This is a genomic window from Pseudomonas sp. PA-5-4B (assembly GCF_021606215.1).
GTDB classification, from domain to species: domain Bacteria; phylum Pseudomonadota; class Gammaproteobacteria; order Pseudomonadales; family Pseudomonadaceae; genus Aquipseudomonas; species Aquipseudomonas edaphica.
In genome coordinates, this window is sequence record NZ_WKDB01000002.1 from 173,015 (window position 1) to 222,588 (window position 49,574).

General features: G+C 60.7%; 42 protein-coding genes, 2 tRNA genes and 2 pseudogenes. 35 read left to right on the forward strand and 11 right to left on the reverse strand.

Annotation, left to right across the window (positions count from 1 at the left end; translation table 11 throughout):
* Positions 1-113 precede the first annotated feature (113 nt).
* Positions 114-1,403 (forward strand): putative hydroxymethylpyrimidine transporter CytX, encoded by a 1,290-nt coding sequence (gene cytX, locus GIW28_RS02655; protein ID WP_236445731.1) that lies wholly within the window; start codon positions 114-116, stop codon positions 1,401-1,403.
* Here the strand turns inward: cytX and GIW28_RS02660 are convergent.
* Positions 1,372-2,118: an RsiV family protein gene (locus GIW28_RS02660; protein ID WP_186617917.1), complete on the reverse strand. Its 747-nt coding sequence runs from the start codon at positions 2,116-2,118 to the stop codon at positions 1,372-1,374. The two genes, cytX and GIW28_RS02660, sit on opposite strands and share 32 nt — an antisense overlap.
* 194 nt (positions 2,119-2,312) lie before the next feature.
* On the opposite strand from GIW28_RS02660, the gene GIW28_RS02665 reads away from it, so the two are divergent.
* The 9 genes from GIW28_RS02665 to GIW28_RS02705 all read left to right on the forward strand — a co-directional run bounded on the left by GIW28_RS02665 (position 2,313) and on the right by GIW28_RS02705 (position 11,680).
* The gene (locus GIW28_RS02665) at positions 2,313-2,930 is read left to right on the forward strand and encodes an NUDIX domain-containing protein (protein ID WP_017138486.1); all 618 of its coding nucleotides are present in this window, start codon (positions 2,313-2,315) and stop codon (positions 2,928-2,930) included.
* Positions 2,921-3,370 carry a DUF1249 domain-containing protein gene (locus GIW28_RS02670; RefSeq protein ID WP_017138485.1) on the forward strand — a complete coding sequence of 150 codons (450 nt, stop codon included), beginning with the start codon at positions 2,921-2,923 and terminating at the stop codon, positions 3,368-3,370. The genes GIW28_RS02665 and GIW28_RS02670 overlap by 10 nt, the downstream gene beginning before the upstream one ends.
* An 86-nt stretch (positions 3,371-3,456) precedes the next feature.
* The gene (gene cpdA, locus GIW28_RS02675; protein WP_099548085.1) at positions 3,457-4,272 is read left to right on the forward strand and encodes a 3',5'-cyclic-AMP phosphodiesterase; all 816 of its coding nucleotides are present in this window, start codon (positions 3,457-3,459) and stop codon (positions 4,270-4,272) included.
* A 178-nt stretch (positions 4,273-4,450) separates the two neighbouring features.
* Positions 4,451-5,059: a YqiA/YcfP family alpha/beta fold hydrolase gene (locus tag GIW28_RS02680; protein WP_099548086.1), complete on the forward strand. Its 609-nt coding sequence runs from the start codon at positions 4,451-4,453 to the stop codon at positions 5,057-5,059.
* Positions 5,060-5,103: 44 nt separating this feature from the next.
* Positions 5,104-7,008, forward strand: coding sequence for a DNA topoisomerase IV subunit B (gene parE, locus GIW28_RS02685; protein ID WP_099548087.1), 1,905 nt, complete (start codon positions 5,104-5,106; stop codon positions 7,006-7,008).
* A complete protein-coding gene (locus tag GIW28_RS02690; protein ID WP_236445729.1) occupies positions 7,008-8,003 on the forward strand; it encodes an esterase-like activity of phytase family protein in 996 nt (331 codons plus the stop codon). Before parE ends, GIW28_RS02690 begins: the two co-directional genes overlap by 1 nt.
* Positions 8,000-8,521: a retropepsin-like aspartic protease family protein gene (locus tag GIW28_RS02695; protein ID WP_017138480.1), complete on the forward strand. Its 522-nt coding sequence runs from the start codon at positions 8,000-8,002 to the stop codon at positions 8,519-8,521. Before GIW28_RS02690 ends, GIW28_RS02695 begins: the two co-directional genes overlap by 4 nt.
* Positions 8,522-8,531: 10 nt before the next feature.
* A complete protein-coding gene (parC, locus tag GIW28_RS02700) occupies positions 8,532-10,796 on the forward strand; it encodes a DNA topoisomerase IV subunit A (RefSeq protein WP_017138479.1) in 2,265 nt (754 codons plus the stop codon).
* A gap of 176 nt (positions 10,797-10,972) precedes the next feature.
* A complete protein-coding gene (locus GIW28_RS02705; RefSeq protein ID WP_170039107.1) occupies positions 10,973-11,680 on the forward strand; it encodes a PqiC family protein in 708 nt (235 codons plus the stop codon).
* A gap of 189 nt (positions 11,681-11,869) precedes the next feature.
* On the opposite strand, the gene GIW28_RS02710 is transcribed toward GIW28_RS02705, so the two are convergent.
* Positions 11,870-13,402 (reverse strand): AhpA/YtjB family protein, encoded by a 1,533-nt coding sequence (locus GIW28_RS02710; RefSeq protein WP_065930685.1) that lies wholly within the window; start codon positions 13,400-13,402, stop codon positions 11,870-11,872.
* A 133-nt stretch (positions 13,403-13,535) separates the two neighbouring features.
* On the opposite strand from GIW28_RS02710, the gene serB reads away from it, so the two are divergent.
* Positions 13,536-14,750, forward strand: a complete 1,215-nt coding sequence (gene serB / locus GIW28_RS02715) for a phosphoserine phosphatase SerB (protein ID WP_017138476.1) — start codon at positions 13,536-13,538, stop codon at positions 14,748-14,750.
* Between the two features lie 141 nt (positions 14,751-14,891).
* Here serB and asd read toward each other — a convergent pair whose 3' ends face one another.
* Genes asd through GIW28_RS02730 form a run of 3 tightly spaced genes read right to left on the reverse strand, consistent with a single transcriptional unit; the run spans position 14,892 to position 18,176 of the window.
* Positions 14,892-15,752, reverse strand: a complete 861-nt coding sequence (gene asd, locus GIW28_RS02720) for an archaetidylserine decarboxylase (protein WP_017138475.1) — start codon at positions 15,750-15,752, stop codon at positions 14,892-14,894.
* A gap of 15 nt (positions 15,753-15,767) precedes the next feature.
* Positions 15,768-16,583, reverse strand: a complete 816-nt coding sequence (rhdA, locus tag GIW28_RS02725; RefSeq protein WP_099548090.1) for a thiosulfate sulfurtransferase — start codon at positions 16,581-16,583, stop codon at positions 15,768-15,770.
* 57 nt (positions 16,584-16,640) lie between these two features.
* On the reverse strand, positions 16,641-18,176 hold the full coding sequence (locus GIW28_RS02730; protein WP_017138473.1) for an HDOD domain-containing protein: 1,536 nt from the start codon (positions 18,174-18,176) through the stop codon (positions 16,641-16,643).
* A gap of 166 nt (positions 18,177-18,342) precedes the next feature.
* Between GIW28_RS02730 and motA the strand changes: the two genes are divergently transcribed.
* Positions 18,343-19,194: a flagellar motor stator protein MotA gene (motA, locus tag GIW28_RS02735; RefSeq protein ID WP_017138472.1), complete on the forward strand. Its 852-nt coding sequence runs from the start codon at positions 18,343-18,345 to the stop codon at positions 19,192-19,194.
* Positions 19,195-19,197: 3 nt separating this feature from the next.
* On the forward strand, positions 19,198-20,223 hold the full coding sequence (gene motB, locus GIW28_RS02740; protein ID WP_017138471.1) for a flagellar motor protein MotB: 1,026 nt from the start codon (positions 19,198-19,200) through the stop codon (positions 20,221-20,223).
* Positions 20,224-20,678: 455 nt separating this feature from the next.
* On the opposite strand, the gene rsgA is transcribed toward motB, so the two are convergent.
* Entirely contained in the window at positions 20,679-21,710 is a 1,032-nt protein-coding gene (rsgA, locus tag GIW28_RS02745) for a small ribosomal subunit biogenesis GTPase RsgA (protein ID WP_003171340.1), read from the reverse strand.
* A 107-nt stretch (positions 21,711-21,817) separates the two neighbouring features.
* Between rsgA and orn the strand changes: the two genes are divergently transcribed.
* Together orn and GIW28_RS02755 are read left to right on the forward strand one after the other, a co-directional pair.
* Positions 21,818-22,360 (forward strand): oligoribonuclease, encoded by a 543-nt coding sequence (orn, locus tag GIW28_RS02750; protein WP_056860533.1) that lies wholly within the window; start codon positions 21,818-21,820, stop codon positions 22,358-22,360.
* Between the two features lie 181 nt (positions 22,361-22,541).
* The gene (locus GIW28_RS02755; RefSeq protein WP_169986743.1) at positions 22,542-23,159 is read left to right on the forward strand and encodes a trimeric intracellular cation channel family protein; all 618 of its coding nucleotides are present in this window, start codon (positions 22,542-22,544) and stop codon (positions 23,157-23,159) included.
* Here GIW28_RS02755 and queG read toward each other — a convergent pair.
* Positions 23,156-24,220 (reverse strand): tRNA epoxyqueuosine(34) reductase QueG, encoded by a 1,065-nt coding sequence (queG, locus tag GIW28_RS02760; RefSeq protein ID WP_017138468.1) that lies wholly within the window; start codon positions 24,218-24,220, stop codon positions 23,156-23,158. The genes GIW28_RS02755 and queG overlap by 4 nt on opposite strands.
* A gap of 63 nt (positions 24,221-24,283) precedes the next feature.
* Between queG and GIW28_RS02765 the strand changes: the two genes are divergently transcribed.
* The 13 genes and pseudogenes from GIW28_RS02765 to GIW28_RS30720 form a co-directional block, all read left to right on the forward strand.
* Complete coding sequence (locus tag GIW28_RS02765) at positions 24,284-25,144, forward strand: NAD(P)H-hydrate dehydratase (RefSeq protein ID WP_236445727.1); 861 nt, start codon at positions 24,284-24,286, stop codon at positions 25,142-25,144.
* Entirely contained in the window at positions 25,132-25,602 is a 471-nt protein-coding gene (tsaE, locus tag GIW28_RS02770; protein ID WP_017138466.1) for a tRNA (adenosine(37)-N6)-threonylcarbamoyltransferase complex ATPase subunit type 1 TsaE, read from the forward strand. The genes GIW28_RS02765 and tsaE overlap by 13 nt, the downstream gene beginning before the upstream one ends.
* A 17-nt stretch (positions 25,603-25,619) precedes the next feature.
* The gene (locus GIW28_RS02775; protein WP_017138465.1) at positions 25,620-27,041 is read left to right on the forward strand and encodes an N-acetylmuramoyl-L-alanine amidase; all 1,422 of its coding nucleotides are present in this window, start codon (positions 25,620-25,622) and stop codon (positions 27,039-27,041) included.
* Positions 27,041-28,954, forward strand: coding sequence for a DNA mismatch repair endonuclease MutL (gene mutL, locus GIW28_RS02780; RefSeq protein ID WP_370589495.1), 1,914 nt, complete (start codon positions 27,041-27,043; stop codon positions 28,952-28,954). The genes GIW28_RS02775 and mutL overlap by 1 nt, the downstream gene beginning before the upstream one ends.
* The gene (gene miaA, locus GIW28_RS02785; protein WP_017138463.1) at positions 28,954-29,925 is read left to right on the forward strand and encodes a tRNA (adenosine(37)-N6)-dimethylallyltransferase MiaA; all 972 of its coding nucleotides are present in this window, start codon (positions 28,954-28,956) and stop codon (positions 29,923-29,925) included. Before mutL ends, miaA begins: the two co-directional genes overlap by 1 nt.
* Before the next feature lie 93 nt (positions 29,926-30,018).
* Positions 30,019-30,279 (forward strand): RNA chaperone Hfq, encoded by a 261-nt coding sequence (gene hfq / locus GIW28_RS02790; RefSeq protein WP_003188059.1) that lies wholly within the window; start codon positions 30,019-30,021, stop codon positions 30,277-30,279.
* A gap of 12 nt (positions 30,280-30,291) precedes the next feature.
* Positions 30,292-31,593: a ribosome rescue GTPase HflX gene (hflX, locus tag GIW28_RS02795; protein WP_017138462.1), complete on the forward strand. Its 1,302-nt coding sequence runs from the start codon at positions 30,292-30,294 to the stop codon at positions 31,591-31,593.
* Positions 31,594-31,689: 96 nt separating this feature from the next.
* Positions 31,690-32,868, forward strand: a complete 1,179-nt coding sequence (hflK, locus tag GIW28_RS02800; protein WP_017138461.1) for an FtsH protease activity modulator HflK — start codon at positions 31,690-31,692, stop codon at positions 32,866-32,868.
* The gene (gene hflC, locus GIW28_RS02805) at positions 32,868-33,734 is read left to right on the forward strand and encodes a protease modulator HflC (protein WP_017138460.1); all 867 of its coding nucleotides are present in this window, start codon (positions 32,868-32,870) and stop codon (positions 33,732-33,734) included. The genes hflK and hflC overlap by 1 nt, the downstream gene beginning before the upstream one ends.
* A 292-nt stretch (positions 33,735-34,026) precedes the next feature.
* Positions 34,027-35,214, forward strand: a complete 1,188-nt coding sequence (locus GIW28_RS02810; protein WP_017138459.1) for an ATP phosphoribosyltransferase regulatory subunit — start codon at positions 34,027-34,029, stop codon at positions 35,212-35,214.
* A 54-nt stretch (positions 35,215-35,268) separates the two neighbouring features.
* Positions 35,269-36,558 (forward strand): adenylosuccinate synthase, encoded by a 1,290-nt coding sequence (locus tag GIW28_RS02815; protein WP_236445724.1) that lies wholly within the window; start codon positions 35,269-35,271, stop codon positions 36,556-36,558.
* A 1,114-nt stretch (positions 36,559-37,672) separates the two neighbouring features.
* Positions 37,673-37,726: pseudogene (locus GIW28_RS30715) on the forward strand (hypothetical protein); the annotation flags it as partial.
* A 390-nt stretch (positions 37,727-38,116) separates the two neighbouring features.
* Positions 38,117-38,632: pseudogene (locus GIW28_RS30720) on the forward strand (methyl-accepting chemotaxis protein); the annotation flags it as partial.
* Between the two features lie 108 nt (positions 38,633-38,740).
* Here the strand turns inward: GIW28_RS30720 and GIW28_RS02825 are convergent.
* From GIW28_RS02825 to GIW28_RS02840, 4 genes are all read right to left on the reverse strand, one after another.
* Positions 38,741-40,294, reverse strand: a complete 1,554-nt coding sequence (locus GIW28_RS02825) for an ABC transporter permease (RefSeq protein ID WP_099548096.1) — start codon at positions 40,292-40,294, stop codon at positions 38,741-38,743.
* Positions 40,294-41,319, reverse strand: a complete 1,026-nt coding sequence (locus GIW28_RS02830) for an extracellular solute-binding protein (protein ID WP_138449479.1) — start codon at positions 41,317-41,319, stop codon at positions 40,294-40,296. Before GIW28_RS02830 ends, GIW28_RS02825 begins: the two co-directional genes overlap by 1 nt.
* A 144-nt stretch (positions 41,320-41,463) precedes the next feature.
* A tRNA-Leu gene (locus GIW28_RS02835) sits at positions 41,464-41,550 on the reverse strand.
* Between the two features lie 153 nt (positions 41,551-41,703).
* Positions 41,704-41,790 (reverse strand) — tRNA-Leu (locus GIW28_RS02840).
* A 224-nt stretch (positions 41,791-42,014) separates the two neighbouring features.
* Between GIW28_RS02840 and rnr the strand changes: the two genes are divergently transcribed.
* The 7 genes from rnr to dnaB all read left to right on the forward strand — a co-directional run bounded on the left by rnr (position 42,015) and on the right by dnaB (position 49,315).
* Complete coding sequence (rnr, locus tag GIW28_RS02845; protein ID WP_236445719.1) at positions 42,015-44,651, forward strand: ribonuclease R; 2,637 nt, start codon at positions 42,015-42,017, stop codon at positions 44,649-44,651.
* On the forward strand, positions 44,648-45,403 hold the full coding sequence (gene rlmB, locus GIW28_RS02850; protein ID WP_017138453.1) for a 23S rRNA (guanosine(2251)-2'-O)-methyltransferase RlmB: 756 nt from the start codon (positions 44,648-44,650) through the stop codon (positions 45,401-45,403). The genes rnr and rlmB overlap by 4 nt, the downstream gene beginning before the upstream one ends.
* A 327-nt stretch (positions 45,404-45,730) precedes the next feature.
* Entirely contained in the window at positions 45,731-46,153 is a 423-nt protein-coding gene (gene rpsF, locus GIW28_RS02855; protein WP_003217491.1) for a 30S ribosomal protein S6, read from the forward strand.
* A gap of 28 nt (positions 46,154-46,181) precedes the next feature.
* The gene (gene rpsR, locus GIW28_RS02860) at positions 46,182-46,412 is read left to right on the forward strand and encodes a 30S ribosomal protein S18 (protein WP_002551829.1); all 231 of its coding nucleotides are present in this window, start codon (positions 46,182-46,184) and stop codon (positions 46,410-46,412) included.
* A 36-nt stretch (positions 46,413-46,448) separates the two neighbouring features.
* Complete coding sequence (locus GIW28_RS02865) at positions 46,449-47,342, forward strand: hypothetical protein (protein ID WP_099548099.1); 894 nt, start codon at positions 46,449-46,451, stop codon at positions 47,340-47,342.
* An 18-nt stretch (positions 47,343-47,360) separates the two neighbouring features.
* Positions 47,361-47,807, forward strand: a complete 447-nt coding sequence (gene rplI / locus GIW28_RS02870) for a 50S ribosomal protein L9 (protein WP_003171376.1) — start codon at positions 47,361-47,363, stop codon at positions 47,805-47,807.
* A 110-nt stretch (positions 47,808-47,917) separates the two neighbouring features.
* Positions 47,918-49,315 (forward strand): replicative DNA helicase, encoded by a 1,398-nt coding sequence (dnaB, locus tag GIW28_RS02875; protein WP_017138451.1) that lies wholly within the window; start codon positions 47,918-47,920, stop codon positions 49,313-49,315.
* Positions 49,316-49,574: the final 259 nt, after the last annotated feature.

The window sequence follows — 49,574 nt, forward strand, 5'->3', positions numbered from 1 at the left end:
AGCGTGGGAATGCATCCCGTGACGCTCTGCGTCACAAAGGCGGACGCAGAGCGTCCTTAGCGGCATTCCCACGCAGAGCGTGGGAACGATCATGTCCCTCAGAGATAAAACCCTTGAGCATTCAACCGAGTACTTACTCTCCTGAAATCGCGGTGCCGGCTGACAAACGCGTGTTCGGCGCCCGCGACCTGTTCTCCCTGTGGTTCTCCCTTGGCATCGGCCTGATGGTCCTGCAAACCGGCGCCTTGCTCGCGCCGGGCCTGGGCTTGTCCGGCTCGTTGCTGGCGATTTTTCTCGGCACGCTGGTCGGTGTGTTGCTGCTGGCCGCCGTCGGTGTGATCGGCAGCGACACCGGCCTGTCCGCCATGGCCGCGCTCAAACTCAGCCTCGGCGCCAAGGGCGCGAGCCTGCCGGCACTGCTGAACCTTTTACAACTGGTCGGCTGGGGCTCGTTCGAGATCATCGTGATGCGCGACGCCGCCAGCTTGCTGGGCACCCGCGCGTTCAGCGAGGGCAGCCTGCTCGCCAGCCCATTGCTGTGGACCCTGTTTTTCGGAGGCTTGGCGACGTTGCTGGCGGTCAGCGGGCCGCTGACATTCGTGCGCCAGATCCTGCGTAAATGGGGCATCTGGCTGCTGCTCGCCGCCTGCCTGTGGCTGACCTGGAACCTGTTCGCCAAGGCTGACTTCACGGCGTTGTGGGCCAAGTCCGGTGACGGCTCGATGCCGTTTGCGGTGGGCTTTGATATTGCCATCGCCATGCCGCTGTCGTGGTTGCCACTGATCGCCGACTACTCACGCTTCGGCCAGCGCGCCAAAAGCGTGTTCGGCGGTACGGCGTTGGGCTTCTTTATCGGTAACTTCTGGCTGATGAGCCTGGGCGTGGCCTATACCCTGGCATTTGCGCCCAGTGGTGAAGTGAATGCGCTGTTGCTGGCGCTGGCCGGTGCTGGCTTGGGCATTCCGTTGCTGCTGATCCTGTTGGACGAGTCGGAAAACGCCTTTGCCGATATTCACTCGGCGGCAGTGTCCAGCGGGGTTCTGTTGCGCTTGAAGGTCGAGCACCTGGCCTTGGCCATCGGTGTGATCTGCACCTTGATCGCCTGCCTGGCGCCGCTGGCGCAGTATCAGAACTTCCTGCTGCTGATCGGCTCGGTGTTTGCGCCGCTGTTTGGCGTGGTGCTGGTGGATCACTTTATCCTGCGTCACCGTGGCCAAGGCACGGTTGCCAACCTGCATTGGCCGGCGCTGGTGGCCTGGCTGGGTGGCATCGCCACCTATCACGTGCTGGCCAACCTGTATCCGAATATCGGTGCAACCCTGCCGGCACTGGTGCTGGCAGGGCTGTTACAGCTGATCCTTGGGCGTGCGGTCAGTGGCGCGCAGGCATCAGCTCAGGCTTGAGCACGCCGGTGAGGCGCGCATAGGGGATGGTCATTTCGATCAGCCCCAATGCATAAGGGGCGATGGTGCTCACGTTGTACTTGAGCACCACGCCGGCGCTGGTCAGGGCCACATTCGGGGTTTTCTGGAACGGCCAGCTCTTCACGAACTCCGGGTCGCGGTCCATCTGCGAATTGATCAGCCAGCTGTTGTGGGCGACTTTCGCGGTGTTCCAGAACGCCTGTTCCTGGCCCGGCAGCAGCATGTCGGCCAGGCTCAGTTCTTTGTGCAGCAGGCGTGAATAGTTGATGAAACCGCGGCCGGGCTCGCCGTGGGCGGTGCCGGTATCCAGATAACTGGACACTTCAACGATCACCAGTCCGTCATGCTGCTCACGTACCTTGGCTTGCAAGTACATGCTGTTGCGGTTGGGCGACTCACGCAGGAACTTGTCGCGGTACGCATTCAAGGTCGGCGGCACGCTGGCGCCGGGCGTGGTGCGGGTCATTTGCAGCAGGCGTTGCTCAACAATGCTGTCCAACTGCGGCTCGCTGGGGAAGTGCACGGTGTCGATGTTCACCAGTGGGCATTCCGGGCTGTTGCAGCCGGGTTTGATTTGTTCGGAAGTGTCCGGCTTGGTGTCCAGGGGCTTGAGGTAGCTGGGCTGGAACAGGCTCTGGCAAGCGCCCAGAGTCAAGGCAATACAGGCCACGGAGGCGATTTTTAAAAGCGACATGTGCGTCCTTCGGAAATCGATGGAAAGCGAAAAAGAGTAGCGCTTCGACTGCGAACAAAGCCGTCAGTTCGCCACTAAGCTGATTAGAGTGAGTTTGACGTCCGCCGTCTATCCCGGCAACCGGAAAGGGGCTGCATCAAGGGCCATGGGCGCGTTAGGATGGCGCGAATTGCACCTGCGTAACGAGGAAGGATATGACGGACATTGCCAAATCGACGCCGAACACCATCGAGATCGTTCAGCGCGACAATGCCTATAAGGGCTTTTACCAGCTTGATCGCGTGCAACTGCGCCACGAGAAGTTCGATGGCGGCATGAGCCGGGTGATCAATCGTGAAGTCTTTGTGCGTCATGATGCGGTGTGCGTGCTGCCCTACGACCCGCAGCGCGATGAAGTGGTGTTGATCGAGCAGTTCCGTATCGGCGCCATGGGCCGTACCGGCAACCCGTGGCTGGTGGAAATGGTCGCGGGGCTGATTGATAAGGATGAACAACCGGAGGAGGTTGCACACCGCGAAGCCGAGGAGGAAGCTGGCCTTACGTTCTCTGCGCTGTGGCCGATCACCAAATATTTCCCGTCGCCCGGTGGCAGTACCGAATTCGTGCACTTGTACCTCGGTCGTTGCGACAGCTCAGGTGCAGGTGGCGTCCATGGACTGGAAGAAGAAGCAGAAGATATCCGCGTCACCCCCTGGGCCTTTGAAGATGCCCTGCAAGCGGTGCGTGACGGCAAAATTTCCAACGCAGCCAGCATTATCGCCCTGCAATGGCTTGCGCTTAATCGCGCGGAAGTGAGGGGGTTATGGCAGTAAAGGCACGGGAACGATACCGGGTTGACCTGATCGGGTTGCAAGCCGCCTGCGAGGCCAATTATGCGCGGCTGATGCGCCTGCTCCCCGACATGCGTCACGCGCCTGAGGCGCGGCGTATTGCCGTGACCCATGGCGACCAGATGCTGGGCGTGCTGACCCTTGAGGTCATCGTCAACTGCCCGTACACCACCACCCTGCGGGTGCGCCAGGAGCACAGCCTGCCCTGGCTGCCGGTGCCGCAGCTGGAGGTTCAGGTGTATCACGATGCGCGCATGGCCGAAGTCATCAGCGCAGAACATGCGCGACGCTTTCGCAGCATCTATCCTTACCCGAATGTGTTCATGCACCAGCCCGATGAGAAAGCACAACTCAATGTGTTCCTCGGCGAATGGTTGAGTCACTGCCTGGCCCTGGGCCATGAATTCGAAGTCGTGCGCTAGATGTGAACTGCGTCTTTCCTCTTTGTGTCCTGCCCCAGCATAATCGCGCTACCTATCCATTCCTGTGATTGCCTTGGGAGAGCGCCTTGCCGAGCGTATCCGCTGTGAACCCTGATGCGTCGGTGCTGCTGGTGCAGTTGTCCGACAGCCACCTGTTTGCCGAGGCCGACGGTTCGCTGCTGGGCATGAACACCCGCGACAGCCTGCAGCGGGTGATTGGTTTGGTGCGCGAGCAACAGCCGCAGATCGATTTGGTGCTGGCCACTGGAGACTTGTCCCAGGACGGCACGCTTGAGTCTTACCAGCTATTTCGCGACCTGACTCGGCAGATCGACGCGCCGGCGCGCTGGATTCCTGGCAACCACGACGAGCCGCAGATCATGGCCCACGCGGCGGTGCACAGCGATTTGCTCGAGCCGGTGGTCGATATCGGCAATTGGCGCGTCACCCTGCTGGATTCGGCGGTTCCGGGCTCGGTCCCCGGTTATTTGCAGGATTCGCAATTGCAATTGCTCGCCCAAGCCCTGAGTGAGGCGCCAAACCGTCATCATCTGGTGTGTTTTCACCATCATCCGGTGTCCATCGGTTGTGCGTGGATGGAGCCCATCGGCCTGCGCAACCCTGAAGCCCTGTTTGCCGTACTCGACCGTTTCCCACAGGTAAAAGCGGTGCTGTGGGGCCATGTGCACCAGGAAATCGACCGCGAGCGCAACGACGTGCGCCTGCTGGCGTCGCCGTCCACCTGTATCCAGTTCGCGCCGGGCAGCGAGGACTTCAAGGTCAGCGAGCAGGCACCGGGGTATCGCTGGCTGCGATTGCATGCCGACGGACGGTTGGAGACGGGCGTGGAGCGGGTAAAAGGATTCGAATTTACCGTCGATTACGGCAGCAACGGCTATTAAACCCTGCAAACACTGATCAAAATGTGGGAGCTGGCTTGCCTGCGATAGCGGTGGGCCAGTTAATCAATAGCTAACTGATCCGCCGCCATCGCAGGCAAGCCAGCTCCCACATTCGATCCGCTTCTGCCTGTATTCCCTGTAAACTGCGCCTCTTTGGCTGATGCACGGAGAGCCCGGCATGTCCGCGTCGATTCTATATATCCACGGTTTCAACAGCGCGCCTGCGTCCAACAAGGCAACCCAGTTGAGCACCGTGATGGACAGCCTCGGGTTGAGCGACCAATTGCGTGTGCCGGCCCTGCATCACCACCCGCGTCAGGCGATTCCTCAATTGGAAGAGGCCATTGCGGAACTGGGGCGGCCGCTGCTGGTGGGAAGCTCACTCGGCGGCTACTATGCAACCCATCTTGCCGAACGCCATGGCCTCAAGGCGCTGCTGGTGAACCCGGCGGTCAGCCCGCATCGGATGTTTGACGGTTACCTGGGCACCCAGAAGAACCTCTACACCGATGAAACCTGGGAGCTGACCCACGACCACGTCACGGCCCTGGCCGAACTGGAAGTGCCGGCGCCCCAGGATGCCGCGCGTTATCAAGTGTGGTTGCAGACCGGGGATGAAACCCTGGATTATCGCCTCGCCCAGCAGTATTACCGGGCCTGTGCCTTGCGCATCCAGGCCGGTGGCGACCATGGTTACCAGGGGTTCGCCCAGCAATTGCCGGCCATGTTGAGTTTTGCCGGCATTGGCGCAGATCAGTATCAATCCTTCGACTTTGCAGCACTGTAAAGTCCAGGGGCACTTTTTAATCGAACGACTCACGACGAGACCCCATGGCCACTCCCAGCGCTAGCTCTTATAACGCCGACGCCATCGAAGTCCTCTCGGGCCTCGACCCGGTGCGCAAACGCCCCGGCATGTACACCGACACCAGTCGGCCGAACCACCTTGCCCAGGAAGTCATCGACAACAGCGTCGACGAAGCCTTGGCCGGGCATGCCAAGTCGGTACAAGTCATCCTCCACGCCGACCATTCCCTGGAAGTGTCCGACGATGGTCGCGGCATGCCGGTGGACATTCACCCGGAAGAGGGTGTGTCGGGCGTCGAGCTGATCCTTACCAAGCTCCATGCGGGCGGCAAGTTCTCCAACAAGAACTACCAGTTCTCCGGTGGCTTGCACGGTGTGGGTATATCCGTGGTCAACGCCCTGTCGACCCTGGTGCGGGTCAAGGTCAAGCGTGACGGCAACGAGTACCAGATGACCTTTGCCGATGGCTACAAAGCCACCGACCTGGAGGTCGTCGGTACCGTTGGCAAGCGCAACACCGGCACCAGCGTGTACTTCGCGCCGGACCCGAAATACTTCGATTCGCCAAAATTCTCCATCAGCCGCCTCAAGCATGTACTCAAGGCCAAGGCGGTATTGTGCCCGGGCCTGCTGGTCAGCTTTGAAGACAAAGGCACCGGCGAAAAGGTCGAATGGCACTACGAAGATGGCCTGCGCTCCTACCTGGAAGACTCGGTCAGCGACTTTGAACGCCTGCCTAACGAGCCGTTCTGCGGCAGCCTGGCGGGGAATAAAGAAGCCGTCGACTGGGCGCTGCTGTGGTTGCCCGAAGGTGGCGACAGCGTGCAGGAAAGCTACGTCAACCTGATCCCCACCGCCCAGGGCGGCACCCACGTCAACGGTTTGCGCCAGGGTTTGCTGGACGCCATGCGCGAGTTCTGCGAATACCGCAGCCTGTTGCCGCGCGGTGTGAAGCTGGCGCCGGAAGACGTGTGGGAGCGCATCGCGTTCGTGCTGTCGATGAAGATGCAGGAGCCGCAGTTCTCCGGCCAGACCAAAGAGCGTTTGTCGTCCCGCGAGGCGGCGGCGTTTGTCTCCGGTGTGGTCAAGGACGCGTTCAGCCTATGGCTCAACGAGCACCCGGAACTGGGCCTGGCCCTGGCGGAGCTGGCGATCAACAACGCCGGTCGTCGCCTGAAGGCCAGCAAGAAAGTCGAGCGCAAGCGCATCACCCAAGGCCCGGCACTCCCAGGCAAATTGGCCGATTGCGCCGGGCAAGACCCGATGCGCTCCGAGCTGTTTCTGGTCGAAGGTGACTCCGCCGGCGGTTCCGCCAAGCAAGCGCGGGACAAAGAGTTCCAGGCGATCCTGCCGTTGCGCGGCAAGATCCTCAACACCTGGGAAGTCGACGGCAGCGAAGTCCTGGCCAGCCAGGAAGTGCACAACATCGCCGTTGCAATTGGTGTAGACCCGGGCGCGGCGGACATGAGCCAGCTGCGCTACGGCAAGATCTGCATCCTCGCCGACGCCGACTCCGACGGCCTGCACATCGCCACGTTGCTCTGCGCACTGTTTGTGCAGCACTTCCGCCCGTTGGTGGATGCCGGCCACGTCTACGTCGCCATGCCGCCCTTGTACCGTATCGACCTGGGCAAAGAGATTTTCTACGCCCTGGACGAAGCCGAGCGCGATGGCATCCTCGACCGCCTGGTGGCCGAGAAGAAACGCGGCAAGCCACAGGTCACGCGATTCAAAGGCCTGGGTGAGATGAACCCGCCGCAGTTGCGCGAAACCACCATGGACCCGAACACTCGCCGCCTGGTGCAGTTGACCCTGGAAGACTTCGCCGGCACGTCGGAAATGATGGACATGCTGCTGGCGAAGAAGCGTGCGCCGGACCGCAAAGCCTGGCTGGAGTCCAAGGGTAACCTGGCCGAGGTGCTGGGCTGATGCGCACAGGTTTCGCCCTGGCGATCCTGATGTTGAGCGGGTTGGTGGCCACCCAAGGGGTGGCCGCGCCCGTGGCTGAGCTTAAACTGGTCTCCGAACACCTGGTGGACGGCATGCGCGGTGGCAACCTGTCGGGCCTGGCGCTGTGTGGCCAGGGCCTGTGGACGGTTTCCGACCGCGATGACGACCAGATTTACCGCCTCGATATCAGCGCGCCGACCTGGAAGGCCGAAACCGTGAAGATCGAGGTGCCACCGGTGCCCGAGTCCGGCCTGCCTTGGGGGCTGCGCTCGCGCACCAAGGCTGCATCGTTCATTCGTGGCGGCGACCTGGATTTTGAAGGCATCACCTGTGACGCCGCCGGCAACCGCTACATTGTCAGTGAAGCCCATGCGGCGGTGCTGCAAGTGCCGGTGAACGGTGCGCCGCAATGGTTGAAGATTGCTCCGGGCATGGTCCGCGAAGCGCGGGCCAGTGGGATGTTGCTGCACTTCAATGCCTTGTTCGAAGGTTTGGCGATCAACCCCGAAGGCAATCAGATCTGGCTGGCCGCCGAGCGAGAGCGACGAGGGTTGATCTCGATCAAGCGTGGCCAGAGCGTGTGGGATTGCGATGGGCCCTGTGTGTTGCTGAGCGAGGCCGGCCAGGAAGTGCAACCGGCACAGTTCACCAACGCCAAGGCGGTGTCCAAGGACTTTGCCGACCTGGCGCTGTTCAACGGCAAGCTGTTTACCCTGGAGCGCAATGCGTTCCAGATTTGCCGGCGCGATGCGGTCACGGCCAAAGTCGAGCTGTGCTGGTCGTTTGCCGACGAAACCCTGACACCGAACCGGCGTTATGCCCAGCCTTATGGCTTGGCCGAAGCCCTGGTGGTGGATGCCGAAGGTGTGTGGTTGGGTATCGACAATAATTTTGGCCCGCGTGCCGACGGTGAAAAACGCCCGGTGGTCTATCGTTTTGCCGCGCCGGCCGGTGGCTGGGGCGCCCAACCATGACGGCAGCGCCGCCCGGCAAACGTGCCGGACGTGTACTGATGTTCGTGGCATGGGGCGCCGGGCTGTTTTTGGCCACGCGTTTTTTTGGGCAGTGGGAAGCGCGTCAGGAAAACCCCAATGCGGTGGTGACCTCAGAGCAGCATGAGGGTTACATCGAAGTAAAATTGCTGGGCAACGGCCAAGGGCATTTTGTCGCCAGCGGCCAGATCAACGGATCGCCGGTGGAGTTTATGCTCGACACCGGCGCGACCGATGTGGCTGTGCCGGCCGAATTGGCCGACCGCCTCGGGCTCAAGCGCGGCCTGCCCGTGACCTTGAGCACCGCCAATGGGCGTAGCCAGGGCTACCGCACCAGCCTTGATCGCCTGAAGCTGGGCGATATTGTCCTGCAGGACGTCCGCGCGCTGGTAGCGCCGGGCTTGGGCGGTGAGCAGGTACTGTTGGGCATGAGTGCATTGAAACAACTTGAATTTACCCAGCGCAGCGGCACCATGCTGCTGCGCCAGACCAAACAATGATGAGGCCCGCATGAGTGACATCCTCGCAGACAGCTTAGATGGCGTAGAACGCCGATCGCTGGCTGACTTCACCGAAAATGCCTACCTCAACTACTCCATGTACGTGATCATGGACCGTGCCTTGCCGCATATCGGCGACGGCCTTAAGCCCGTACAACGGCGCATTATCTACGCCATGAGTGAGTTGGGCCTGGACGCAGATTCCAAGCACAAGAAATCGGCGCGTACGGTCGGTGACGTGCTTGGTAAGTTCCACCCGCACGGCGACTCGGCCTGCTACGAAGCCATGGTGCTGATGGCCCAGCCGTTCAGCTACCGCTACACCTTGGTGGATGGCCAGGGTAACTGGGGTGCGCCGGATGATCCCAAGTCCTTCGCCGCCATGCGTTACACCGAGGCGCGCCTGTCGCGTTACTCGGAAGTGCTGCTGAGCGAGTTGGGCCAGGGCACTGCGAACTGGGGGCCGAATTTTGACGGCACCTTGGACGAACCGCTGGTGTTGCCGGCGCGTTTGCCGAATATCCTGCTCAATGGCACCACCGGCATCGCGGTCGGCATGGCCACTGACGTGCCGCCGCACAACCTGCGCGAAGTCGCGACTGCCTGTGTGCGTTTGCTCGATGAGCCAAAAGCTACGGTCGAGCAGCTCTGCGAACATATTCAAGGCCCGGATTACCCGACCGAAGCGGAAATCATCACGCCGCGTGCCGACCTGCTGAAGATGTACGAGACCGGCAAGGGCTCGGTGCGCATGCGCGCGGTTTACCACATTGAAGACGGCGACATTATTGTCACCGCACTGCCGCACCAGGTGTCCGGTGCCAAGGTGCTGGAGCAGATTGCCGCGCTGATGCAGGCCAAACCGTCGAAATTGCCGCAAGTGGCTGACTTGCGTGACGAGTCCGACCACGAAAACCCCTGCCGCATCGTGATCATCCCGACCAACAGCCGGGTCGACCACGAAGTGCTGATGCAGCATCTGTTCGCCAGCACCGACCTTGAGTCCAGCTACCGGGTCAACGTCAACATCATCGGCCTGGACGGCAAGCCACAGCTGAAAAACCTGCGCAACCTGCTGGTGGAATGGCTGGAGTTCCGCGTACAGACCGTGCGCCGCCGCCTGCAATTTCGTCTCGACAAGGTTGAGCGCCGCCTGCACCTGTTGGATGGTTTGCTGATCGCTTACCTCAACCTGGATGAAGTGATCCACATCATCCGCACCGCCGAGCACCCGAAAGCCGAGCTGATCGCGCGTTTCGAACTGAGCGAGATCCAGGCCGACTACATCCTCGACACCCGCTTGCGTCAGTTGGCGCGGCTCGAAGAGATGAAGTTGCGCGACGAGCAAGACGCGCTGCTCAAGGAGCAAGCCAAGCTGCAAGCCCTGTTGGGTAGCGAAACCAAGCTCAAGAAGCTGGTGCGCAGCGAACTGATCAAAGACGCCGAAACCTATGGCGATGATCGCCGCTCGCCAATCGTCGAGCGCGCAGAAGCGAAAGCCCTGACAGAAACCGAACTGTTGCCTAACGAGAAAATTACCGTCGTTCTGTCGGAAAAGGGTTGGGTTCGTTCCGCCAAAGGGCATGATATTGACGCCACCGGCCTCTCGTACAAGGCTGGCGATGGTTTCAAGACCGCTGCGGCCGGGCGTTCCAACCAGTTTGCGGTGTTTATCGACTCCACCGGGCGCAGCTATTCGGTGCCGGCGCACACCTTGCCATCGGCACGTGGCCAAGGCGAACCGCTGACCGGGCGTCTCACACCGCCACCGGGGGCGAATTTCGAGTGCGTGCTGCTGCCGGATGACGATTCGCTGTACGTGATCGCCTCCGACGCGGGTTACGGTTTTGTGGTCAAGGGTGAAGACCTGCAGGCCAAGAACAAGGCGGGCAAAGCGTTGTTGAGCTTGCCGAACAACGCCAAGGTGATCCTGCCGCGCACCGTGGAGGACCGCGAGAGCAACTGGCTGGCGTCGGTGACTACCGAAGGGCGTTTGCTGGTGTTCAAGATCAGCGATTTGCCGCAGTTGGGTAAAGGCAAGGGCAACAAGATTATCGGGATTCCCGGGGAGCGCGTGGCCAGTCGCGAAGAGTACGTGACCGACATCGCCGTGATCCCGGAAGGCTCTACCCTGGTGCTCCAGGCTGGCAAGCGCACGCTGTCACTGCGCCCCGACGACCTTGAACACTACAAGGGTGAGCGTGGCCGACGGGGTAATAAACTGCCGCGTGGCTTCCAGCGCGTGGATGCTTTGCTAGTGGAAACGCCTGTTTAAGGCGGATTAGAGGGCTCGATCTACGATTTAACGCGTAGATCGGCGCTTTCGCGCTGGAGTCAGGGCGCATATTCACGGATGATATGGCCTTTCCAGCGCCGGCGTGGCCGAGCGTGTTTAGGTTATTTTTAGTATTACATTGTGGTTCGCCTTGTGGCAGCCACCTGGATGGGATGATGACTGCTCCACGCCTTCCTTTATTTTTGATGCTCGCTGGCCTTTTGGGGCTGGCGGGTTGCAGCACACACCAACCGGTGTCGCTGTACCAGCTGGACAGCGGAAGTCCGGCTCAGCCTGCGCAAACCGCAGGCATGGCCGTTTTGCTTGGCCCGGTCGTCGTTGCTGATTACCTGCAACGCGAAACCCTGCTTCAACGTCAGAACGACGGCAGCCTGCAAGGTTCCACCGATGGTCGTTGGGCGGGTAGTTTGTCGTCCGATATCAACCAGCTGATGTTGCGTCAGGTGGCTGGCCATCTCGACAGCCAGCGTGTGGTGCTTGCGCCTGGGCCGGCGGGTTTTACCCCGGACGTGCAGGTATTGCTGACCATCACGCGGCTTGACTCGGGTGCTTCGCAACCGGCGATTCTTGACGCCCAATGGCGCTTGATCGACCGCCGTGGCCAGGTGCGCGATAACCGCATCGTGCACCTGCAGGAAGAACATACCGGCACCACCGCGTCCCAGGTCCAGGCCCAGGGCGTGTTGTTGCAGCATCTGGCGCAACAGTTGTCGGTGGCGCTCAAGCCATTGGCCAACCAGCCGCCAGTGGCCGAGGCGCCGCGCAAGCAAGCGCCGTCCCAGGCCAAACCGTCAGCTCCGCAGAAGCCTAAGATGCCGATGGCCACGCCGATTCGCACGGATATGGAAGTGTTCAGGTTCTGATCTGAATCGCGCCCAAACAAAAGGCCCGCTTACTCAGCGGGCCTTTTTGTTGTCTGCGATTTGATCGTTCCCACGCTACGCGTGGGAATGCCTCTTGGGACGCTCCGCGTCCCGCCGTCAGCACTGCGCAGCAGTGACGCAGAGCGTCACGGAATGCATTCCCACGCGGAGCGTGGGAACGATCAGCTGTCAGGGCTTGTTACGGGTCTCATGCATCCGCGCCAACTGCCGCTCGAGCATCGACGGGTACGGCTCCATCAGCCGCTCCACACAGCTAGCACCTTCAGGGCTGGCAATCGGGCGGATACGTGCGCGCTGGCGGATCAACGCATCTTCACTGATCTTGCGCTCCACCAGCAGCAGGTTGCGGCTGTGTTGGGACAAGGCCAGCGCATCCTGGGCGATCTCGGTAAGCAGCAGGTCGATCTGGCTCATGCCGAACAGATCGTCACCGACGGTCAGGCCAAGTTGCAGCTGCAAGGTAATGCCGCTGTCGGCCACTTCAATCTGCAAGGCATGGCCGAGGGCGCGCAGCAGTTCGCCGCAGCAAATCGCGTTGGTCAGGTAGTCTTCGCCGCTGTCTTCACTGTGGAACAGCATCAACGTGCTGCCATCGTTCAGGGTGTGCAGCTCGCTCTGGTAGAGCGACGCGGCCTGGTCGAGGCAGTCGCGGTAGCGCTCCAGCAATTCGGTGAGGCGGGCGCGGGGCAGGCGACGCAGTTGGTCCTGCGAGCCCAGTTGCACCGCCAGTACGGCGCTGTGCTGCGGCTCGGTATTTTTCACCGGCGCAGGTTGCGGGGCGACAACGGGTGCGGCGGCCGAGGTGTCGCGCAGGTCGGCGAACGGGTCTTCATCGTCCAGTTCGTCTTCTTCGGCCTTGATCACCTGGCGTGGCGCAGGCTTGAGGGCGGCCACCGGCGCGCTTTCGTCAAAGCCTGGGTCACGCAGGTTGCGCACTTCAAACTCGGGCTCATCGTCGTAGTCGGTGTCGTCGTACTCAGGCTCGGGTTCAACCTCAGGCACCACCGGCTCCGGGGCGAAGCTGGCGTGAAGCTGGCGGGCGAGGTCGCCGATTTCATCCTGGCGGTCGGTGGCCGGGGTGTGTTCGTCGATATCGCGCAGCCAGATGCGCAGTTGCATCAGCGGCGTGGAGATATGCCGACCCAGGCGCAAGCTCAGGGCCAGGGCCAGTGCCAGCAGGATCGCGCTGAGGATGCCCATGCTTTGCAGGCTGATGGTCATCGGCTGCTGGAATTGCTGCATGTCGAGGCTGATGCGCAGTTGCCCGGCCTTCACATCCTGAAACGTAATATTGCTCGAATACAGACCTTCGGCTTCACCCAGCAGGCCGTTTTTCGGGCGCTGCCCGGCTTCGGCCATGATCCGGTTGTCCACGCTGTAGATGGCGGCGTGGGCCACCAGCGGGTTCTTGGTCAGGTTATTGAGCAGCACGTTGAGGCTGAGGATGTCGTTGGACACCAGCAACTCAGTCGCCGAAGTGGCGGTCTGGGTCGTCAGGCTCTCGCCCAGGGCGTCGGCTTGCTCGTGCATGGCCTGCTTGAACTGCAAACCCATCACGCAGGCGTAGATCACCAAGGCCAGAGCGACCAGGATCACGTTATGGCTGGCGATGCGTAATGCGATCGGTACACGGCGGTGGCGCAGTGCCCGGAAGATCAGCAGGAAGAAGTTATCGGTTTTTACTGGCGTGGGCCGGTTCACTTGCGCTCGGCTCTTGGTCCGTGAAGTTGACGCGCAGTATAGCGACAGGCCTAGAACCGGCAAAGCGCTCGCTGTGCCCGATGGTCACTGAAAGTGGGTAGAATGCGGTTTTTTTCCAGCCTGGGGGTGCGCTTTGCGCGAAATTGTCCTGATAAACATCACCGGCGAAGACCGCCCGGGTCTCACCGCAGCCATTACCGGTGTTCTGGCCCAGGGTGGTGTGAACATTCTCGACATCGGCCAAGCGGTGATCCACGACACGCTGTCGTTCGGCATCCTGGTGGAAATCCCCAGCACCGAGCAGGCCTCGTCGGTGCTCAAAGACATCCTGTTTACGGCGTATAAGCTTGATCAACAGGTGCGTTTCACCCCGGTTTCCGAAGCCGATTACCAGCATTGGGTCGAAGGCCAGGGTAAAAAGCGCCACATCGTGACCCTGCTGACCCGCAAAGTAACCGCCGAACAATTGCAGCGTGTCAGCTCGATCACCGCTCAATATGGTTTGAATATCGATCACATCGACCGTCTGTCGGGTCGTATGCCGTTGGACACGCCGGCCGACAAAGGCAAGGGCTGCATCGAGTTCTCCGTGCGCGGCGAGCCGGCCGACCCGCAAGCCTTGCGCGCCGAATTCCTCAGCGTGGCCCAGGAACTGAATGTCGACATCGCCTTCCAGGAAGATTCGCTGTTCCGCCGTAACCGCCGCCTGGCGGTGTTCGATATGGATTCCACGCTGATCGAAGCCGAAGTCATCGACGAGTTGGCCAAGGCCGCCGGTGTGGGCGAGCAGGTGTCCGAAATCACCGAGCGCGCCATGGCCGGTGAGCTGGATTTTCGCGCCAGCTTCAAGGAGCGCCTGGCACTGCTCAAGGGCTTGGACGTAAGTGTGTTGGATTCGATCGGTGCTTCGCTGCGCCTGACCGAAGGCGCCGAAACCTTGTTTGCCGAACTCAAGCGCCTGGGCTACAAGACTGCAATTCTCTCGGGCGGTTTCACCTACTTCGCCAAGCAATTGCAGGCCAAGCTGGGCATTGACTATGTATTTGCCAACGAGCTGGAAGTGGTGGATGGCAAAGTGACCGGCGTGGCGGTCGAGCCGATTGTCGACGCACAGCGCAAGGCGGACTTGCTGAAGGAATTGGCCCACAAGGAAGGTTTGCGTCTGGAGCAGACCATTGCGGTCGGCGACGGCGCCAATGACTTGCCGATGCTGGCGATTGCCGGGTTGGGTGTGGCGTTCCGTGCCAAGCCGCTGGTCAAGCAATCGGCCAAGCAGGCGATTTCGACGCTGGGGCTGGATGGTGTGTTGTATCTGCTGGGCTTTCGCGATCGCGACGGGCAGTTGTAAGCCGATCTAACTGCAAGATTGCAGTAACTGTGGGAGCCGGGCTTGCCCGCGATAGCGATAGTTCAGTCATTGAAGTATTGACTGATACGCCGCTATCGCGGGCAAGCCCGGCTCCCACATTTGATTTGCATCAGCTTTAAATCAGGCTTTCGGCAGTGCGATACCCTGGCCCATCTGCACCGGCGTACCCGCCACCAACTCCTCTGCCCACTTCACCTGATCCGGCCCGAACAGCACGATGGCGGTCGAACCCAGCTTGAAGCGGCCCAGTTCAGCACCTTTCTCCAAGTGAATCGGCGCGCGTGCGGCTTCGTCGTAGCGGAAGGTTTTCAGCTCGCGTTTCGGCGGCGTGACCAGCCCGGCCCATACGGTTTCAATCGACGCCACAATCATCGCGCCCACCAACACCACAGCCATCGGGCCGCGTTCGGTGTCGAACAGGCAGACAACACGCTCGTTGCGCGCAAACAGTTCCGGCACGTTTTCGGCGGTGGTCTGGTTGACCGAGAAAATCCGGCCCGGCACGTAGACCATCTCACGCAGCGTACCGGCCAAAGGCATGTGTACGCGGTGGTAATCCTTCGGTGACAGGTAAATAGTGGCGAAATCACCGCCCATGAACGGTGCAGCCAACGCCGCATCACCACCGAGCAATTCCAGCACGCTAAAGCTATGGCCTTTGGCCTGGAACACACGACCGTGTTCAATCGGGCCAAGCTGGCTGACCGCGCCGTCGGCTGGGCTCAGCACCGCGCCTGGAGTTTCATCCAGCGGGCGGGCGCCGTCTTTCAGGGCGCGGGTAAAGAAGGCATTGAAGTGCTCGTAGGCAGTGAGGTCTTCGACCAGCGCCTGGGACATGTCCACTTGATAGCGCTTGGCGAACCACGCAGTGAAGGCATTCTTGAACCAGCGCACGCGGCACTCGGCAATGCAGCCGGCCAGGCGCGACAGCAAGTGGTGCGGCAGCAAGTACTGGCTGAGGATAAACAACTGCTTTTTCATAACTGTCCTTAAACCTTAAATCTCGACGGGGGTGTCGGGGTGGTTGCCCCATTCGCCCCAGGAACCGGCATAACCTTTGACTCGCGGATAACCGAGCGCCTTGGCCACCAGGTAGGTGAAGCCAGAGCGGTGGTGAGTCTGGCAGTGGGTGATGATTTCTTTGTCGCGGGTCAGCCCGAGGTCTTCGAGGATCTGCGGCATGTCGCGGCGGATACGCAGGTTGCGCGCCTTGTCCATACCGGCAGTCCATTCGAAGTTGACGGCGCCGGGGATGTGACCACCCTTGGCGGCGAGCACTTTCTCGCCGGAATATTCCAGCGGGCCGCGTGCGTCCCAGATCCCCAGGTCGGCGGCGCCGAGACGGCTTTGCAGGTATTCGCGGGTGGCGGTGGGGCCGTCGTGCAGCGTGAGGCTGACCGGGCCGCCAACCGGGGCGGGCACTTCGGTGGATACCGGGTGTTTTTCGTCCAGCCAGGCCAGCAGGCCGCCATCCAGGTAGTGGTACTTCTGGTGGCCGATCACGTCGAGCAACCAGATGAACCGCCCGGCCCAGCCGCCGCCTTCGTCGTCATAGACGACGTAAGTGGCGTCCGGGGTGTGGCCCAGTTCGCCGAACAGCTTTTCCAGGTCGGCCTTGTGCGGCAGCAAGCCGGGTGCTGGCGGCTGGCCCAGTTGGGTGCGCTTGGGGTCAACGAAATGCGCGCCGGGGATATGCCCTTCGGCGTAGCGGGCGGCACTGGTGAGGTCCACCAGAATCAAGTGTTCGGCATCCAGGCGACCAAGCAGGTCGCTGGACTCGATCACCAGCGGCAAGCCAGAGAAGTCAGGCATGTGAGGTCTCCTGGGCACAAATGTTGGTGATAAAAGAGGGCGATTGTAGCGCAAGCATCAGGCGCTGCGGTTGGTAAAGCTGTGCAGCGCTTTCTCGATGCATTGAGCGGTTTTGCCAAAAGCCTGCACGGTGGTTTCCGAGAACGGCCCGCCGCCCTGGTCGGCGACCATCAGCATCACCACGCGGCCATTGCAGCTCAGAGAGCGTAGCAACAGGTGTTCACCGGTAAACCAGCGGCGCAGGATCGGCGGCAGCAGCGCAGAAAATTGCGCGTGATTGTCTGGCGTGAGGCGCACCTGGGCGGACTTTTCCAGCAAGCGTTGCAGCAGTGTGCTGTTGACGACGTCGAGGCTCAGGTTGGCAGCGTCCTTGGGCAAGCCATCGGCCTGATGCACACGCAAGGTACTCAGGGCGCGGTCGGCCATAAAGAGCAGCACCCGCTGCATGCCACTGGCGACCAAGGCTTCCTTGGCGCAGGTGGTCAAGTGCATGGCGTTGGCAAAGCGGCTTGGTTCGACCAGCAACTCGGTGCAGCGCTTGCGCCACACGGCCAGTGCTTCGGCAGTGGGCGGCGGTGCGGGCAGCAGGCCGCGATGGACCTTCTGCACATGCCACGGCCAGATCAGCGACAGCGCCGGGTGCCAGAGGTCCGGCATCAAGGTGGTGCGCGCGCTGGTGACCGCTTGTTGGTGAACCTGCTGCTGCACGTCACACAGCGGCGCTTGCAGGTACAGCGCGGTAAGGTATTGCCAGCGCTCGGTGTGCGGGCAGGTCCAGGATTCCTGGGCCGACATCGCCAGGCCGTTGGCCAGCAGCACGGTGTTGGCGGGTTGGTTCAACCAGCGCCGCAGGTTGGGTTCGGCATCGAGCAGTTGCTGCTGGCGCAGCGCGTCATCTTCGCGGGCGATGTGCAGCGCCTTGACCAGCAAGCGCTGCTCGGTCAGCAGCAGGTTGTAGCCCTGGGACACCCAGATCGGCAGGTGCCAGGCTTCGGTCAGGCCAAGGCACAAGTCGAGCAGGCGTACACCGAACAGTTCCTGCTCGACCTTGTGCGCCGACTGGCCTTTGTGGATGACCCGCAGTTCCCATTCTTCCAGGAGTTTGGGGTAGGCCACGGCCAGCGGCCACAGCGGCGACAGAAACAGCAGGCTGCCCCAATGGATGTCTTGCCACAGCCGCGCCAGGCGGCTGGCGAACAAACCGTTGGCTTGCTGTGAGGCGTGCTGGCTTATCAGCAGCAGTTGGCGCAAAGCCACCGGGATGTCTTTTTCCGGCACCGAGGGCAGGCGCGCGAGCAATTCTTCGGCGCGTTTGAGACCCAGGCGGTTCAGCGCCACTTCGAGGTTTTCCGCCGGCCCCGACAGGCTGCCGTGCGCCTGGCTGTTGGCCTCGCGCATCACACTGAGCACCAGTGCCGGGCTGTTTTGCATCAGCTCGGCAATATCTCGCAATGAACTGCGGCTGTCGCGGATGGCCTTGCACACGCGTTCGTGACTAGCCTGAGGAACAGGCAGCAGCACATCGTCCAGGCGCTTGATCCAAGCGGCGAGGGTGGTGGGTTTTGTATTTGGAACTGTCGTTTCGTTTGCCATGATTGGGGCGCGATCATCACTTGCGTTCTACACGCCCGGAACGGGCCGAATTGGCTTTTCGCCTTAACGGGCTATAGTCTGGCGCAGTTTTGCCGATAAGTAGAACAAGAGTTTTCTGCAGCACCCACTATGTCCATGAACCCGACGGCGCAAGTACCAATCTCCTATGGCTAAAATTATCGGCATCATCGTCGTCATCGCAAGTGTGCTCGGTGGGTACGTCCTGTCCCACGGTAAAATTGCCGCGCTGATCCAGCCCTTCGAAGTGCTGATCATCGGCGGCGCCGCGTTTGGTGCTTTCCTGCAGGCCAACCCCGGCTACATGACCATGCACGTGATCAAAAAGTCGCTGGGCATGTTCAGCTCACGCTTCTCTCACACGTTCTATCTTGAAGTGCTGGGGCTGATCTACGAGATCCTCAACAAGAGCCGCCGCGAAGGCATGATGGCCATCGAAGGCGACATCGAAGACGCTGCCGCCAGCCCGATTTTCGCCAAGTACCCGGCCGTGCTCAAAGATGAGCGCATGACCGCCTACATCTGTGACTACCTGCGCATCATGTCCTCCGGCAACATGGCCCCGCACGAGCTCGAAGGGCTGTTCGACATGGAGCTGTTCAGCCTGAAGGAAGAGCTGGAACATCCTTCCCACGCCGTGACCGGCGTCGCTGACGGCATGCCCGGTTTTGGTATCGTTGCGGCGGTACTGGGCATTGTGGTGACCATGGCATCCCTGGGTGAGGGCGACCAGAAGGCTATCGGCATGCACGTGGGCGCGGCCCTCGTCGGTACCTTCTTCGGTATCCTCGCGGCCTACGGTTTCTTCGGCCCACTGGCCACGTCCCTGGCCCACGATGCCAAGGAAGAAGTGAATTTGTACGAAGCGATCAAGGCCTGCCTGGTGGCTTCGGCGTCCGGCATGCCGCCATCGCTGGCGGTGGAGTTCGGGCGCAAGGTGCTGTACCCGAAACATCGCCCAAGTTTTGCCGAGCTGGAACAAGCGGTTCGCGGTCGCTAAGTCATGGAAAACAACCAGCCGATAATCATCAAGCGCGTCAAGCGCTTCGCTGCGGGGCACCATGGCGGCGCCTGGAAAATCGCCTTCGCCGACTTTGCCACGGCGATGATGGCGTTCTTCCTGGTGCTGTGGCTGATGTCGACCGCCACGCCCGAGCAGAAGATCGCCATTGCCGGTTACTTCAAAGACCCGATTGGTTTTTCGGAAAGCGGCACGCCCTTCGTGATCGACCTGGGCGGCTCACCGCAACTGGCGCCTGAGCGCACCATCAACCCCGAGGTCAAGACCGAGTCGCCGCAGGAAAATATCCCGATCGAGCGCGACACCGTCGAGAGCATGGCCGAGCAGGTCGAGAAAGAGCGCCTGGAGTTGTTGCTGCAGGAACTGCAGACCAAGGTCGAAGAAAACCCGCAGCTGCTGAAGTTCAAGGATCAGATTTCCTTCGAGATCACCCCCGAAGGCTTGCGCATCCAGATCACCGATGCGGCCAATCGGCCGATGTTCGACTCCGGCAGTGCGCGCTTGAAGCCGTACTTCGAAGATATCCTGCTGGCCATGGCCGACACCATCAAGGCGGTGCCGAACAAGATCAGCATCAGCGGTCATACCGACGCCAAGCCCTATGCGGGCCAAGGCGACTTCGGCAACTGGGAGCTTTCGGCCAACCGCGCCAACGCCGCCCGCCGTGCGTTGGTGGCGGGCAGCTATCCCGACCCGCAAGTGGCGCGCGTGGTGGGGTTTGCGTCCTCGCAGTTGTTTGACCCTAAAGACCCGTTCAACCCGATCAACCGCCGTATCGATATCGTGGTGCTGACTAAAAAAGCCCAGCGTGCGATTGAAGGTGATCAGCCGCCACCTGCGGCGCCGACCCAGGGCGAAGGCGCACCGGGTGAAGTGCCGGCAGATCCGAATGCTATTCCGCCAGGGCAGGAGCCGCTGCCGGCCCATGAGCTGCGGCAGAAGCTGAACCTGTTTGATGACGGCGGGGTGAAAGACCCTACGGCGCCTGCGCCAACGCCGGGTTCGTAAGCGGTCTTTGTTGGTTGTAAATGAAAACGCCCCGACTATGTCGGGGCGTTTTCATTTGTGTTCAGAGAGGAAGGTAGGCTTTGACGCCGCTGATGACAACTCGCATGTCCTCCACGCACAGGCGCGGCACGAAGTACTCCCGGCCCTTGGAGCGAGTCTTTCTGTGCAGTTGTTAATGCCCCACAAAAAGCAAAGCCGCCCGAAGGCGGCTTCATTCGACGCGCAGTGGAGCTTGCTTCGCCCCTTCTGCGCCGCTGGATCAACCCCGAAAAGGATCCAGACTCCTGCCAGCTTTCGCTGGTGACGGAGCAATTATGCGCATCGAGAAATCCGAATACAAGCTGGCTTGTGCGTATGAGCCACCCAGTTGGTCCGGATTCTTGATGCCTGCTCCTATTAAATCAATGGACTAGGGGCTTCAGTACACTGGTTTATGTGTATCAAGAAGTGGATCGTTAGTAGCTGCTCTCCGGCAAGCTCGCAATAATCGACCGATAGCTGTTCATTCGCTGCTGCTGCACGCGCCCATCTTCCAGGGCCTTGAGCAACGCACAACCCGGCTCACGGTCGTGTTTGCAGTCGCGGAAGCGGCAGGTGCCGATCAGATCGTTGAACTCGATGAAGCCCGCTTCCACATCGCTGCGGCTGACGTGGCCGAGGCCGAATTCACGGATGCCTGGGGAGTCGATCAACTCACCGCCGCCGGGGAAGTGGAACAACCGCGCGGTGGTGGTGGTGTGGGTACCCTGGCCGGACAGTTCCGACAGCGGGCCGACACGGGTGTCGACTTCCGGCAGCAGGCTGTTGACCAGCGATGACTTGCCCACGCCAGACTGGCCGACGAACACACTGATGCGCCCGTCCAACTGCTGTTGCAGTTGTTCCATGCCATTGCCGTGATGCGCCGACACTTCCAGCACCGGGTAACCCAGGGTGCGGTAGACCGCCAGCAACGCGTTGAGCGCCGGGGCGTTCTGCTCGTCGATCAGGTCGAATTTGTTCAGCAGCAGCAGCGGGCGAATGCCGGCATGCTCGGCTGCGACCAGGTAGCGGTCGATCAGGTTGGCGTGCGGCTCGGGCAGCGGCGCGAACACGATCACGATCATGTCGACGTTGGCCGCCACTGGCTTGAGCTGGCCACGACTGTCGGGGCGGCGTAGTTCGGTGGTGCGCGGCAATTGGGCGACGATCACGCCGATGCCCTGGTTGCCGGCACGCCACACGACCTTGTCGCCGGTGACCAGCGCAGGCAGGTTGGCGCGCAGGTGGCAGCGCGACACCGAGCCTGCGAGTTCGCCCTCGAGCGCCTCGACTTCGACCTGCACACCAAAGTGCGCGATCACCAGGCCCGTTTGTTCAGGCCCCAGGTCGCCGCCCTCGAGCGCTTCCACGGCGGAGGATTCACGTTTGGCGGCGCGAGCGGCGCGTTCGCCTTGAATCTTTTCGATGCGCCAGTTTTGGCGGCGATTGAGCTGGCGTTTGGCCATTGGTGTTCCGTGTCGATAATGCAAAGGTTGGGTAAAACGGTCGCGAGTCTAGCACGCCCCCGCCTGCTAAACTGCGCAGCTAAGCCAAGGGCCAAGAGAATCAAGCCATGCAAAACCCACAGAACCTGATTTGGATCGATCTGGAAATGACCGGTCTGAACCCCGACACCGACGTCATCATCGAGATGGCGACCATTGTCACCGACAGCAACCTCAACACCTTGGCCGAAGGTCCGGTGATCGCCATCCACCACAGCGACGCTGTACTGGCCACCATGGACGAGTGGAACACCCGCACCCACGGCAATTCCGGCCTGACCCAGCGCGTGCGCGACAGCCGCATCAGCATGCGCGACGCCGAAGCTGAAACCATCGCCTTTCTGGAAAAGTGGGTGCCCAAGGGCAAGTCGCCAATCTGCGGCAACAGCATCTGCCAGGATCGTCGCTTCCTTTATACGCACATGAAGGGGCTGGAAAGCTACTTCCACTATCGCAACCTGGACGTGTCCACGCTCAAAGAGCTGGCGGCGCGCTGGGCGCCGGAGGTCAAGGACAGCTTCCACAAAGGCAGCACGCATTTGGCGCTGGATGACATTCGCGAGTCGATCGCCGAGTTGCAGCATTACCGCAAGCATTTCATCAAGGCTTGAATCTGTGGCGCCTGCTCTGGCCCTATCGCAGGCAAGCCAGCTCCCACACTTTGACTTGTGAACACATTCAAATGTGGGAGCTGGCTTGCCTGCGATGCTGTCAATACGGTCTTTCGCCATGCGCCCCCTTTTGGTGCCATCACCCAATGATTAGAATGCGCGCCTATTCGCAAGGATCGCCATCATGCTGTTGATGCTCTACCTCATCGCCATCACCGCCGAAGCCATGACCGGCGCGCTGTCCGCCGGGCGCCGTGGGATGGACTGGTTTGGCGTGGTGCTGATCGCCTGCGTCACGGCGCTGGGCGGCGGTTCGGTGCGCGATGTACTGTTGGGGCATTACCCGCTGACGTGGGTCAAACACCCGGAATACCTGGTGCTGACCTCGATCGCCGCGCTGGTGACGATCTTTATTGCACCGCTGATGCGCCGTCTGCGCTCGCTGTTCCTGGCGCTGGACGCCTTGGGCCTGGTGGCGTTTACCCTGATCGGCTGCATGACTGCTTTGGAAATGGGTCACGGCATGCTGGTGGCTTCAGTCAGCGGCGTGATCACGGGCGTATTCGGCGGCATCCTGCGCGATATCTTCTGTAACGACATCCCGCTGATCTTTCGCCGCGAGCTGTACGCCAGCGTGTCGTTCCTCGCGGCCTGGTTCTACATGCTGTGCCTGTATCTGCAACTGCCCAGCGAGCAGGCGATTCTGCTGACTTTGTTCAGCGGCTTTTTATTGCGGCTGCTGGCGATACGTTTTCACTGGGAAATGCCCAAGTTCGTCTACAACGACGACGTGCACTAGCGCGTAGCGTGCTGGTTCAGCGCCCATTCCACATGTTCGCGCACCAGTTCGGACGGATAATCGCGACGTGCTTTCAAGGCTTCGAGTACCGGAATGCTTGACGGCGCGTTGCCCAGGCCCACTGCCAGGTTGCGCAGCCAGCGCTCATACCCGGCACGACGCAGGGGCGAGCCTTCTGTGTTGCTGAGGAATTTATCCTCGTCCCACATAAACAATTCGGCCAGTTCTGCGTTATCCAGATTGTGCCGTGGCTTAAAATCGCTTTCGGCCGTGGATCGGGCGAAACGATTCCACGGGCAAACAATCTGACAGTCATCGCAGCCGAACACTCGATTGCCGATCAGTGGGCGCAGGTCCTCGGGGATCGCACTCTTGAGCTCGATGGTCAGGTAGGAAATGCAGCGCCGCGCGTCGAGCACATAGGGGCCGACGAAGGCATTGGTGGGGCAGATATCCAGGCATGCGGTGCAGCGGCCGCAATGCTCGGTGACGTGAGGCGCGTCCACGGGCAACGGCAAATCGACAAACAGTTCGCTTAAAAAGAAATAGCTGCCGGCCTTGCGATTGAGTACCAGGGTGTTTTTGCCGATCCAGCCGAGGCCAGCTTGTTCGGCAATGGCTTTTTCCAAAACGGGCGCGCTGTCGACAAAGGCGCGAAAGCCGAACGGGCCGATCTGTGCCTGGATACGGTCGGCCAGTTGTTGCACGCGCTTGCGGATCAGCTTGTGGTAATCGCGACCCAAGGCGTAACGGGAGATGTAGGCTTTTTCTGGCTTGGCCAGCAACTGCGCCATTTGCGTGTCGCCTGGCAGATAATCCATGCGCAGCGAAACCACACGCAGCGTGCCCGGCACCAGTTCATCGGGGTGCGAACGTTTGCTGCCATGGGCGCCCATGTATTCCATCTCGCCGTGGTAGCCCGCGTCGAGCCAGCGTTGCAGGTGCTGCTCATGCTCGGCCAGGTCCAGGCCGCTGATGCCGACTTGTTGAAAGCCCAGCTCGCGGCCCCAGTCTTTGATCGATTGGGCGAGGGCGGGCAGATCGGAAGTAATTGCAGGCATGAGACACGGGAAACCACAGGTTAGATGCGTATAATTCTGCCAGACATCGGAGCTTGAAGACGCATGCCGCAGACAAAACACACAATTACCGACGTACAGCCGCTGTTGCACGGCCATTTGCCGCAACTGGCTGCACGCTCCCCGGACGCCCATAAAGGCCAGTTCGGTCACCTGCTGGTCATCGGCGGCGACCATGGCTTTGGCGGTGCCGGGCTGCTCAGCGCCGAAAGCGCCTTGCGCAGTGGCGCAGGCATGGTTTCGTTGGCGACTCGCCCGGAACACGTGCCAGCCGCACTCGCACGTTTGCCGGAGGTGATGACCGTCGGCGTCAGTTCGGCCAATCAGTTGATGGGGCTGCTGGAAAAAATCTCGGTGATCGTTATCGGTCCTGGCCTGGGCGCAGCGTCCTGGGGCAAAAGCCTGTTGTCGGTTGCCGCCAACGCCCAGCAGCCGCAAGTTTGGGATGCTGACGCCTTGAACCAGTTGGCCGCAGGCGTCGTAAGCCTGCCGGCCAACAGCGTTATCACGCCGCATCCCGGTGAGGCGGCGCGGTTGATGGGCATCACGACAGGCGCGGTTCAGGCCGATCGCCTTAACGTGGCGCGCGCGTTAAGCCAGAAATTCAATGCAGTGGCTATCCTCAAGGGTGCTGGCAGTTTGATTGCCAGCCCGGACGGCCGTGTTTCGCGCTGTGACCAAGGTCACCCGGCGATGGCGACGGCCGGTTTGGGTGATGTGCTGAGCGGCTTGGTGGGTGCATTGCTGGCCCAGGGCATGCCCGCCTATGAGGCAAGTGGCCTGGCTGTGTGGTTGCACGCCACGGCGGGGGATCGCCAAGGCACTTATGGTCGCGGCCTGGCCGCCAGCGACCTGATACCTGCCATTCGTCAATTGCTGGAGGAGCAGTCGCCGTGCCTGAAGTAAGCCTTTTTCTGGCTGATGAAGACGCCATGGTTGCGTTGGGTCAGCGTATTGCACAGGTTACGGCCGGCGCAGGACTGATATTCCTTGAAGGGGACCTGGGCGCGGGCAAAACCACGCTGTCGCGAGGGATAATTCGTGGGTTGGGCCACACGGGCGCGGTAAAAAGCCCGACGTTCACCTTGGTCGAACCCTACGAGATCGGCGCAGTTCGCGCCTTCCATTTCGACCTGTATCGGCTGGTCGACCCCGAAGAACTGGAGTACATGGGCATCCGTGATTACTTCGATGAAGACGCACTGTGCTTGATCGAGTGGCCAGATAAAGGCACAGGCTTTTTGCCAAAGCCGGACCTGACCATTACCATTACGCCGCATGAGCATGGACGTCAGCTGAAGTTGTTGCCCCAGAGTGCGCGCGGCCAGTCTTGGTGCGCGGCCCTGGCATTGGAATTCAAATAAAATTGGTGGGGTTAGGTATGCGCTTTCGCGCGATGGTTGCTGTCGTAGGGGTGTTGCTTGCGGCAATGACTTTCAATGCTCTGGCTGCTTCACAGGTGAAAAGTGTTCGCCTGTGGCGAGCGCCGGATAACACGCGACTGGTGTTCGACCTGTCTGGCCCGGTCCAGCACAGCGTCTTTACCCTGACGGCGCCCGATCGCCTGGTGATCGACATCAACGGCGCCACCCTCGGCGCGCCGCTGAAAGTCTCAACCGCCAATACCCCGATCACCGCGATGCGCTCGGCCCAGCGCACGCCGACGGACCTGCGTGTGGTCATCGACCTGAAAAAGGCCGTGACCCCGAAAAGCTTTGTGCTGGCGCCTAATGCCCAATACGGCAATCGGTTGGTGGTCGACCTGTTCGACAACGCCGCCGACGCTGCACCACCGCCTGCGCCAACCCCAAGCGTTGCGACTGTTCCAGCCGTGCCGGTCAACCCGTCGCAGCCGCAGGTCAAGTTGCCGCCGCCACCACCTGCGCCTGCGGGCAAGCGCGACATTATTGTGGTGATCGACGCCGGCCACGGCGGCGAAGACCCGGGCGCCTCCGGCTCGCGCGGCCAGCATGAAAAAGATGTGGTACTGGCCATCGCCCGTGAACTGCAGCGCCAGGTCAATGGCATGAAAGGTTATCGCGCCGAGCTGACCCGTACCGGCGACTACTTCATCCCGCTGCGTGGCCGTACCGAAATCGCCCGCAAGAAGGGTGCAGACCTGTTTGTGTCGATCCATGCCGACGCCGCGCCATCAACCGCTGCCTTCGGTGCCTCGGTGTTTGCCTTGTCGGATCGTGGCGCCACGTCCGAGACCGCACGCTGGCTGGCCGACAGTGAAAACCGTTCCGACCTGATCGGCGGGGCCGGCAACGTGTCCCTCGACGACAAGGACAAAATGCTCGCCGGTGTACTGCTCGACCTGTCGATGACCGCTTCGCTGACCTCCAGCTTGAACGTTGGCCAAAAAGTCCTCAGCAACATTGGCCGCGTGACGTCCCTGCACAAACAGCGCGTGGAGCAGGCTGGGTTCATGGTGTTGAAGTCGCCGGATATCCCGTCGATCCTGGTGGAAACCGGGTTTATTTCCAACTCCAACGAAGCCTCGAAGCTGGCCAGCGCCAATCACCAGCAGGCGCTGGCGCGTTCGATCAGCGCCGGTATTCGCCAGTTCTTCCAGCAGAACCCGCCGCCGGGTACCTACATTGCCTGGCTGCGTGATTCCGGCAAAATCGCCCAAGGCCCGCGTGACCATCGCGTGCAACCCGGCGACACGCTGGCCATGCTGGCCGTGCGTTTCCAGGTATCTGCCGCGACCTTGCGCAGCGCCAACAACCTGAAGACCGATGAGTTGAAAGTCGGTCAGGTGTTGACCATCCCTGGCACTGAATTGGCGGCGCAGTAATGAGCGACTCCTTATTGAACAGTGGCTCGCGCATCGAACTGCTCAGCCCGCGCCTCGCCAACCAGATTGCTGCGGGTGAGGTGGTTGAGCGCCCGGCGTCGGTGATCAAGGAATTGCTGGAAAACAGTATCGACTCCGGTGCCAAGCGCATTGATGTCGATGTGGAGCAGGGCGGCGTCAAGCTGCTGCGGGTTCGCGACGACGGCAGCGGGATTTCCTCGGATGACCTGCCGCTGGCCCTGGCTCGTCACGCCACCAGCAAGATTCGCGACCTTGAAGACCTTGAGCGGGTAATGAGCCTGGGTTTTCGCGGTGAGGCATTGGCGTCCATCAGCTCCGTAGCACGCCTGACCCTGACTTCGCGCACCCGCAGCGCCGAGCAAGCCTGGCAGGTGGAAACCGAAGGCCGTGACATGGCGCCTCGTGTGCAGCCGGCCGCGCACCCGGTGGGGACGTCGGTTGAAGTTCGCGACCTGTTTTTCAATACGCCCGCGCGACGCAAGTTCCTCAAGGCCGAAAAAACCGAATTCGATCACCTGCAAGAAGTCATCAAGCGCCTGGCGTTGGCGCGTTTTGATGTGGCGTTCCATTTACGCCACAACGGCAAAACCATCCTCAGCCTGCACGAAGCCCATGACGACGCCGCGCGCGCTCGGCGGGTCTCGGCGATCTGCGGCGCAGGCTTCCTTGAGCAGGCGCTGCCGATTGAAATCGAGCGCAATGGCTTGCGCCTGTGGGGCTGGGTCGGTTTGCCGACCTTCTCCCGCAGCCAGGCGGACTTGCAGTATTTCTTTGTGAATGGCCGTGCGGTACGCGACAAACTGGTGGCCCACGCGGTGCGCCAGGCGTATCGCGATGTGCTGTTCAACGGGCGGCACCCGACGTTTGTGCTGTTCTTTGAAGTCGACCCGTCGGTGGTCGACGTCAACGTGCACCCGACCAAGCACGAAGTGCGCTTCCGTGACGGGCGCATGGTGCATGACTTCCTCTACGGCACGTTGCACCGCGCCTTGGGCGATGTGCGCCCCGATGATCAGTTGTCAGCGCCGATTGTGACGGCGGTGGTCAGGCCCAGCGGTCCGGAGGCCGGCGAGTTCGGGCCTCAGGGTGAAATGAGCCTGGCGGCCAACCTGCTGCAATCGCCGCAGCCGCAGCCTTCCTACACCGCGCCGGGGTCCGGTGCGGGCGCGGGTTATCAGTACCAATACACGCCACGCCCGCAGTCGACTGTGCCGGTAGCCGAGGCCCAGGCGGCCTATCGCGAATTTTTTGCACCGCTGCCGGGGGCTGAGCCGGGCGCTGTGGCGTTGCCTGAGGGCGGCGGTGATATTCCGCCTTTGGGTTATGCGCTGGCGCAGCTCAAGGGCATTTATATCCTGTCCGAAAACGCCCACGGCCTGGTGCTGGTGGACATGCACGCCGCCCACGAACGGATCATGTACGAGCGCTTGAAGATCGCCATGGCCAGTGAAGGTCTGAGCGGCCAGCCGCTGTTGGTGCCGGAATCCCTGGCGGTGAGCCAGCGTGAGGCCGATTGCGCCGAGGAACACCACAGCGTGTTCCAGAAGCTGGGCTTCGAACTGCAACGCCTGGGCCCGGAAACCCTGGCTATTCGCCAGATTCCCGCCTTGCTCAAGCAAGCCGAAGCCAACCGTCTGGTCGCCGACGTGCTGGCCGACCTGATGGAATACGGCACCAGCGATCGCATCCAGGCACATATCAACGAACTGCTCGGTACCATGGCCTGCCACGGTGCAATCCGCGCCAACCGCCGCCTGGCGTTGCCGGAAATGAACGGTTTGCTGCGCGACATGGAGAACACCGAGCGCAGCGGGCAATGCAACCATGGCCGACCGACCTGGACCCAAATGGGCCTGGACGACTTGGACAAACTGTTCTTGCGCGGCCGTTGATGAGTGCCTTGCCCCCCGCCATCTTCCTGATGGGCCCTACGGCCGCCGGCAAGACCGACCTGGCCATCGAGCTGACCAAAGTGCTGCCTTGCGAGCTGATCAGCGTCGACTCTGCCCTGGTTTACCGGGACATGGACATCGGCACGGCCAAGCCTTCAAAAGAACTGTTGGCACAGTATCCGCACCGGTTGATTGACATCATCGACCCGGCCGAGAGCTATTCCGCCGCCGATTTCCGTGCCGATGCCCTGGCCGCCATGGCCGAGATCACCGCGCGGGGCAATATTCCGCTGCTGGTGGGCGGTACGATGCTCTATTACAAGGCTTTGCAGGAAGGCTTGGCGGATATGCCTGCGGCGGACGCCCAGGTGCGTGGCGAAATTGAAGAAGAGGCTGCACGCCTTGGCTGGCAAGCCCTGCACGACCAGTTGGCGGCAGTCGACCCGGTTTCCGCTGCGCGCATTCACCCCAATGACCCCCAGCGCCTCAGTCGCGCCCTGGAAGTCTGGCGGGTGAGCGGCCAGACCATGACTGAACACAGGCTGAAACAAACTGCGCAAAGTGCTGATGCAGGCGCATCTGGACAGTCACAATTGCCCTATACTGTGGCGAATCTGGCCATTGCTCCGGCAAATCGCCAGGTGTTGCATGAACGAATTGCACAAAGATTCACAATTATGTTGGAACAGGGGTTTGTGGACGAGGTCGTAGCACTGCGTTCCAGAGGTGACCTGCATGCCGGGTTGCCTTCGATACGTGCTGTAGGCTACCGCCAAGTCTGGGAACACCTGGATGGCAAGCTGACGTCAGCCGAAATGCAGGAGCGCGGCATCATTGCCACGCGCCAATTGGCGAAGCGCCAGTTCACCTGGCTGCGCAGCTGGAGCGATTTGCACTGGTTGGACAGCCTGGACAGCGACAATCTGTCACGCGCCTTGAAATACTTGGGATCGGTCTCCATATTGAGCTGAGTCCTTGCAATTGCCGTCTATCCTTGGGGGTGTGACGGCCATAAGCTATCTATTTTCCGAATTTTATTATTGATCCTTAAAGGAGTGCGGCACATGTCAAAAGGGCATTCGCTACAAGACCCTTACTTGAATACTTTACGTAAAGAGAAAGTTGGGGTTTCCATCTACCTGGTTAACGGTATCAAGCTGCAAGGCACGATCGAGTCGTTCGACCAGTTCGTGATCCTGCTGAAAAACACCGTCAGCCAGATGGTTTACAAGCACGCTATCTCGACAGTCGTTCCAGTTCGTCCAATCCGTCTGCCTAGCGCAGCAGGTGATGAACAGGGTGACGCTGAGCCAGGTAACGCCTGATAGGAGTCTCCTTTGTTCTTTGAGCGCCACGGTGGTGGTGAGCGAGTAATCCTCGTTCACTTGGATGGACAGGACCCTGAGGCGCGCGAAGATCCGCAGGAGTTTCAGGAGTTGGCAAATTCGGCCGGCGCCGAGACCGTTGCGTTTTTTAACGTACCGCGTCATCGGCCAACCGCCAAATACCTGATAGGCAGCGGCAAGGTCGAGGAACTGCGCGACCTGGTTCACGCCGAAGAAGCCGATCTGGTGATCTTCAATCACACCCTCACGCCCAGTCAGGAACGTAACCTCGAACGTGTTTTCGAGTGTCGCGTGATCGACCGCACCGGTCTGATTCTCGATATTTTCGCCCAGCGCGCCCGTACCCATGAAGGCAAGCTCCAGGTAGAACTGGCCCAGCTTGACCACATGAGCACCCGGTTGGTACGCGGCTGGACTCACCTTGAACGCCAGGGTGGTGGCATCGGCATGCGCGGCCCGGGTGAAACCCAGCTGGAAACCGACCGCCGCCTGCTGCGGGTGCGCCTGCGCCAGATCAAGGGCCGCCTGGAAAAAGTACGCAGCCAGCGCGAACAATCACGCCGTGGTCGCTCGCGTGCGGATATCCCTACCGTGTCCCTGGTGGGCTATACCAACGCCGGCAAATCCACGCTGTTCAACAACGTGACGAAATCGGACGTGTACGCGGCCGACCAACTGTTCGCCACCCTTGACCCGACCTTGCGCCGTTTGGATATCGACGACCTGGGGCCGATTGTCCTGGCCGACACAGTAGGTTTCATTCGTCATTTGCCCCACAAGCTGGTCGAGGCATTTCGGTCTACGCTCGAAGAGTCGAGCAATTCCGACCTGCTGTTGCACGTGATCGATGCGGCCGAACCGGATCGCATGTTGCAGATCGAGCAAGTGATGGTGGTGCTGGGCGAGATTGGTGCACAAGACTTGCCGATCCTCGAGGTCTATAACAAACTCGATTTGCTTGAGGGCGTTGAGCCGCAAATCCAGCGCGATGAAGACGGCAAGCCCCAGCGGGTATGGCTGTCGGCGCGCGATGGCAGTGGTCTGGAGTTGCTTGAACAAGCGATTGCCGAACTGCTGGGCAGCGATTTGTTTGTCGGCACCTTGCGCTTGCCGCAACGTTTTGCTCGACTGCGTGCACAGTTTTTCGAACTGGGCGCCGTACAGAAAGAAGAATACGACGAAGAAGGTGTCAGCTTGCTGGCCGTTCGATTGCCGCGCTCGGAGCTGAATCGGCTGGTCAGCCGTGAAGGTGTGGTACCGACAGAGTTCATCGAACAACACACTTTGCAATAAAAGCCTCCGAAAGCGGTTGTGCCGCAGTAGCAGGCATTCTGTAGCATTGGTCGGCGCGCCGTGGGTGCGTCTTTGCTTTATCAGATGGAGAGCGCTATGGCTTGGAATGAGCCGGGTGGCAACTCGAATAATCAGGATCCTTGGGGTGGTAAACGCCGCAATAATGGCGACCGCAAGGGGCCACCAGATCTCGACGAGGCCTTCCGAAAGCTGCAGGAAAGCCTGAATGGGTTGTTCGGTGGTGGAAAAAAACGTGGTGGCGGTGACGACGGCGGTCGCACAAGCAAGGGCGGCGGCTATGGCCTGCTGGGCCTCGGGCTTGTCGTGCTCGCAGCCGTGTGGCTGTACAGCGCCGTGTACGTGGTGGACGAGCAGGAGCAGGCTGTTGTGCTGCGCTTCGGCAAGTACTACGAGACTGTCGGGCCAGGCCTGAACATCTATTTCCCGCCGATCGACAAGAAGTACATGGAGAACGTCACGCGTGAGCGTGCCTACACCAAGCAGGGCCAGATGCTGACCGAAGACGAGAACATCGTCGAAGTGCCGCTGACCGTGCAGTACAAGATCAGCAACCTGCAGGACTTCGTGCTGAACGTTGATCAGCCGGAAATCAGCCTGCAACACGCAACCGAAAGTGCCCTGCGCCATGTGGTGGGTTCCACCGCCATGGACCAGGTGCTGACCGAAGGTCGTGAATTGATGGCCAGCGAGATCAAGGAGCGCCTGCAGCGGTTCCTCGATACCTACCGCACCGGCATCACCGTCACTCAGGTGAACGTACAGAGCGCAGCTGCACCGCGCGAAGTGCAGGAAGCCTTTGATGACGTGATCCGCGCCCGTGAAGACGAGCAGCGTTCGCGCAACCAGGCTGAAACCTACGCCAACGGTGTCGTACCGGAAGCCCGTGGTCAGGCCCAGCGTATCCTTGAAGATGCCAACGGTTACCGCGACGAAGTGGTCTCCCGCGCCAAGGGTGAGGCGGATCGCTTCACCAAACTGGTTGCCGAGTACCGCAAGGCTCCGGAAGTCACGCGTGAGCGTCTGTACCTGGACACCATGCAGGAAGTTTTCAGCAACACCAGCAAGGTTCTCGTGACCGGCAGCAAAGGTGGGCAGAACAACCTGCTGTACCTGCCGCTGGACAAGATGATCGAAGGTGGTCGTAGCGGCACCAGCGCACCGTCCAGCAGCTCGAATGCCGCTGCCAACGAAGCGAGCGCCCGTGCGGCCGCTGACTTGCTGCAACAGCAAACACGTACCAGGGAGAGTCGTTGATGAGCAATAAATCGCTGACCGCCCTGATTGTGGGCGTCGTCGTGGTCATCGCTGCCTGGAACTGCTTCTACATCGTGTCTCAGACCGAGCGCGCGGTGTTGCTGCAATTCGGTCGTGTGGTGCAGGCGGATGTCCAGCCGGGCCTGCATGTGAAAGTCCCCTACGTGAACCAGGTGCGCAAGTTCGACGGCCGCCTGATGACCCTGGATGCACCGACACAACGCTTCCTCACCCTGGAAAAGAAAGCCGTGATGGTTGACGCCTACGCCAAGTGGCGCGTCAAGGATGCCGAGCGCTTCTACACCGCGACCTCCGGCCTCAAGCAGATTGCCGACGAGCGTTTGTCGCGCCGTCTGGAATCGGGCCTGCGTGACCAGTTTGGTAAACGCACCCTGCACGAGGTGGTATCCGGTGAACGTGATGCGCTGATGGCTGACATCACCCGTTCGCTGAACACGATGGCAGAAAAAGAGTTGGGCATTGAAGTGGTTGATGTCCGGGTCAAGGCTATCGACCTGCCGAAGGAAGTGAACCGCAGCGTGTTCGAGCGTATGAGCACCGAGCGTGAGCGTGAAGCCCGTGAGCACCGCGCCAAAGGTAACGAGTTGGCTGAAGGTATCCGTGCGGATGCCGACCGTCAGCGCCGTGTACTGCTGGCAGAGGCTTATCGCGAGTCTGAAGAGGCTCGTGGTGACGGCGACGCTCAAGCTGCGGCGATCTACGCCAAGGCTTACGGCCAGGACCAGGAGTTCTACGCGTTCTACCGTAGCCTGCGTGCCTACCGTGAAAGCTTCGCGAACAAAACCGACGTCATGGTGCTGGACCCAAGCAGCGACTTCTTCCGCTACCTGGAAAAGTCCAAGTAACCAAGCCTGTGACCTTAGGGCGCACTCCGTCGGGCGGCTAAAATGCCTGGCGGGGTGATCCTTTCAGAAAACGGGTGTATGATGCGGCAGCCGGGAAATTCCCGGCTTTTTTGCGTCTGCATGTTTGATTCGGCAGGCGCCACAGGTTTTTCGAGGAAAGTGCCCGACGAGGCCGCTGGCAGGCCGTTCGTCACGTCGCTCTTGCGCGTGGATTATGCAAAGCGTGGGTATTTTCTGCTTCACTCAAGGCTCGGCCGAGGGCTGGCCGCCCGGATCATAGGGGAATGGCGTAATGGCAACGGTAGACCGCTGGCTGCTGCCAGATGGCATCGAAGAAGTACTGCCACCAGAAGCTGCGCGCATTGAAGTAGCGCGTCGCCAGGTGTTGGATCTGTTCCAGAGCTGGGGTTACGAGTTTGTCGTGACCCCCCATATCGAGTACCTGGAATCCCTGCTGACCGGCGCGGGCCAGGACCTGGATCTGCGCACCTTCAAGGTCATCGACCCGCAATCGGGCCGGCAAATGGGTTTCCGTGCCGACATCACGCCGCAGGTGGCGCGCATCGATGCGCACACCCTGCGCCGCGAAGGCCCGAGCCGCCTGTGCTACGCCGGCAGCGTGCTGCATGCTCAGCCGCGTGCATTGTCGTCTTCGCGCAGCCCGATCCAGTTGGGCGCCGAGTTGTACGGTGATGCCAGCCCGAGCAGCGACGTTGAAGTGATCAGCCTGATGCTGGCCATGCTGCAACTGGCCGATGTGCCGGATGTACACATGGACCTGGGCCACGTTGGTATCTACCGTGGTCTGGCCCGTGCGGCTGGTTTGTCCGGTGAAGTGGAGCAACAGTTGTTCGATGCCTTGCAGCGCAAGGCGATCGATGAAGTCATCGCCCTGACTGCAGGCGTGCCTGCGGACCTGGCCGACATGCTGCGCGCACTGGTGAACCTGTGCGGTGGCCGTGAAGTGCTGGTGGCTGCCCGTGAGCGCCTGGCCAATGCGCCGGCGCCGGTATTGGCTGCACTGGATGATGTGTTTGCGATTGCCGAGCAGTTGTCGGCGCGCTTCCCCGAGTTGCCGCTGTATTTCGACCTGGGTGAGTTGCGCGGCTATCACTACCACACCGGTGTGGTGTTTGCCGTTTTTGTGCCGGGTGTTGGCCAGGCCATCGCCCAGGGCGGTCGTTATGACGATATCGGCGCTGACTTCGGTCGCGCACGTCCGGCGACTGGCTTTTCTACCGATTTGAAAACCCTGGTGACCCTGGGGCGTGCTGAGGTCGAGCTGCCGTCTGGTGGCATCTGGATGCCCGACAGTACGGACGCAGCACTCTGGCAGCAGGTTTGCCAGTTGCGCAGTGAGGGTCAGCGTGTTGTCCAGGCTTTGCCTGGGCAGCCATTGGCCGCCGCCCGTGAAGCGGACTGCGACCGGCAATTGATTCTGCAGAACGGGCTTTGGCAAGTATCGCCACTGGCTTCTTGAGTTTTCCTGCCGGCCATCGCCGGCACCAAGTTTGCGCGAATGAGGACAAGTGTTATGGGTAAGAATGTCGTAGTCCTGGGCACCCAATGGGGTGATGAGGGCAAAGGCAAGATCGTTGATCTGCTGACCGAACATGCTGCCGCCGTAGTGCGCTACCAAGGTGGCCACAACGCTGGCCACACCCTGGTCATCGATGGCGAAAAAACCGTTCTGCACCTGATCCCGTCGGGCGTGCTGCGCGAAGGCGTGCAGTGCCTGATCGGCAACGGTGTTGTGGTTGCACCTGACGCCCTGCTGCGTGAGATCACCAAGCTGGAAGAGAAAGGCGTACCGGTGCGCGAGCGCCTGCGTATCAGCCCGTCCTGCCCGCTGATCCTGTCCTTCCACGTTGCGCTGGACCAGGCCCGTGAAAAGGCGCGTGGCGAGCTGAAGATCGGCACCACCGGTCGCGGCATTGGCCCGGCTTACGAAGACAAGGTTGCACGTCGTGGCCTGCGTGTGGGCGACCTGCTCAACATGCCGCGCTTTGAAGACAAGCTGCGTGAGCTGGTGGATTACCACAACTTCATGCTGGTGGGTTACTACAAAGAGCCGGCCATCGAGTTCGAAAAGACTCTGGCTGAGTGCAAGGAATACGCTGAGCTGCTCAAGCCGCTGATGCTGGACGTGACCGCCGAGCTGCACGACCTGCGTCGCGCCGGCAAAGACATCATGTTCGAAGGCGCCCAGGGTTCGTTGCTGGACATCGATCACGGCACCTATCCGTACGTAACCAGCTCCAACACCACCGCGGGTGGCGTTGCGACCGGTTCGGGCGTTGGCCCGATGTTCCTGGACTACATCCTGGGCATCACCAAGGCTTACACCACGCGCGTGGGTTCGGGCCCGTTTCCGACTGAGCTGTTCGACGCAGTCGGCGCGCACCTGGCCAAGCAAGGTCACGAGTTCGGTGCTACCACTGGCCGCGCCCGTCGTTGCGGCTGGTTCGACGCCGTTATCCTGCGCCGCGCTATCGATGTGAACAGCATCTCGGGCATCTGCCTGACCAAGCTGGACGTTCTCGACGGCCTGGAAACCATCAACATCTGCATCGGCTACAAAGATGCCGAAGGCAAGGATGTTGCACCGACCGACGCTGACAGCTACGTAGGCCTGCAGCCTGTGTACGAAGAAGTGCCGGGCTGGACCGAATCGACCGTGGGCGTCAAAACCCTGGAAGAGCTGCCAGCCAACGCCCGTGCCTACATCAAGCGTGTTGAAGAGCTGATCGGCGCGCCGATCGACATTATTTCGACAGGCCCGGACCGCAACGAGACCATCGTTCTGCGTCACCCGTTCGCTTAATAAGCTGTTGATGTAAAAAGCAAAGGGCTCCTTCGGGAGCCCTTTTTTGTGGCCGGCTGGCAATCGGCACGACCCTTGCTACGGTTCTTTCTTTCGCGGTGCTATCAAATTAATGGCACCCGTGGTGGAGGGATTTACCGTGTCTGCCGTTCTCTCATTGTTACAAAGCCGGCTGTTGCGGCCGGTGTTCGTTACCCTAGGTATCGCTCTTTTGGTGCAAGTGCTGGTGGCCGTTGCCCTGACGCGAAGCACCGTGACGGCGTTGGAAGCGGATTTAAGCAGCCGCCTGGGTGCCGACAGCCAGAAACTGTCTGGCGAGCTGGCGCAAGCCGGCAAGGAAGTCACCTCGAGCCTGGACAGCTTGTCTTCGAGCACGCGCCAGCGTCTGACCGCAGGGCTTTCCACGCGCCTGCAAGAGGAGCAGAAGCAACTGCGTGCGACCCTGGAAAAAGACCTGCAGGACTCGGCCAATGACATGGCCCAACTGCTGGCGTCGGTGGCGCCCCGCGCCATGTGGGACAGCGACGTGCCGACATTGTCGGAGTTTGCCCGGCGCGCCCAGCGTAATCCCAACGTGTTGTTCGTGGTGTATGACGACGCCGCTGGCGAGCACCTGACCCGTTACCTCAATCGCGAAAACCCGATCAACCAGGCACTGCTCGACAAGGGCAAGGGCGACCGAGCCTTGGATAAGGTCCTGGATGCGGCTAAAAACGACCCTTCGGTGTTCTACGTCGAGGCGTCCATCAGCCCCAACGGCACGGAGATCGGCAAAGTCCGCATGGGCGTCTCGACCAAAGCCGTAGAGGCCGACCTGGCGGCGCTGGACAAGCGTTTTGCCGCACTGATCGCGAGCAGTGATCAGTTGGTCGGTGACAGCCTCAAAGGCGCCGCCGCCGACAGCGCAGCGGCCATGGGCGCGCGCCTGCAATCGGCGCAAGCCACTGCCACCCAGATGACCGCCAACACCAGCAGCGCCGTACAGGACGCTGCGGGAGCGTTGCGCTGGCGCATCGGCCTGGGGCTCGCCATTGTCGGGTTTGGCGTATTACTGCTGATCGCCATCGTGCTGGGGCGCCGTGTGGTCAATCGGCTGAAGTTGTTGATTGCCGCTATGGACGACCTGGCGGCGGGCGAGGGCGACCTCACCAAGCGTGTGCAGATCAACAGCAAGGACGAAATCGGCGACATGGCCTCGGCGGTCAATCGCTTTGTGGATAAGTTGCAGCCAATCGTGCGTGAGGCCGGCGATGTGGCACAGCGCACCGGCGTCGAAATCGGCGCCATGACCTTGCGCAATGCCGGGGCTGACAAGGCGGCCGGTTTGCAGCGCGACGAAGTTGCCGAAAGCTTGCGCGCTCTGTCGCAAATGGCCGATGAGGCCCAGGCCGAAAGCCATGCAATGCAGGCAGCGTTGCAGCAGGTGGTGGGTATTCGCCAGGCCACGGACGAAAACTCACGGACCTCGGCTGAGGTCGGCAGCCTGATCGAAGCGCTGGCGGGGCAAGTGCAGGCCGGTTCCCAGGTGATCGAGCGGTTGGCGCAGCAAAGCGAGCAGATCGAAGTGGTGTTGACGGTGATTCACGGGATTGCCGAGCAGACCAACCTGCTGGCCCTGAATGCGGCGATTGAAGCGGCGCGTGCCGGTGAGACCGGGCGAGGTTTTGCGGTGGTGGCGGACGAAGTGCGGGCGCTGGCGAGTAAAACCCAAAGCTCCACTGGGGATATCCAGGCGCATATCGTGGCGTTGCAGCAGGGCGCACGGGAAGCGGTGGAAACCATCGGCAAGGCCGGGCGCCAGGCGAATGAAGGGTTGTTGGTGCTGCGCGACAGTGTGCGCTTGCAACAGTCGGTGCAGGCTTCGGTGGAGCAAGTGCATGCGGCGATTGGCCTGGCGACGCGTGCGGCCGAGCACCAGGCCCAGGGCGCGCATGCGGTGCGTGGCCGGGTCGAGGTGATCCACGCCCAGGCCGAGCGGGCCGCGCAGGCGGTGGTGGAGACGACGGCCAGTGGCAAGGTGCTGGATGGGTTGGCAGCGCAGTTGAAGGCGAGTTTGGGGCAGTTTCGGGCTTAGCGTCGTCTGCGCCGGCCTCATCGCAGGCAAGCCAGCTCCCACATTTGACCGAGTTCCAGCGTTGGAATGCAATCGAATGTGGGAGCTGGCTTGCCTGCGATAGCGGTCTCAGCGGCTCAAATACATCCGCGTCGTCAGCAGATACACCGGCAACCCCGACACCAGAATCAACAGCGCCGCATACGGCGCCGCCGCCGCAAACTCAACATTCGAGGTATGCGCCCACACGGCAGTCGCCAGGGTATTCAGCCCCGTAGGGCTGAGCAGCAAAGTCGCCGTCAGCTCCTTCATCGCATCCAGAAACACCAACGCGAACGCCGCCCCCAAGGCCGGGAAAATAATCGGCAAGGTCACCCGGCAAAACGCGCTGAACGACGAGGAGCCCAGCGTGCGTGCCGCCTCCTCCAATTGCGGCGCAGCTTTGTTCAGTGCGGTTCGAATCGGCGCCTGAGCGAGCGGCAAAAACAATAGCGCATAAGCAATCAGCAGCAGCGCCGAGGTCTGATACAGCGCCGGCACATAGTGCAGGGCGAAATACACCAGTGTCAGCGCAATCACCAACCCTGGCAGGGCATGCAGCAGATAAGGCAGGCGCTCAGCCCAAATCGCCAACTGGCCTTTGTAGCGCACCACCAGCAGCCCCACCGGTACAGCTAATACCAGGCAAAGTGCAGCGCCGCCCAACGACAGTGCCAGAGAGGACAGCAGCGCCTCACCAATTTCGGCCACCGGGAATGCCGCCGATGAGCCCACTGCCAGCCAGTAAGCGAGCATCCCCAGCGGAATGCCGCTGCCAATGATCGCCAGCGCCAGGCAGTACAGCTGGCCCACGGTCGACCATTTGCCCAGCTTGACCTGTTCAGCATGCCGCGCCGCGCCCTGGCCGATGCGCACATGCCGGCCTTTGCCGCGCACCCGCAGCTCCAGCCACAGCAGCGTCAGGCACATCACCAGCAGCACCGCCGAGAGCATCGCGGCATTGGCGTTGCTGAATTCCAGTTCGAACTGTTGGTAGATCGCGGTGGTAAAGGTTTGCAGGCCGATGATCGACAGCGCGCCGAATTCCACCAGCATATGCAGCGCGATCAGCAGGGCTCCGGCCAGCAGCGAGGGCCAGAGCAACGGCAGTGTAATTCGGAAAAAAACGCCCCAGCGATTCAGTCCCAGCGTGCGGGCCGACTCTTCAAGGGATGGATCAAGATTGCGCAATGTCGCCGCCACCGGCAGAAACACCAGTGGGTACTTGGACAGGGTCATCACCAGTATTGCCCCGCCAAGCCCTTCGAAGTTGGCGCTCAGCGAGACCCAGGTAAAGCTGCTGACAAAGGCCGGTACCGCAAACGGCAGGCACAGGATTACTCCCCAGATGCGTCGCCCCGGCAGGTTGCTGCGCTCCAGTAGCCACGCCAGTGACAGGCCGATCACGCCGCAAGCCACCGTCACCCCAACCATCAAAGCCAAGGTGTTGCGCAACAGCCCGAACACATACGGCCGCCACAGCAGGTGCACCGCCTCCGCCCAGCCGGCCTGCCAGGCCTTGGTCCCGACATATACCAGCGGCAGCAGGCTCAGGCCAACCAGAAACAGCACGGGTAACAACAACCAGATCGACGGGCGTTTGCGCCGGGGGGTGAACACCCCGGCGGGTAGCGATGGGTTCATCAGTTCAAGCCAACGTCACGTTCCAGGTCCAGGGCTTCTTCGGCGTTGCCAAGGTCTGCCGGGGTGACTTTCGGCGGTTGCAGCTCGCTGAACGGCTTGAGGCCGCGATTGGATTGCATGCCCTTGCGTAGCGGGTATTCGGCCGAGGTATTGGTGATGACGCGCTGGCCTTCTTCACTGGCCATGAATGCCAGGAGTTGCTGGGCTTCTTTGGGGTGCTTGCTGGATTTGAGCGCCGCCGCCGAGGACACGGTGATCAGGCCGCCCACATCGCCATCGGTGAAGTAATGCAGCTGAGAATCCAGGTTGGTTTTTTCTTTCTTCAGGGCGAACCAGTAGTAGTTGTTCACCAGCACGGTGGCCACTTCGCCGTTTTCCACGGCCTTGAGCGCGACCATATTGTTGCTGTACACCTTGCCGAAGGCGCGCAGGCCGGTCAGCCATTCTTCAGCAGCTTCGCGACCGTGCAGCTTGATAATCGCCACGGCCTGCTCCTGAAATGCGCCACTGGTGGGCACGAAGCCGACTTTGCCTTGCCACTCGGGGCCAGCGAAATCGAGTACCGATTTGGGCAGGTCTTTTTCGGCGATCAGTTTGGGGTTAAAGGCCACGACGCGGGTACGAGCGGTCACGCCCATCCAGTCACCGTTGCTGCCGACGTAATCCTTGGGCAATACGTCCAGCGTGCTCGCATCAATCTTGGCCAGCAGGCCTTGCTCGCCGAGTTTGTTCAGCGGCGGCGATTCTTCTGTGTAGATCACATCGGCAGGGGAGCGCTCGCCTTCTTCCACGACCTGGCTGGCGAGCTGGTTGCTGCTGCCTTTGCGCACGTTGACGTGAATGCCGGTCTTGGCTTCGAAGGCCTTGGCGAGTTCATCGCCGACTTCTTTGTGCTGGCCGTTGTACAGGGTCAGGGACACCTTGTCGGCGGAGTAGGCGGTGGGCGAGAGCAGCGTCAAGCCAAGCAGGGTGAGGGTCAGGCCACGCAGAAGGGATGTCTTGAGACGGTTATCGCGGATCATCATCCGAAGTGTTCCTCGCTTGTATGCAACAAATCATTGCAAGGATAAACGATAAAACTTCTCAAGTGCGGATGAGGGGAGAATCCTTGGGGAAGTTTTCAAACCCCGGAAACGAAAAAACCCGCTTTCGCGGGTTTGATCTGAATTTGGTGCCCAGGAGAAGACTCGAACTTCCACGACCTTGCGATCACCAGCACCTGAAGCTGGCGTGTCTACCAATTTCACCACCTGGGCATTATCAACAACGCTTGCGCTGTTGATGGAGCGAACTATACGGAGCGCTTTTTAATCTGTAAACCCCTGATATCAAAAATATAATTCAATATTCTTGTTAAAAATCAGAGGCCTGAAACGAAAAAACCCGCTTTCGCGGGTTTAATCTGAATTTGGTGCCCAGGAGAAGACTCGAACTTCCACGACCTTGCGATCACCAGCACCTGAAGCTGGCGTGTCTACCAATTTCACCACCTGGGCAGCATCAACAACGTTGCCGTCGTCGATGGCGCGCACTATACGGAGGCGATTTTGAGCTGTAAAGCCCTGCGATGAAAAAAGCCCGGAAAATTTCGCCAATGGTCATTCAAGGCGCTTTCCGAGGGCTGCAAAGGCCTTTTAAACGCTTGTTGACACCTGAAATTTCCCGTTTCAATACGCGTATGCCAAACTAACCCGCATATAGACAAGGTGAAAACTCTCTAATGGCCGATTGGCAGTCCCTCGATCCCGAGGCCGCTCGTGAAGCGGAAAAATATGAAAACCCTATTCCTAGCCGCGAACTGATCCTGGCGCATCTCGCCGATCGTGGTTCGCCTGCTAGCCGCGAGCAGTTGGTTGAAGAGTTCGGTCTGACCACCGAAGACCAGCTCGAAGCCCTGCGCCGCCGGTTGCGTGCCATGGAGCGCGATGCTCAACTGATCTACACCCGTCGTGGCACCTATGCGCCTGTGGATAAGCTCGACTTGATCCTGGGCCGCATCGCCGGCCATCGGGATGGCTTCGGCTTCCTGATCCCGGATGACGGCAGCGACGACCTGTTCATGAGCCCGGCGCAAATGCGCCTGGTATTCGACGGCGACCGTGCCCTGGCCCGCGTTTCCGGCCTGGACCGTCGTGGTCGCCGTGAAGGCGTGATCGTCGAAGTGGTGTCCCGTGCCCACGAGTCCATCGTTGGCCGTTACTTCGAAGAAGGCGGCATCGGCTTTGTAGTGCCGGATAACCCGAAGGTCCAGCAGGAAGTGCTGATCACCCCGGGTCGCAATGGCGCCGCCAAGGTCGGCCAGTTCGTCGAGGTGAAAATCACCCACTGGCCAACCGCGCGCTTCCAGCCACAGGGCGATATTGTTGAAGTGGTCGGCAACTACATGGCGCCGGGCATGGAAATCGACGTTGCGCTGCGCACCTACGATATTCCTCACGTCTGGCCGGAGGCTGTGCTCAAGGAAGCCGCCAAGCTCAAGCCGGAAGTGGAAGAGAAAGACAAAGAAAAACGCATCGACCTGCGCCATCTGCCGTTCGTCACCATCGACGGCGAAGATGCCCGCGACTTCGACGATGCGGTCTATTGCGAAGCCAAGCCTGGCAAGCTGCGCCTGTTCTCCGGCGGCTGGAAGTTGTTCGTCGCGATTGCCGACGTCTCCAGCTATGTGAAGATCGGTTCGGCCCTGGATAACGAAGCCCAGGTGCGCGGCAACTCCGTGTATTTCCCTGAGCGCGTGATCCCGATGCTGCCTGAGCAGCTGTCCAACGGCCTGTGCTCCCTGAACCCGAAAGTCGACCGTTTGGCCATGGTGTGCGAGATGACCATCTCCAAAACCGGCGAAATGACCGACTACCAGTTCTACGAAGCGGTGATCCACTCCCAGGCGCGCCTGACCTACAACAAGGTCAGCACCATCCTGGAAGCGCCGAAGACCAGCGAAGCCAAGGCCCTGCGTGGCGAATATGCCGACGTAGTGCCGCACCTCAAGCAGCTTTACGCGCTGTACAAGGTGTTGCTGGGCGCACGTCATGTACGTGGCGCAATCGACTTTGAAACCCAGGAAACCCGGATTGTCTTCGGTTCCGAGCGCAAGATCGCGGCCATTACGCCGACCACGCGTAACGATGCGCACAAGCTGATCGAGGAGTGCATGCTGGCGGCCAACGTGGCCACCGCAGAGTTCCTCAAAAAGCACGAAATTCCTGCCCTGTACCGCGTGCACGACGGCCCGCCGCCGGAGCGTTTGGAAAAACTGCGCGCTTTCCTCGGTGAGCTTGGCCTGTCCCTGCACAAAGGCAAGGACGGCCCGACGCCGAAGGATTACCAGGCGCTGCTGGCCAGCATCAAGGACCGTCCGGATTACCACGTGATCCAGACCGTGATGCTGCGCTCTCTGAGCCAGGCGGTGTACAGCGCCGATAACCAGGGCCACTTCGGCCTGAATTACGAGGCGTACACCCACTTCACTTCGCCGATTCGTCGTTACCCGGACCTGCTCACGCACCGGGCGATCCGCAGCGTGATCCACTCCAAGCAGAACACCCCGCACGTCAAGCGCGCCGGTGCCATGACCATTCCGAAGGCACGGATCTATCCGTACGACGAAGCGGTCCTGGAACAGCTGGGCGAGCAGTGCTCCATGAGCGAGCGCCGCGCCGACGAAGCCACCCGCGACGTAGTGAACTGGCTCAAGTGCGAGTTCATGAAAGACCGCGTGGGCGAGTCGTTCCCTGGTGTGATCACTGCCGTGACGGGTTTTGGCCTGTTCGTCGAGCTGACCGACATTTACGTCGAAGGCTTGGTGCACGTCACTGCGCTGCCGGGCGATTACTACCACTTCGACCCTGTGCATCACCGCCTGGCGGGCGAGCGTACCGGTCGCAGCTTCCGTTTGGGTGACACCGTGGAAGTGCAGGTCATGCGCGTCGACCTCGACGAGCGCAAGATCGACTTCGGCATGCCCGACAAGCCGACCGAAACACCGACTGGCCGTAAAAAGCGTGGCAGCGAACCGACTGCGCCAGCCAGCAAAGGCAAGGGCGCGCCTGCGAAAGCAGCGGCCACCGAGCCTGCGCCAGCCAAGGCTGCTCGTCGTTCGTCCACCAAGGAGAAGGCCCCGGAGGCCTACCGCCCGAGCGATGCAGCGGCGAAAAACGCTGAAGTGCGCAAGAGCCGTGAGTTGAAGCAGCAGTTGCTCAACGAAGCCAAAAGCGGTGGTAAAGCGGCGTCTGGGGGAAAGTCCCACGGGGCGGAAAAGCCGTCGAGCAAACCGAGTAAACACCGTAAAGGCCCGCCTAAAGCGGGTTCGGCTCCCGCGAAAAGCGGCGGGTCGCGCAAACCTAAGGCCAAGTCATGAGTCTGGAAAAAATCTACGGCGTGCACGCCGTAGAAGCACTGCTGCGTCATCACCCTAAACGCGTCAAGCAGGTGTGGTTGGCCGAAGGCCGCAGCGAGCCGCGTGTACAAGCGCTGGTCGAGCTGGCTACGCAAAACAAGGTTGCCATCGGCCAGGCCGAGCGCCGTGAAATGGACGTGTGGGTCGAGGGCGTTCACCAAGGCGTGGTTGCGGACGTAAGCCCGAGCCAGGTCTGGGGCGAAGCGATGCTCGACGAGCTGCTCGACCGTACCGAAGGCGCACCGCTGTTGCTGGTGCTGGACGGCGTGACCGACCCGCACAACCTCGGCGCTTGCCTGCGTTCGGCCGATGCCGCCGGTGCGCTGGCGGTGATCGTGCCTAAGGACAAGTCGGCAACCCTGACGCCGGTCGTGCGTAAAGTCGCGTGCGGCGCGGCGGAAGTGATTCCACTGGTGGCCGTGACCAACCTGGCGCGTACCCTGGAGAAACTCCAGCAGCGCGGCCTTTGGATCGTGGGCACCGCAGGCGAGGCCGAGGTCAGCATTTATGACCAGGACCTCACCGGCCCGACTATCCTGATCATGGGTGCCGAAGGCAAAGGCATGCGTCGCCTGACCCGCGAGCATTGCGATTACCTGGTGAAATTGCCGATGGCCGGTAGCGTCAGCAGCCTCAACGTGTCGGTTGCCACCGGTGTGTGCCTGTTCGAAGCCCAGCGTCAGCGCGGTGCCAAGGCCAAGAGCAAGAAGTAACCCGATCAAAAATGTGCGGCCGGGCTTGTGTGGGAGCTGGCTTGCCTGCGATAGCATCACCTCTGTATCACTGATACACCGAGGTGCCTGCATCGCAGGCAAGCCAGCTCCCACAGAATTTCAGCTCCCGCAGTCGTTTCAGGGTGTTTGGAAGATTGTTCAAATAATCACCAATCACCTTGCGCCGTTTCTCCCCCTTCTCTACAATTGCGCCCCTTGCCTTCCTGGCAGGCACCTATGTGCCTCCCTGCGGCAAGATCCATAAGTGTCATTCACTCCTTGTCTGACCGTTTTTGAGCGGCAGGCTACAACCCGTAAGGAGCATTCATGCGTCATTACGAAATCATCTTTTTGGTCCACCCGGATCAAAGCGAGCAAGTCGGCGGCATGGTTGAGCGTTACACCAAGCTGATCGAAGAAGACGGCGGCAAAATCCACCGTCTGGAAGATTGGGGCCGTCGTCAACTGGCCTACGCAATCAACAATGTTCACAAGGCTCACTACGTGATGCTGAACGTTGAGTGCACTGGCAAGGCCCTGGCCGAGCTGGAAGACAACTTCCGCTACAACGATGCAGTGATCCGTAACCTGGTCATCCGTCGCGAAGAAGCCGTTACCGGCCAATCCGAGATGCTCAAGGCTGAAGAAAACCGCAGTGAGCGCCGTGAGCGTCGCGACCGTCCTGAGCACGAAGGCGCTGAAAGCGCTGATAGTGATGACAGCGACAACAGCGATAACGCTGACGAGTAATCCACGGACCTTTTAAGGAGCCTATCAAATGGCACGTTTCTTCCGTCGTCGTAAATTCTGCCGCTTCACCGCTGAAGACGTGAAAGAGATCGATTACAAAGATCTCAACACTCTGAAAGCCTACGTATCCGAGACCGGCAAAATCGTTCCAAGCCGTATCACCGGTACCAAAGCACGTTATCAGCGTCAGCTGGCCACCGCTATCAAGCGCGCCCGCTTCCTGGCCCTGCTGGCCTACACCGACAGCCACGGCCGCTGAGACCGGGCAGTCGACAAGTAGTAAGGGATTGAATGCATGCGCGCCTTAGCTGAGTTCATCATGCGCGGTCGCGTGCAGGCCACTCTGGTAGTGGCCGGATGTGCGGCATTGCCGCTGCTTTATTGGTTGGGTGCTGCTGCAGGTTGCCTTGTGCTCCTGCGGCGCGGTTTGAAGGACGCCCTTGGCGTTCTTGCCCTGGGATTGTTGCCGGCCTTGATCTGGTGGCTTCAATTCGGTGATCCACGGGTACTTCTGGTACTGCTGGGGTCATCGAGCCTTGCGTTGGTTTTACGCGCAAGTGAGTCCTGGGTCCGCACGCTGCTGGTCAGCGTGGCATTGGGGTTGGTGTACTCAGTGATGCTTGGCGCGGCTTTCCGCCCGCAAATCGAAGCGCTGTCGCAAGAGATCGTCAAGATCCTGCCGATGGCCCTCGGGGATCTCTACCAGCAATTGTCGGTAGATGAGCGAGCGCGGTTTGCGTCACTGATTGCCCCGGTCCTGACCGGCCTGATTGCGGCATTGTTGCAGGTCGTCAGCGTGCTGAGCCTGATTGTTGGGCGTTATTGGCAAGCGTTGTTGTACAACCCGGGTGGTTTTGGTCGCGAATTTCGCAGTATCAGAATCCCAGCGGGGCCGGCGATGTTGCTGCTGGCGTGCATGGTTGTCGGGCCGAACTTCGGCCCACAGATGGCCTTGCTGGCGCCGATTTGCAGTGTACCGCTGGTGTTTGCCGGGCTGGCCCTGATTCACGGGCTGGTTGCGCGAAAGCGCCTGGCCAAGTTCTGGCTGGTGGGGTTGTACGTCACGATGTTGCTGTTTATGCAGCTGATCTATCCGTTACTCGTGGTTTTGGCCATTGTCGACGGCCTGATTGATTTTCGCGGTCGTCTGGCGTCGAAAGACGCCGATAACGCGAACGGTGAAGGTTAAAAGTTAGAGGATTTTCACATGCAACTGATCCTTCTGGAAAAAGTCGCCAACCTGGGCAACCTGGGCGACAAAGTGAACGTTAAGGCCGGCTACGGTCGTAACTACCTGCTGCCATACGGCAAAGCCACCGCTGCAACCGCTGCCAACCTGGCTGCGTTTGAAGAGCGTCGTGCTGAGCTGGAAAAAGCCGCAGCAGACAAAAAAGCTTCGGCCGAAACTCGCGCTGCCCAACTGGCTGAGCTGGAAGTGACTATCACTGCCACCGCCGGTGACGAAGGCAAGCTGTTCGGTTCGATCGGCACCCACGACATCGCTGATGCACTGACCGCCTCCGGCGTTGAAGTGCAGAAGAGCGAAGTTCGTCTGCCGAACGGCACCATCCGCAACGTAGGCGAATTCGACGTAGCCGTGCACCTGCACGCTGAAGTTGAAGCCACCGTACGCGTTGTAGTGGTAGCAGCTTAAGCAACACCTAACTGACTGGCACCTCGCGTGCCAGGCGGTTAACATCGGGCACGATCCTGTTTACAGGTCGTGCCTTTTGTTTTTCTACACACCCCTAATTCCAAGTGGCCATGAACGATATTTCAGCTCCTGAGCAATACGATCTGCAAACCGCTGCCCTGAAGGTGCCGCCGCATTCCATCGAGGCCGAACAGGCCGTGCTCGGTGGCTTGATGCTGGATAACAACGCCTGGGAACGCGTGCTGGATCAAGTCTCGGACGGTGATTTCTATCGCCATGACCACCGCTTGATCTTCCGCGCCATTGCCAAGCTGGCCGACCAGAACTCGCCGATCGACGTGGTAACCCTGGCCGAACAGCTGGACAAGGAAGGCCAGACCTCCCAAGTCGGTGGTCTGGGCTACCTGGGTGAGCTGGCGAAAAACACGCCATCCGTCGCCAACATCAAGGCGTATGCGCAGATCGTTCGCGAGCGCGCCACCCTGCGCCAATTGATCGGTATCAGCACCGAAATCGCCGACAGCGCCTTTAACCCTGAAGGCCGCACTGCCGCCGAGATCCTCGACGAAGCTGAGCGCCAGATCTTCCAGATCGCCGAAGCGCGGCCGAAAACCGGCGGCCCAGTCAGCGTCAACGACCTGTTGACCAAGGCCATCGACCGCATCGACACCTTGTTCAACACCGACAACGCCATCACGGGTATTTCCACCGGCTACACCGACCTCGACGAGAAGACCAGCGGCCTGCAGCCGTCTGACTTGATCATCGTCGCCGGCCGTCCATCCATGGGTAAAACCACCTTTGCGATGAACCTGGTGGAAAACGCCGTGTTGCGCAGCGACAAAGCCGTCTTGGTTTACTCGCTGGAGATGCCAGGTGAATCGCTGATCATGCGTATGCTTTCCTCGCTTGGCCGTATCGACCAGACCAAGGTGCGAGCCGGTCGCCTGGAAGACGACGATTGGCCGCGCCTGACATCGGCGGTCAACTTGCTTAACGACCGCAAGCTGTTTATCGATGACACCGCCGGTATCAGCCCATCAGAGATGCGTGCACGTACTCGCCGGCTGGTGCGTGAGCACGGCGACATCGCCCTGATCATGATCGACTACCTGCAGCTGATGCAGATTCCAGGCTCCAGCGGTGACAACCGCACCAACGAGATTTCCGAAATCTCCCGGTCGCTCAAAGCCCTGGCCAAGGAATTCAACTGCCCGGTGGTGGCGCTGTCCCAGCTCAACCGTTCCCTTGAGCAGCGCCCGAACAAGCGCCCGGTGAACTCCGACTTGCGGGAATCCGGAGCGATCGAGCAGGATGCTGACGTGATCATGTTCGTGTACCGCGACGAGGTGTATCACCCCGAGACGGAGCACAAAGGCATTGCCGAGATCATCATCGGCAAGCAGCGGAACGGGCCAATCGGCTTTATCCGCCTGGCGTTTATCGGTAAGTACACGCGCTTCGAGAACCTGGCGCCGGGTAGCTATAACTTCGACGATGACGAGTAAGTTTCAGCGCCTGTAAGGGCCTCATCGCAGCATAGGTATCTACACAACCGGTTAACACGAAGTCTGTGGCAGGTGGGCTGTTGTGGCGAGCAGGCTTGTCCTGCGTTGGGCTGCGAAGCGGCCCCAGTACAAGCACGGCAATTTTGCTGAAAGTACTCAGCGTCTGTTTTTGGGGCTGCTTCGCAGCCCAACGCAGGACAAGCCTGCTCGCCACAGGAGAAATAGGCTGCTTTTAAAAGTTGTGTAGATACCTATGCTC

Excerpts from the sequence above, each read along its gene's own strand:
- motA (WP_017138472.1), top strand. The coding sequence starts at position 18,343 with ATGGCTAAAATTATCGGCATCATCGTCGTCATCGCAAGTGTGCTCGGT.
- rsgA (WP_003171340.1), bottom strand. The coding sequence starts at position 21,710 with ATGGCCAAACGCCAGCTCAATCGCCGCCAAAACTGGCGCATCGAAAAG.
- rplI (WP_003171376.1), top strand. The coding sequence starts at position 47,361 with ATGCAACTGATCCTTCTGGAAAAAGTCGCCAACCTGGGCAACCTGGGC.
- queG (WP_017138468.1), bottom strand. The coding sequence starts at position 24,220 with ATGCCTGCAATTACTTCCGATCTGCCCGCCCTCGCCCAATCGATCAAA.
- GIW28_RS02730 (WP_017138473.1), bottom strand. The coding sequence starts at position 18,176 with ATGGCAAACGAAACGACAGTTCCAAATACAAAACCCACCACCCTCGCC.
- mutL (WP_370589495.1), top strand. The coding sequence starts at position 27,041 with ATGAGCGACTCCTTATTGAACAGTGGCTCGCGCATCGAACTGCTCAGC.
- GIW28_RS02670 (WP_017138485.1), top strand. The coding sequence starts at position 2,921 with ATGGCAGTAAAGGCACGGGAACGATACCGGGTTGACCTGATCGGGTTG.
- miaA (WP_017138463.1), top strand. The coding sequence starts at position 28,954 with ATGAGTGCCTTGCCCCCCGCCATCTTCCTGATGGGCCCTACGGCCGCC.
- GIW28_RS02815 (WP_236445724.1), top strand. The coding sequence starts at position 35,269 with ATGGGTAAGAATGTCGTAGTCCTGGGCACCCAATGGGGTGATGAGGGC.
- GIW28_RS02810 (WP_017138459.1), top strand. The coding sequence starts at position 34,027 with ATGGCAACGGTAGACCGCTGGCTGCTGCCAGATGGCATCGAAGAAGTA.
- parC (WP_017138479.1), top strand. The coding sequence starts at position 8,532 with ATGAGTGACATCCTCGCAGACAGCTTAGATGGCGTAGAACGCCGATCG.
- dnaB (WP_017138451.1), top strand. The coding sequence starts at position 47,918 with ATGAACGATATTTCAGCTCCTGAGCAATACGATCTGCAAACCGCTGCC.
- GIW28_RS02865 (WP_099548099.1), top strand. The coding sequence starts at position 46,449 with ATGCGCGCCTTAGCTGAGTTCATCATGCGCGGTCGCGTGCAGGCCACT.
- asd (WP_017138475.1), bottom strand. The coding sequence starts at position 15,752 with ATGAAAAAGCAGTTGTTTATCCTCAGCCAGTACTTGCTGCCGCACCAC.
- GIW28_RS02825 (WP_099548096.1), bottom strand. The coding sequence starts at position 40,294 with ATGAACCCATCGCTACCCGCCGGGGTGTTCACCCCCCGGCGCAAACGC.
- GIW28_RS02765 (WP_236445727.1), top strand. The coding sequence starts at position 24,284 with ATGCCGCAGACAAAACACACAATTACCGACGTACAGCCGCTGTTGCAC.
- GIW28_RS02775 (WP_017138465.1), top strand. The coding sequence starts at position 25,620 with ATGCGCTTTCGCGCGATGGTTGCTGTCGTAGGGGTGTTGCTTGCGGCA.
- GIW28_RS02680 (WP_099548086.1), top strand. The coding sequence starts at position 4,451 with ATGTCCGCGTCGATTCTATATATCCACGGTTTCAACAGCGCGCCTGCG.
- parE (WP_099548087.1), top strand. The coding sequence starts at position 5,104 with ATGGCCACTCCCAGCGCTAGCTCTTATAACGCCGACGCCATCGAAGTC.
- hflC (WP_017138460.1), top strand. The coding sequence starts at position 32,868 with ATGAGCAATAAATCGCTGACCGCCCTGATTGTGGGCGTCGTCGTGGTC.
- GIW28_RS02830 (WP_138449479.1), bottom strand. The coding sequence starts at position 41,319 with ATGATGATCCGCGATAACCGTCTCAAGACATCCCTTCTGCGTGGCCTG.
- orn (WP_056860533.1), top strand. The coding sequence starts at position 21,818 with ATGCAAAACCCACAGAACCTGATTTGGATCGATCTGGAAATGACCGGT.
- rnr (WP_236445719.1), top strand. The coding sequence starts at position 42,015 with ATGGCCGATTGGCAGTCCCTCGATCCCGAGGCCGCTCGTGAAGCGGAA.
- hflK (WP_017138461.1), top strand. The coding sequence starts at position 31,690 with ATGGCTTGGAATGAGCCGGGTGGCAACTCGAATAATCAGGATCCTTGG.
- GIW28_RS02695 (WP_017138480.1), top strand. The coding sequence starts at position 8,000 with ATGACGGCAGCGCCGCCCGGCAAACGTGCCGGACGTGTACTGATGTTC.
- GIW28_RS02705 (WP_170039107.1), top strand. The coding sequence starts at position 10,973 with ATGACTGCTCCACGCCTTCCTTTATTTTTGATGCTCGCTGGCCTTTTG.
- rpsF (WP_003217491.1), top strand. The coding sequence starts at position 45,731 with ATGCGTCATTACGAAATCATCTTTTTGGTCCACCCGGATCAAAGCGAG.
- rhdA (WP_099548090.1), bottom strand. The coding sequence starts at position 16,583 with ATGCCTGACTTCTCTGGCTTGCCGCTGGTGATCGAGTCCAGCGACCTG.
- rlmB (WP_017138453.1), top strand. The coding sequence starts at position 44,648 with ATGAGTCTGGAAAAAATCTACGGCGTGCACGCCGTAGAAGCACTGCTG.
- GIW28_RS02690 (WP_236445729.1), top strand. The coding sequence starts at position 7,008 with ATGCGCACAGGTTTCGCCCTGGCGATCCTGATGTTGAGCGGGTTGGTG.
- motB (WP_017138471.1), top strand. The coding sequence starts at position 19,198 with ATGGAAAACAACCAGCCGATAATCATCAAGCGCGTCAAGCGCTTCGCT.
- GIW28_RS02660 (WP_186617917.1), bottom strand. The coding sequence starts at position 2,118 with ATGTCGCTTTTAAAAATCGCCTCCGTGGCCTGTATTGCCTTGACTCTG.
- GIW28_RS02665 (WP_017138486.1), top strand. The coding sequence starts at position 2,313 with ATGACGGACATTGCCAAATCGACGCCGAACACCATCGAGATCGTTCAG.
- hfq (WP_003188059.1), top strand. The coding sequence starts at position 30,019 with ATGTCAAAAGGGCATTCGCTACAAGACCCTTACTTGAATACTTTACGT.
- rpsR (WP_002551829.1), top strand. The coding sequence starts at position 46,182 with ATGGCACGTTTCTTCCGTCGTCGTAAATTCTGCCGCTTCACCGCTGAA.